General features: G+C 60.3%; 51 protein-coding genes (1 of these 51 running past the window's edge). 24 read left to right on the top strand and 27 right to left on the bottom strand.

All coding sequences use genetic code 11. The features are described from left to right. Positions 1 to 2,220 carry the start of an ATP-binding sensor histidine kinase gene (locus AD663_RS11790; RefSeq protein WP_053213766.1) on the bottom strand. It extends 3,252 nt beyond the left edge of the window, so only the first 2,220 of its 5,472 coding nucleotides appear in the window; its start codon is at positions 2,218 to 2,220; its stop codon lies off the left edge, out of view. Between the two features lie 391 nt (positions 2,221 to 2,611). Here AD663_RS11790 and AD663_RS11785 point away from each other — a divergent pair, with 391 nt between their 5' ends. The 5 genes from AD663_RS11785 (at position 2,612) to AD663_RS11765 (ending at position 8,577) form a co-directional block, all read left to right on the top strand. After that, entirely contained in the window at positions 2,612 to 2,989 is a 378-nt protein-coding gene (locus AD663_RS11785) for a response regulator transcription factor (protein ID WP_003181059.1), read from the top strand. A gap of 231 nt (positions 2,990 to 3,220) precedes the next feature. Further along, positions 3,221 to 4,687, top strand: coding sequence for an efflux transporter outer membrane subunit (locus AD663_RS11780; RefSeq protein ID WP_003181057.1), 1,467 nt, complete (start codon positions 3,221 to 3,223; stop codon positions 4,685 to 4,687). Next, positions 4,684 to 6,240 (top strand): MFS transporter, encoded by a 1,557-nt coding sequence (locus AD663_RS11775; protein WP_003181055.1) that lies wholly within the window; start codon positions 4,684 to 4,686, stop codon positions 6,238 to 6,240. The genes AD663_RS11780 and AD663_RS11775 overlap by 4 nt, the downstream gene beginning before the upstream one ends. Before the next feature lie 6 nt (positions 6,241 to 6,246). Then, the gene (locus AD663_RS11770) at positions 6,247 to 7,278 is read left to right on the top strand and encodes an HlyD family secretion protein (protein WP_003181053.1); all 1,032 of its coding nucleotides are present in this window, start codon (positions 6,247 to 6,249) and stop codon (positions 7,276 to 7,278) included. Positions 7,279 to 7,473: 195 nt separating this feature from the next. Then, positions 7,474 to 8,577 (top strand): sigma-54-dependent Fis family transcriptional regulator, encoded by a 1,104-nt coding sequence (locus AD663_RS11765; RefSeq protein WP_053213765.1) that lies wholly within the window; start codon positions 7,474 to 7,476, stop codon positions 8,575 to 8,577. 265 nt (positions 8,578 to 8,842) lie between these two features. Here AD663_RS11765 and uxuA read toward each other — a convergent pair whose 3' ends face one another. The 6 genes from uxuA to AD663_RS11735 form a co-directional block, all read right to left on the bottom strand. Beyond that, positions 8,843 to 10,018 carry a mannonate dehydratase gene (gene uxuA, locus AD663_RS11760; protein ID WP_053213764.1) on the bottom strand — a complete coding sequence of 392 codons (1,176 nt, stop codon included), beginning with the start codon at positions 10,016 to 10,018 and terminating at the stop codon, positions 8,843 to 8,845. A gap of 18 nt (positions 10,019 to 10,036) precedes the next feature. After that, positions 10,037 to 11,494, bottom strand: a complete 1,458-nt coding sequence (locus tag AD663_RS11755; protein ID WP_053213763.1) for a mannitol dehydrogenase family protein — start codon at positions 11,492 to 11,494, stop codon at positions 10,037 to 10,039. Positions 11,495 to 11,511: 17 nt separating this feature from the next. After that, a complete protein-coding gene (locus tag AD663_RS11750; protein ID WP_003181045.1) occupies positions 11,512 to 12,804 on the bottom strand; it encodes an MFS transporter in 1,293 nt (430 codons plus the stop codon). A 78-nt stretch (positions 12,805 to 12,882) separates the two neighbouring features. Continuing rightward, complete coding sequence (locus tag AD663_RS11745) at positions 12,883 to 13,914, bottom strand: Zn-dependent oxidoreductase (RefSeq protein WP_053213762.1); 1,032 nt, start codon at positions 13,912 to 13,914, stop codon at positions 12,883 to 12,885. A 53-nt stretch (positions 13,915 to 13,967) separates the two neighbouring features. Next, positions 13,968 to 15,179 (bottom strand): D-mannonate dehydratase ManD, encoded by a 1,212-nt coding sequence (gene manD / locus AD663_RS11740; RefSeq protein WP_053213761.1) that lies wholly within the window; start codon positions 15,177 to 15,179, stop codon positions 13,968 to 13,970. A 4-nt stretch (positions 15,180 to 15,183) separates the two neighbouring features. Next, positions 15,184 to 16,176, bottom strand: a complete 993-nt coding sequence (locus tag AD663_RS11735; protein WP_053213760.1) for a sugar kinase — start codon at positions 16,174 to 16,176, stop codon at positions 15,184 to 15,186. Between the two features lie 155 nt (positions 16,177 to 16,331). Between AD663_RS11735 and kdgR the strand changes: the two genes are divergently transcribed. Next, a complete protein-coding gene (gene kdgR / locus AD663_RS11730) occupies positions 16,332 to 17,114 on the top strand; it encodes a DNA-binding transcriptional regulator KdgR (protein WP_003181034.1) in 783 nt (260 codons plus the stop codon). Between the two features lie 161 nt (positions 17,115 to 17,275). Here kdgR and AD663_RS11725 read toward each other — a convergent pair whose 3' ends face one another. Beyond that, positions 17,276 to 18,832, bottom strand: coding sequence for a carbohydrate porin (locus tag AD663_RS11725; protein ID WP_003181032.1), 1,557 nt, complete (start codon positions 18,830 to 18,832; stop codon positions 17,276 to 17,278). Between the two features lie 157 nt (positions 18,833 to 18,989). Here AD663_RS11725 and AD663_RS11720 point away from each other — a divergent pair, with 157 nt between their 5' ends. The 6 genes from AD663_RS11720 to AD663_RS11695 all read left to right on the top strand — a co-directional run bounded on the left by AD663_RS11720 (position 18,990) and on the right by AD663_RS11695 (position 25,847). Continuing rightward, positions 18,990 to 20,264 (top strand): ABC transporter substrate-binding protein, encoded by a 1,275-nt coding sequence (locus AD663_RS11720; RefSeq protein ID WP_003181031.1) that lies wholly within the window; start codon positions 18,990 to 18,992, stop codon positions 20,262 to 20,264. Positions 20,265 to 20,285: 21 nt separating this feature from the next. Next, positions 20,286 to 21,245: a carbohydrate ABC transporter permease gene (locus tag AD663_RS11715; protein ID WP_053213759.1), complete on the top strand. Its 960-nt coding sequence runs from the start codon at positions 20,286 to 20,288 to the stop codon at positions 21,243 to 21,245. Continuing rightward, positions 21,242 to 22,084, top strand: coding sequence for a carbohydrate ABC transporter permease (locus tag AD663_RS11710; protein WP_053213758.1), 843 nt, complete (start codon positions 21,242 to 21,244; stop codon positions 22,082 to 22,084). The genes AD663_RS11715 and AD663_RS11710 overlap by 4 nt, the downstream gene beginning before the upstream one ends. 23 nt (positions 22,085 to 22,107) lie before the next feature. After that, positions 22,108 to 23,253 carry an ABC transporter ATP-binding protein gene (locus tag AD663_RS11705; protein WP_053213757.1) on the top strand — a complete coding sequence of 382 codons (1,146 nt, stop codon included), beginning with the start codon at positions 22,108 to 22,110 and terminating at the stop codon, positions 23,251 to 23,253. Continuing rightward, complete coding sequence (locus AD663_RS11700; RefSeq protein ID WP_003181023.1) at positions 23,250 to 24,755, top strand: glycoside hydrolase family 32 protein; 1,506 nt, start codon at positions 23,250 to 23,252, stop codon at positions 24,753 to 24,755. Before AD663_RS11705 ends, AD663_RS11700 begins: the two co-directional genes overlap by 4 nt. Positions 24,756 to 24,830: 75 nt before the next feature. After that, entirely contained in the window at positions 24,831 to 25,847 is a 1,017-nt protein-coding gene (locus AD663_RS11695; RefSeq protein WP_053213756.1) for a LacI family DNA-binding transcriptional regulator, read from the top strand. Here the strand turns inward: AD663_RS11695 and AD663_RS11690 are convergent. The 6 genes from AD663_RS11690 to AD663_RS11665 form a co-directional block, all read right to left on the bottom strand. Beyond that, on the bottom strand, positions 25,825 to 26,232 hold the full coding sequence (locus tag AD663_RS11690; protein ID WP_053213755.1) for a VOC family protein: 408 nt from the start codon (positions 26,230 to 26,232) through the stop codon (positions 25,825 to 25,827). The genes AD663_RS11695 and AD663_RS11690 overlap by 23 nt on opposite strands. A 23-nt stretch (positions 26,233 to 26,255) precedes the next feature. Then, positions 26,256 to 26,681 carry a YciI family protein gene (locus AD663_RS11685; RefSeq protein ID WP_003181019.1) on the bottom strand — a complete coding sequence of 142 codons (426 nt, stop codon included), beginning with the start codon at positions 26,679 to 26,681 and terminating at the stop codon, positions 26,256 to 26,258. 203 nt (positions 26,682 to 26,884) lie between these two features. Next, on the bottom strand, positions 26,885 to 27,883 hold the full coding sequence (locus AD663_RS11680) for a zinc-binding dehydrogenase (RefSeq protein ID WP_003181018.1): 999 nt from the start codon (positions 27,881 to 27,883) through the stop codon (positions 26,885 to 26,887). A gap of 103 nt (positions 27,884 to 27,986) precedes the next feature. Then, a complete protein-coding gene (locus AD663_RS11675; protein WP_003181015.1) occupies positions 27,987 to 28,631 on the bottom strand; it encodes a glutathione S-transferase in 645 nt (214 codons plus the stop codon). Positions 28,632 to 28,816: 185 nt separating this feature from the next. Beyond that, the gene (locus AD663_RS11670; RefSeq protein ID WP_003181014.1) at positions 28,817 to 29,371 is read right to left on the bottom strand and encodes a TetR/AcrR family transcriptional regulator; all 555 of its coding nucleotides are present in this window, start codon (positions 29,369 to 29,371) and stop codon (positions 28,817 to 28,819) included. Between the two features lie 73 nt (positions 29,372 to 29,444). Beyond that, the gene (locus AD663_RS11665; protein WP_053213754.1) at positions 29,445 to 30,056 is read right to left on the bottom strand and encodes a TetR/AcrR family transcriptional regulator; all 612 of its coding nucleotides are present in this window, start codon (positions 30,054 to 30,056) and stop codon (positions 29,445 to 29,447) included. A 123-nt stretch (positions 30,057 to 30,179) separates the two neighbouring features. Between AD663_RS11665 and AD663_RS11660 the strand changes: the two genes are divergently transcribed. Then, positions 30,180 to 31,061, top strand: coding sequence for an NmrA family NAD(P)-binding protein (locus AD663_RS11660; protein WP_053213753.1), 882 nt, complete (start codon positions 30,180 to 30,182; stop codon positions 31,059 to 31,061). A 90-nt stretch (positions 31,062 to 31,151) separates the two neighbouring features. On the opposite strand, the gene AD663_RS11655 is transcribed toward AD663_RS11660, so the two are convergent. The 3 genes from AD663_RS11655 to AD663_RS11645 all read right to left on the bottom strand — a co-directional run bounded on the left by AD663_RS11655 (position 31,152) and on the right by AD663_RS11645 (position 34,280). Beyond that, entirely contained in the window at positions 31,152 to 32,102 is a 951-nt protein-coding gene (locus AD663_RS11655) for a bifunctional helix-turn-helix transcriptional regulator/GNAT family N-acetyltransferase (protein WP_053213752.1), read from the bottom strand. 119 nt (positions 32,103 to 32,221) lie between these two features. Beyond that, on the bottom strand, positions 32,222 to 32,905 hold the full coding sequence (locus AD663_RS11650; protein WP_053213751.1) for a type 1 glutamine amidotransferase domain-containing protein: 684 nt from the start codon (positions 32,903 to 32,905) through the stop codon (positions 32,222 to 32,224). A gap of 133 nt (positions 32,906 to 33,038) precedes the next feature. Continuing rightward, positions 33,039 to 34,280: a DUF1835 domain-containing protein gene (locus AD663_RS11645; protein ID WP_053213750.1), complete on the bottom strand. Its 1,242-nt coding sequence runs from the start codon at positions 34,278 to 34,280 to the stop codon at positions 33,039 to 33,041. A 423-nt stretch (positions 34,281 to 34,703) separates the two neighbouring features. On the opposite strand from AD663_RS11645, the gene AD663_RS11640 reads away from it, so the two are divergent. The 3 genes from AD663_RS11640 to AD663_RS11630 all read left to right on the top strand — a co-directional run bounded on the left by AD663_RS11640 (position 34,704) and on the right by AD663_RS11630 (position 36,817). Next, positions 34,704 to 35,168 (top strand): hypothetical protein, encoded by a 465-nt coding sequence (locus tag AD663_RS11640; RefSeq protein WP_003181003.1) that lies wholly within the window; start codon positions 34,704 to 34,706, stop codon positions 35,166 to 35,168. Between the two features lie 64 nt (positions 35,169 to 35,232). Further along, positions 35,233 to 36,096 carry a DUF692 domain-containing protein gene (locus AD663_RS11635; RefSeq protein ID WP_053213749.1) on the top strand — a complete coding sequence of 288 codons (864 nt, stop codon included), beginning with the start codon at positions 35,233 to 35,235 and terminating at the stop codon, positions 36,094 to 36,096. Further along, positions 36,077 to 36,817, top strand: coding sequence for a DUF2063 domain-containing protein (locus tag AD663_RS11630; protein WP_053213748.1), 741 nt, complete (start codon positions 36,077 to 36,079; stop codon positions 36,815 to 36,817). The genes AD663_RS11635 and AD663_RS11630 overlap by 20 nt, the downstream gene beginning before the upstream one ends. A gap of 46 nt (positions 36,818 to 36,863) precedes the next feature. Here the strand turns inward: AD663_RS11630 and mug are convergent, their stop codons facing one another. Continuing rightward, positions 36,864 to 37,379, bottom strand: coding sequence for a G/U mismatch-specific DNA glycosylase (mug, locus tag AD663_RS11625; protein WP_003180998.1), 516 nt, complete (start codon positions 37,377 to 37,379; stop codon positions 36,864 to 36,866). Continuing rightward, complete coding sequence (locus AD663_RS11620; protein WP_053213747.1) at positions 37,376 to 37,999, bottom strand: TetR/AcrR family transcriptional regulator; 624 nt, start codon at positions 37,997 to 37,999, stop codon at positions 37,376 to 37,378. Before AD663_RS11620 ends, mug begins: the two co-directional genes overlap by 4 nt. A gap of 257 nt (positions 38,000 to 38,256) precedes the next feature. On the opposite strand from AD663_RS11620, the gene AD663_RS11615 reads away from it, so the two are divergent. The 5 genes from AD663_RS11615 to AD663_RS11595 all read left to right on the top strand — a co-directional run bounded on the left by AD663_RS11615 (position 38,257) and on the right by AD663_RS11595 (position 44,332). Next, on the top strand, positions 38,257 to 39,393 hold the full coding sequence (locus tag AD663_RS11615) for an HlyD family secretion protein (protein WP_003180994.1): 1,137 nt from the start codon (positions 38,257 to 38,259) through the stop codon (positions 39,391 to 39,393). Continuing rightward, a complete protein-coding gene (locus AD663_RS11610) occupies positions 39,393 to 40,871 on the top strand; it encodes a DHA2 family efflux MFS transporter permease subunit (RefSeq protein WP_053213746.1) in 1,479 nt (492 codons plus the stop codon). The genes AD663_RS11615 and AD663_RS11610 overlap by 1 nt, the downstream gene beginning before the upstream one ends. A gap of 19 nt (positions 40,872 to 40,890) precedes the next feature. Then, the gene (locus AD663_RS11605; RefSeq protein WP_053213745.1) at positions 40,891 to 42,354 is read left to right on the top strand and encodes an efflux transporter outer membrane subunit; all 1,464 of its coding nucleotides are present in this window, start codon (positions 40,891 to 40,893) and stop codon (positions 42,352 to 42,354) included. A gap of 22 nt (positions 42,355 to 42,376) precedes the next feature. After that, complete coding sequence (locus tag AD663_RS11600) at positions 42,377 to 43,327, top strand: aldo/keto reductase (protein ID WP_053213744.1); 951 nt, start codon at positions 42,377 to 42,379, stop codon at positions 43,325 to 43,327. Positions 43,328 to 43,396: 69 nt separating this feature from the next. Further along, a complete protein-coding gene (locus tag AD663_RS11595) occupies positions 43,397 to 44,332 on the top strand; it encodes a LysR family transcriptional regulator (RefSeq protein ID WP_003180986.1) in 936 nt (311 codons plus the stop codon). Between the two features lie 43 nt (positions 44,333 to 44,375). Here AD663_RS11595 and AD663_RS11590 read toward each other — a convergent pair whose 3' ends face one another. After that, on the bottom strand, positions 44,376 to 44,633 hold the full coding sequence (locus AD663_RS11590) for a DUF2790 domain-containing protein (protein WP_033045984.1): 258 nt from the start codon (positions 44,631 to 44,633) through the stop codon (positions 44,376 to 44,378). 286 nt (positions 44,634 to 44,919) lie between these two features. On the opposite strand from AD663_RS11590, the gene AD663_RS11585 reads away from it, so the two are divergent. The 3 genes from AD663_RS11585 (at position 44,920) to AD663_RS28345 (ending at position 47,683) form a co-directional block, all read left to right on the top strand. Then, positions 44,920 to 46,692, top strand: coding sequence for a S8/S53 family peptidase (locus AD663_RS11585; RefSeq protein WP_003180983.1), 1,773 nt, complete (start codon positions 44,920 to 44,922; stop codon positions 46,690 to 46,692). A 158-nt stretch (positions 46,693 to 46,850) separates the two neighbouring features. Beyond that, positions 46,851 to 47,453, top strand: coding sequence for a flavin reductase family protein (locus AD663_RS11580; RefSeq protein ID WP_003180982.1), 603 nt, complete (start codon positions 46,851 to 46,853; stop codon positions 47,451 to 47,453). Positions 47,454 to 47,521: 68 nt separating this feature from the next. Continuing rightward, entirely contained in the window at positions 47,522 to 47,683 is a 162-nt protein-coding gene (locus tag AD663_RS28345; protein WP_003180980.1) for a DUF2986 domain-containing protein, read from the top strand. 55 nt (positions 47,684 to 47,738) lie between these two features. On the opposite strand, the gene cydB is transcribed toward AD663_RS28345, so the two are convergent. From cydB to AD663_RS11545, 7 genes are all read right to left on the bottom strand, one after another. Then, a complete protein-coding gene (cydB, locus tag AD663_RS11575; protein ID WP_003180978.1) occupies positions 47,739 to 48,752 on the bottom strand; it encodes a cytochrome d ubiquinol oxidase subunit II in 1,014 nt (337 codons plus the stop codon). Positions 48,753 to 48,779: 27 nt separating this feature from the next. Further along, the gene (locus AD663_RS11570) at positions 48,780 to 50,126 is read right to left on the bottom strand and encodes a cytochrome ubiquinol oxidase subunit I (RefSeq protein WP_053213743.1); all 1,347 of its coding nucleotides are present in this window, start codon (positions 50,124 to 50,126) and stop codon (positions 48,780 to 48,782) included. A gap of 13 nt (positions 50,127 to 50,139) precedes the next feature. Beyond that, positions 50,140 to 50,622 carry a DUF1641 domain-containing protein gene (locus AD663_RS11565; protein ID WP_053213742.1) on the bottom strand — a complete coding sequence of 161 codons (483 nt, stop codon included), beginning with the start codon at positions 50,620 to 50,622 and terminating at the stop codon, positions 50,140 to 50,142. Beyond that, a complete protein-coding gene (gene fdhF, locus AD663_RS11560; protein ID WP_053213741.1) occupies positions 50,622 to 53,597 on the bottom strand; it encodes a formate dehydrogenase subunit alpha in 2,976 nt (991 codons plus the stop codon). Before fdhF ends, AD663_RS11565 begins: the two co-directional genes overlap by 1 nt. 192 nt (positions 53,598 to 53,789) lie before the next feature. Continuing rightward, the gene (locus AD663_RS11555) at positions 53,790 to 54,308 is read right to left on the bottom strand and encodes a hypothetical protein (protein WP_003180970.1); all 519 of its coding nucleotides are present in this window, start codon (positions 54,306 to 54,308) and stop codon (positions 53,790 to 53,792) included. A gap of 128 nt (positions 54,309 to 54,436) precedes the next feature. Continuing rightward, the gene (locus AD663_RS11550; protein WP_053213740.1) at positions 54,437 to 55,915 is read right to left on the bottom strand and encodes an APC family permease; all 1,479 of its coding nucleotides are present in this window, start codon (positions 55,913 to 55,915) and stop codon (positions 54,437 to 54,439) included. 87 nt (positions 55,916 to 56,002) lie between these two features. Next, positions 56,003 to 57,496 carry an aldehyde dehydrogenase gene (locus AD663_RS11545; RefSeq protein WP_053213739.1) on the bottom strand — a complete coding sequence of 498 codons (1,494 nt, stop codon included), beginning with the start codon at positions 57,494 to 57,496 and terminating at the stop codon, positions 56,003 to 56,005. Between the last annotated feature and the right edge of the window lie 175 nt (positions 57,497 to 57,671).

Genomic DNA, 57,671 nt, shown 5'->3' with positions numbered 1-57,671 from the left:
TGCCGACGCATAGGCCGTCGATGCCTTCGCACGCTGGCCGGCCATGAGGTTGAATTGTGCCAACTGCTCTCGCTCAGCCGGGTCGGTCAGCAACGCCGCGCCGCGATTGAGCTGGCCGACGATCTCAAAAATCGCCTCTTCAAGCCCGCGCGAGGACATCTGTGCGGCCAATTGCCGCCCGATACGCAAGTGCACCTCGGCACGGGAAGCCTTGGGTATGAGTGAATAGGCGGCTTCGTGGATACGGTCGTGGACAAAACCATAGGCGCCGTCCAGCCGCTCGACCAGTTCCTGGCGAACCGCTTCCCACAGCGCCGCTCGCACCTGCGTCTTGGGGACGCCCAGGACCGTGGACAGCGCCTTGAGCCCGGCGACGCTGCCCAGGCAGGCCAGCTGCTGCAACGCTTGCTGCGTCTCGACCGGCAGGCGGATCAGTTTGCCGACCATGAGGTCGACGATATTGTCGGTGTAGCCCTTGGCATGGATGCGGTCCGGATCCCACCACCACTGCCGCGCCTCATGATCGAAAGTCAGCAATTGTTCGTCGGCGAGCGCTTGGAGGAACTGGATCACGAAGAACGGATTGCCCGCCGTCTTGTCGAGCACCAACTGTGCCAGTGGCTCGATGCGTTCACGCTCGTCATGCAGCGCCTCGGCGATCAATTGTTCGATATGCGTCTTGGCGAGCGGCGCCAGCATGATTTCGTTGACCTTGCCGCCCGCGTTGCGAATGGCCTGCAGCTTGCCCGTCAGCGGGTGCGTGGCGTCCACTTCGTTGCTGCGGTAAGCCCCCACCAGCATCAGGTGCCTTACATCGGAGCTGGTCAGCAGATCCTCCAGCAAGTCGAGCGTTGCCGCGTCGAGCCATTGCAGGTCATCGAGGAACAATGCAAGCGGATGATCTTCCCTGGCAAACACACCGATAAAACGCCGCAACACAAGGAGGAAACGACGCTGTTCCTGTTGCGGGTCAAGTGCCGGAACCGGTGGCGGCTCACCGATGATGAGCTTGAGCTCCGGAATAAGGTCGGTGATGAGCCGCGCATTGGCGTCCAACGCTTGCTGCAACGCCTCGCGCCAGTTCGCCAGTTCCGCGTCGTGCTTGCCCAGCAGCGTGCGGACCAGGCTCTGGAAAGCCTGCACCAGCGTCGCATAAGGAATGTCGCGCTGGTATTGATCGAACTTGCCGCTGGCGAAAAGCCCCCGAGGAGGCACCAGCACCTTGTGCAGTTCGTTGACCACCGAGGACTTGCCGATACCTGAATAGCCAGTGACCAATACCAGTTCCGGTGCGCTGCTGTGAACGATCCGGGAAAACGCGGCAACCAGGGTGTCGACCTCGCGCTCGCGGCCATAGAGTTTCTCGGGAATCCGCAGCCGGTCGGACGCGCCATGTTCACCCAAGGCAAAGGCACTGATCTGGCCCGACTGCTGCCAGTCCTCAAGGCATCGTTTCAGGTCGTGTTCAACGCTCGCCGCCGTCTGGTAGCGTTCCTCGGCGGTCTTGGCGAGCAGTTTCATGACGATACGTGAAAGCACCTCGGGAACGGTTGCCACCCGCTCACGAGGAGGTAAAGGTTTCTTGGCGATATGGCAGTGCACCCACTCGATCGGATCGCTGGCCATGAATGGCAGTGAACCCGTCAGCATTTGATAAAGGGTGACGCCAAAGGAATAGAGGTCGCTGCGCGAATCGATCGAACGATTCATCTTGCCGGTCTGCTCGGGAGCCATATAGGCGAGCGTACCGGCGAGGGTCTCGGGCGCCTGCCGCTCGCGGGGCAAACGCGAGGCAAGGCCAAAACCGGTGAGCCGGGCCTGCCCATCGGCGCAGTTCACCAGGATATGGCTGGGCTTGATGTCTTTATGAACCAGGCCCCGCTGGTGGAGCTTGCCCAACGCCACGGCGATGCCCACGGCCAGACTCAAACACATGCCTGTCTCCATGGGCGCGCTCAACAGCTGGACAAGCGGCTCGCCACCCGGATCCTCCAGCACCAGTTGCACCTGCGCGCCTTCGCGCAACAGCTCGAGCGGTTGAGCCGTCCAGGTACCGTCCAACTCGTCCCGCAGGCCAAACTCGTGGGCGAGACGTTCAAGACAGCCAGGGCGCGGCTGCTCGGCGGCGGGCCGCACAACCAGGACGTTGCAATCGCCGTCTACCCCTGAACGTAATTCCCGACAGAAGATACGCTCACCATCGTCCCATCGTATTTGCATGCTCTTATCACCGGCACAGGAACGCTATGTAGATTGATGCAGGTTGTTATCTGCCGCATTTTGCCGTTGGGCTGTCGTCCAGTGCCGTGTCGCAGGTGCCGATGTGGTCGCCAGACAGGCGGCTTCCGTGGCTGCGCCGGATACCCGACGACGGGAGGCGGCGTCGGGATCCAAAACGGTTGTGTTGCCACCGTCTAGATTAGCGCCTCGCGCAAGCCCTTCACAGTGAATTTCCACTGGTCAATACACCCTGGCTGCGCGCCGTTATACGCGAGTGAACAGCGGCTCACCTCCACCCTTAGGGTTTAGCGCGTCATACACAGGTATACTTTTTCACCTCATGAGAGCGCGTATGTTGTAGCGACGACAGGCGCTGTTACGAGCGACTCCTATGCATGACATGCCGATGCGCAATACGACGACCATTGCCGTGGTTGATGATGACGAATCCGTTCGCATCGCCCTGAAAAGCCTTTTGCGGTCCAGCGGTTATCAAGTCCAGACCTATCCCAGCGCGATAGCCTTTCTCGACGCCAAAGCCCCAGCGCAGACGCACTGCCTGATCTCCGATATCCAGATGCCAGGCATGACCGGCGTGCAATTGCATGAGCGGCTCGACGCGATGGGTTTTCGGATCCCCACCATATTCATCACCGCTTATCCGAGCCTCGGCGCCAACACACCGCGGCTGATCGCGTGCCTGCCTAAGCCCTGTGATGCCAATAAATTGTTGAACTGCATCGAAGTCGCCCTGCGCCAGCGACCTTGAGACGGCTGCGCAATGCCCCCCTTGCGCCCGGTATACCTTGGTATAGCCATGCACCACCTATGTATGGCGCGACTGAACCGAGGTAGAGGTGCCCCCCGCCTGCATCCACCCCTAACATGACCTCACAGCGGGCCACTCGCTGGACCAAACACCAACCTCTGCACTTCGTGCCCGGCCACCGCCCTTTTTGCGCTTACCGAGCAACACTGCGACCTTTCGGGGGACCGGGCTATGTTGGCCTTCTTCGATTCACCTCGATGCATCTTGAAACTCATGGGCGCGATCAACCTGCTCGGCGCAGTTTCCCTTGCCGGCTGCACGGTGGGCCCGGATTTCATGAAACCGCAGGGCACGCTTGAGGCCGTGCAACTGACGCCGCGGCCAGAATACGAAAGCGTCGTCCCGCCATCCGAAGCCGCTGTTCCAAGCCAATGGTGGCTGCTGTTCGACGACCCAATGCTCACGCAGCTGCAATCTCGCGCACAGATGGGCAATCTCGATCTGCAAGTGGCCTCCGAACGCATCGAACAAAGCCGGGCTCAGCTGGGGATTGCCGCTTCACAACTGCTACCCAGCGTCGGCGCCAACGCCAGCTACACCCGTGAGGCGCTAAGCGAAAACGGCAGGTTTGCCGCACTGGGCGCCCCGACTGACCCGAGCAATTTCTGGCAGTTGGGCTTCGACGCCAGTTGGGAAATCGATCTGTGGGGCCGCGCCCAGCGCCTGCGCGAGGGTGCCGCGGCGAGCCTGCAAGCCACGGTGTATGACCGTGAAGCTGCGCGGGTGGCCTTGTCCGCCGAAGTGGCTCGAACCTATTTGCAACTGCGCGGAACCCAGGCTCAACTGGACATCGCCGAGCAGAACCTGGCGATTGCCGAACGGACCCTCAGCCTGGCCGAAAGCCGCGAACGTAACGGCGTCGCGACGCGCTTTGAAACCTCTTCCGCTCATGCGCAATGGGCAACGATCAAGGCCCTGGTGCCAGAGCTGAGCCAGCGTCGCAACGCCCAGATGAATGCGCTGGCGTTATTGATGGGAGAACAGCCCCGGGCCCTCGACGCGCAACTGCGCACGGCCATGCCTCTGCCTTCGCTACCTGCTCGCGTTCCGGTGGGCGTCTCGTCTGACCTGGCCCGCCGACGTCCGGACATCCTTCGCGCCGAAGCACAGCTGCATGCCGCCACCGCGGCCATTGGCGTGGCCAAGGCGGATTTCTATCCACGCATCGGTTTGAAAGGAAAAATCGGCGTCGAAGCCTTCGAGGGTGGCGATCTCGCCAGTTGGGACTCGCGTTTCTTTTCAGTCGGCCCAACGGTCTACCTGCCGATCTTCCAGGGCGGACGGCTGGTCCAGCGCCTGGCGCTGAACGAATCACGGCAAAAAAGCGCTGCCCTGGCTTATCGGCAAACCGTGTTGCGTGCCTGGCACGAGGTGGATAACGCCCTGGACGCCTGGGCCGCCCAGCAACGTCAGCACGCTGACTTGCAGGTTTCCTATGAGCAGAACAAGCAGGCACTGCATGCGGCCGAACGAGGCTACCAGCAAGGCGCCACCGATTATCTGAGTGTACTGACGGCGCAACTCAACCTGCTTTCCAGCCAGACCCGTCTCAATGACAGTACGACCAATGCCACGCTGACCGTGGTCAATCTCTACAAGTCCCTGGGCGGTGGCTGGGTGCCGGAGGCGGTCCAATGAACAGCCTCGCACCGTCGCCCATCCATGTCGTGGCGCGCGAAGCCACCCAGGCCAAGCCTTCGAAGCGCCCATTGGTCGGGCTCCTGGGCATCTTTATTGCGGCCATGATGGCAGGGTTGAACACTCGGGTCGGCGCATTGGCGCTGGCCGATGTCAGAGGCGCCATGGGCCTGGGCTTCGACGATGCCTCCTGGCTCACGACGGCGTACAGCGCCGGGGAACTGATCGCCATGCCGTTTTCGGCGTGGTTTGCCATTACGCTTTCGGTCCGCCGTCTGGAATTGTGGATGCTCGGCACGTGTTCGCTGCTGGCGTTGATCCTGCCCTTCATCCACAACCTGGATCTGCTGTTGGTCTTGCGCTTCGCACAGGGTCTTGCCAGCGGCACGACAATTCCGTTGCTGATGATGGCTGCCCTGAAATTCCTGCCGCCGCCCATCCGCCTGTATGGGTTGGCCATGTATGCGATGACGGCGACCTTCGCGCCCAATCTGTCCATCTGGCTCGCCGGGCACTGGACGGATGTGCTGTATGACTGGCGCTGGGTTTACTGGCAGATCATTCCCCTCGCCCTGATCGCTGCCGGGCTGATTGCCTGGGGCTTGCCCCAGGAACCGATCCAAATCCCACGCTTTAGGCAAGCCAACTGGCCCGGCATGCTTTGCGGTGTATTCGCGTTCGGACTGCTGACCATCGCACTGGACCAGGGCGTGCGGCTGGACTGGTTCAATTCGTCATTGATCAGTGCTTCGTTGGTCGCCGGCCTGGCCCTGCTGACGGTCTACCTGATCACCGAGTGGTATCACCCCTCGCCATTCATCAAGTTGCAGATCCTGGGACGCCGCAACCTTGGGCTCGGTTGCACCCTGTTCGTCTCGCTGCTGGTGGTGCTGATGTCCAGCTCGCTGTTGCCGGCCAGCTATCTCGGCCCACTACAGGACTATCGTCCTTTGCAGATGGCCTCGACGGGCCTGATCGTCGCGCTGCCGCAGTTGATCCTCGGTCCGGTGGTGGCGCTGCTGCTGTACCAGAAGTGGGTCGATGCACGCCATGTGTTCGCGTTGGGATTGTTGCTGATCGCCCTCGCCTGCCTTTGCGGCGCGCAATTGACCAGCGATTGGAACCGCGACCAGTTTGTCCTGGCGCAGACGCTGCAAGCCTTTGGACAACCCATGGCGGTGGTGTCGATGCTGTTCCTGATCACCAGCGTGGTGCAGCCCGCCGAAGGGCCCTACGTGTCCGGGACCATCAACACGTTGCGAGCCTTCGGATCGTTGTTCGGTGCGGCGGTGGTGGGACAGCTCATTACGCTGCGGGGCCGTTTCCATGGCGACAGGCTGCTCGATCACGCAGCGCTGGCGAGCAATGCCCAAGGCCTTGAACCGTCACAATTGATGGGCATTTTCGGCCAGCAATCGCTGGTGCTGTCGGTCGCCGATGCCTATCGCGTGTTGGGTGTGCTGGCACTGCTGTTGATTCCCCTCGTGCTTCGCCTGACTCATATTCCCGCGCCTGTCATCCAGGCCGCCTCGTCACCCTCCTCCTACGGGTAATCCATCATGGCCCTTCCAAAGAAAGCCCAGATCACCAGTGCCATGCTGCTCGTCGTGGCAATCGGTGGTGTTGTTTATTTCAATCGTCCGGAATCCGGCGCATCGATACAGTCGACCGATGACGCCTATGTCCAGGCCGACTTCACGGTCGTGGCGCCACGGGTCTCAGGTACAGTCGAGACGGTCTCGGTCGAGGACAACCAATGGGTAAAAAAAGGCGACCTGCTCGCCACCCTCGACGACCGCGATTTCGTCGCAGCCGTGAACGCGGCGAAAGCCCAGGTCGCCAGCGCCCAAGCAGGCATTTCCAGCCTGCAAGCGCACCTGACCCAACAGCACGCCACCATTCGCCAGGCCCAAGCCGCGTTGGCCGCCGATGAGGCTGCGCTGAAGCTGGCCAGCGTCAACCATGCCCGCTATCGCAACCTGGCCACTGACGGATCGGGAACCGTGCAAGCGCAGCAACAGGCCGAAGCGCAACTGAGCATTCAATCGGCCAGCCGAGACAAGAGCCAAGCCGTGCTGGAGGCGGCGCGGCAACAAGTTGACGTGCTCAAGGCCGACCTGGAAAAAGCCACGGCGGCCCTTGCCCATGCACAGGCCGCACAAGCCATCGCCGAATTGAAGCTTTCCTATACCCGAATCACCGCACCGCTCGACGGCACGATCGGGCAAAAATCCGTGCGTGTCGGTGCTTTCGTCAGGACTGGCAGCCCGTTGCTGGCGATCGTGCCCCTCGATGCGGTCTACATCACCGCCAATTTCCGGGAAACGCAGTTGGCCCAGGTAGAGACAAGCCAAGCCGTGAGTATCGACGTCGACGCGTTGCCGGGCCAGGCACTGGAAGGAACGGTGCAAAGCCTCGGACCAGCCAGCGGAGCCAGCTACTCGGCCATCGCACCGCACAACGCCACTGGCAACTTCACCAAGATCGTGCAGCGCATTCCGGTGCGCATTCGCCTCAATCCCGACCAGCCCGCAGCGGCCAGGCTACGGGTAGGCATGTCTGTCACTCCGCACATTCGAACCGCTCCATAACCACAGGCCAACAGCAGCAGACGAGGGGCATCGGTATGGGCTAAAGACTTAAGCAAATAACTTAAAGTTATTTGTTTTATGTTTTTTAGATCATTTAGATTAAGCCTTAAGCCGAATGGCTCGCGCGGTGCGCTCTGTCGTTACCACGGGCAAGCACCTCTCAGTCACTGCAATTTCATTAAACGGGCCACCGTCATGCAGCTCCTCACGCTTCCCCCTTCTCCCGGCCTGGCCACCTCGATACGCGCCACGGCCCAGGTCTTCGAAGACCCGACCTCCCGCGCCTTGCTGGCCCACCTGCAACAAGTGGCGCCCAGTGATGCCAGCGTACTGATCATCGGCCAGACCGGTACCGGCAAGGAGTTGGTGGCTCGCCACGTACACAACCTCAGCGCCCGTCGCGACAAGCCGTTCATTGCGGTCAACTGCGGGGCTTTTTCCGAGTCGCTGGTGGAGGCCGAACTGTTCGGGCACGAAAAAGGCGCCTTCACCGGCGCTTTGACGGCCAAGGCCGGCTGGTTCGAGGAGGCCGACGGCGGCACCTTGTTCCTTGATGAAATCGGCGATTTGCCGCTGGCGATCCAGGTCAAGCTGCTGCGGGTGTTGCAGGAACGGGAAGTGGTTCGCCTGGGCTCACGCAAGAGCATCAAGATCGATGTGCGCGTGCTGGCGGCGACCAACGTGCAGCTGGAAAAAGCCATCAATGCCGGGCACTTTCGCGAAGACCTCTATTACCGCCTGAACGTGGTCAGCCTGGCGCTCAAGCCCCTGCGCGAACGGCCCGGCGACATCTTGCCGTTGATACGCCATTTCATTGCGCAGTACAGCCGCCGATTGGGTCACGGCGAAGTGACGCTGGATGCCCAGGCACAACGAAAATTGCTCGATTATTCCTGGCCGGGGAATATCCGCGAACTGGAAAACGTCATCCATCACACGCTGCTGATCTGCCGCAACAATGTGATCGGCGAACAGGACCTGCACCTGTCGAACTTTCGCATCGAACGCCAAGACAGCCCACAAGCGTCCATCCCCCAAACGGCCGACGCGCTGCTGCAAAAAGCCTTTGAAAAGCTGCTCGAGCAAGAGCATGGCGACCTGTATGAAAAGGTCGAAGCGCAGCTGTTGCGCACCGCCTACCGATACGCCAACTGCAATCAAGTCCACACCGCGAGCTTGTTGGGACTGAGCCGCAACGTCACCCGTACGCTGCTGATCCAGATCGGCGAACTGGTGGTCAACAAACGCCGACCGTCGCTGAACACGCGGGACGGCCAGGTGGTCAACCTGTCAACCTGAACGTATATCCCTACAACTCAGCCCTGGTGGTTGGGGGTGGTTGGGGGTGGTTGGGGGTGGTTGGGGGTGGTTGGGGGTGGTTGGAGGAACGGTGGAATATGCAGGCAGGTATTGGCCAGCCATGACATGCCCTTACCACAAGAACACCGGCCCAGCTTTGGGTGGGTTGGCTGGGGATTTAAACATTCAAGCACGCACCTGCCCCCGGCCACGGCCCAGCGTTGGGGTGAGGTTTGGCTGGCTTGCCCAGCCAAACCGGACAGGGCTAACCCAGTTGCCGGCGCACGGCCAGTTCCACGCCGCGCAGTTCGGCCAGGCCCTTGAGGCGGCCGATCAGTGAGTAGCCGGGGTTGCTCTTGCGGTGCTGGTCGTCGAGCAGTTGATGGCCATGGTCCGGCCGCAGTGGCAAGCGCGGGCCGCCTTCGCGTTCACGTCTGCGCTCTTCAGCCACCAACGCACTGATGACCCCGACCATGTCGACGTCGCCATCCAGGTGATGGGCTTCGTGGAAGCTTCGTGGGTTCGCTTCACGGCGGGTGGAGCGCAGGTGGGTGAAGTAGATGAACGGAGCAAAGTGCTTGGCCATCGCCACCAAATCGTTGTCCTCCCGCACACCATAGGAACCCGTACAGAACGTCAAGCCATTGGCCGGGCTTGGCGCAGCGTCCAGCAGCCACTGGGCATCCTCTGCGGTGGAGAGGATGCGCGGCAGACCGAGCAGCGACCGGGGCGGATCGTCCGGGTGGATGGCCATTCGCACACCCACCTCCTGCGCGACCGGGATCACCGCGCGCAAGAAATAACTCAAATGTTCACGCAGTTTGGCTTCGTCAATGTCGGCATAGGTGCGCAGCAAGGCCCGGAAATTGTCCAGGCTGTAATGCTCCTCGGCACCGGGCAGGCCTGCGATCAGGGTATCGACCAAGGTGTCGCGCTGGGTAGGCGAAAGCTGTTCGAAGTAGGCCTTGGCCTGCTGGACATCCTCGGCAGCGTACTCGGCCTCAGCACCCGGACGCTGGAGGATGAACAGGTCGAATGCGGCAAATGCGGTCTGGTCGAACCGCAGTGCCCAGCCACCATCCGCCAGTTCATAAGTCAGGTCGGTGCGGGTCCAGTCCAGCACCGGCATGAAGTTGTAGCAGACGATATCGATGCCGCAAGCCGCCAGGTTACGCACGCTTTGCTGGTAGTTGACGATGTACTCGTCACGCCGCCCGCAACCTCGCTTGATGTCCTCGTGCACCGGAATGCTTTCCACGACCGACCAGCTCAAGCCGGCGTCCTCGATCATCTGCTTGCGCGCAGCGATGGCCTCCACCGGCCAGACTTCGCCGTTGGGAATGTCGTGCAGCGCCGTGACGATGCCGGTCGCACCGGTTTGACGGACGTCCGCCAGGGATATCGGGTCCTTGGGGCCAAACCAACGCCATGTCTGTTCCATATTTTTTCTCCTTGCTTGTCAGTTGAGTGCGGCAAAGGTGCTTAGAAGCTTGCCCATGCCGTCACGGGCCAGGGCGGCATAGGCGCTTTGCACGGCATCGTGAAAGGCTGCACGAGCCGACAACTGCGCCGGAAAAACCTCATCCACTTCGAGAAAGGCCTTCACCAGCGCTTCGCCTTCGAAACGCCCCGCCAGGTCGGCAAAGGTGGCGTTCAATGGATCGTCAATCAGCTGCGCCAGTTGGCCAGGCAACGGTTGAGTGCAATAGCGAATCCACGCGGCGATACCCAGGGCGATGCAAGCGATATCACGCCCTTGATCGAGCAACTGCTGTGCCCCGAGCAACCAGCGTTGGGGCAGTTTCTGCGAGCCGTCCATGGCGATCTGGCGCAAGCGATGCTGCAAGCTGTCATTGGCAAAGCGGGCCTTCAGGTCATCGGCATAGGCTGAAAGATCGATACCCGCCGGCATGTCCAGGGTGGGCGCGGCTTCCTCGGCCATGTAACGCCCGATCAGGCGCAGCAGGTTCGCGTCACTGACGGCATCGAAAACCGTTTCGTGGCCGACCAGCAATCCCACATAGGCCAGCAGCGAATGGCTGCCATTGAGCATGCGCAGCTTCATCGTTTCGAACGGGCGCACGTCGTCCACCATCTGCACGCCTTCGAGCTCCCAGTCCGGGCGGCCGAGGGGAAAGCGATCCTCGATCACCCATTGGCTGAAGCTTTCGCACACCACCGCCGCCGGATCGTGGCAGTCGAGTTCCTGCGCGAGTCGGCGAAAGGATTCGCCATCCATGGCCGGCACGATGCGGTCGACCATGGAACTGGGAAACGCTACCTGTTCCTCGACCCACTTCGCCAAGGCTGCATCCTGAATCGCCGCCAATGCACTGACCGCCTGGCGGGTGCGCTGGCCGTTGTCCGGCATGTTGTCGCAGCACAGCACCGTGAAGGCCGGAGTGCCGGCGGCGCGGCGACGACGCAGGGCTTCAAGGACGATGCCGGGGGCCGAACGGGGCGTTTGCGGATGAGCCATGTCATGGGCAATCAGCGGATCTTCGCGGCGCAACTGTCCCGAGGATGGACTCAGGCAATAGCCCTTTTCGGTGACGGTCAGGGTGACGATCCGTGTCTGCGGTGCGGCCATGCGCTGTAACAACGATTCCAAGTCCTGGCCGCCCTCGCCTACGTACAAGGCCTCGCGCAGTACGCCGATCTCGCGCAGCGTCACCTGCTCGCGATCACGGTATTCGGCAACGTGATAGTGACCGTCCCGCTCGCGCAATTGATCGACCAGTGTGCGATTGGAGCGCAGGTTGGCGCTGCACAGCCCCCATTCGCTCTCGCCATGGCGATTGAGATGACGCTGCAGGTAGACCGCCTGGTGGGCGCGATGAAACGCCCCCAGGCCCAGGTGCACGATACCGATCTGCGGCGAGGCGCCCGTGCTGGGAACAAGCTTCACATCAAGCATCGACACGCTCCTTCTGTTCAGGGGTGGCTCAGGGCCGAAGCCGATTGCGGGCGTTTTGCCGCCAAGTCGCCGGCGTCAGCCACCGCCAGCGGTTTCACATAACGCGCCACACACGCGGCACCAATCACGGTCAGCAGCCCCGCCAGCAGGAATGCACTGGTGAACGAACCGGTGAACTGCACCAAAAAGCCGGTGAGGGTTGGGCCAATGATCCCCGATGTGTTCGCCAGGAAATGCATGAAACCACTCACGCCGCCAACCCGCGCCGCCGGAACGGTGTCCTGAATGATCGCCCAGTAAATGGCGCCGGTGAGGTAAAGGAAGAACACCGCCAAGGCGACGAGAATGACCGCCGGATACAACGTGCTGACCATCCCGGCACACGCGATGCAGGCAGCGCAGGCCAACAGGCACGTCACCAATACCACCTTGCGCGAGAACATCATCCGCCCGGTCTTCTTGAATACGAAGTCGGAAATGAAACCACCCAGGGCCAGGCCGAGGAAGCCCAACACCCACGGAATGACCGTGGCGATGCTCATGTCCTTGACGTTCAGGCCGTGGGCCATGGTCAGGTAGCTGGGGAACCAGGTCAGGAAGAAGAACAGCGTGTAGTTGTAGGAAAAGAACGCCAGGGAGGTGAACAGCACCGTCGGCTGCTTGAGGTAGAAGCGCAGCGGGAGCACCGGTTGTGCCGCCAACTCGCTTTGCCCCTCGGCGCGAAGAATATCCTCAGCGCCCTCGCCCACTGGCCGTTCCCTGACGAACTTGAACCACACCGCGGCCCAGACCAGGCCGATCACCATGATGATAATGAACGACATCTTCCAGCCGTAGGTGACGGCGATGAAGCCCACCACCGGGCCGGAAATCGCCCCGCCCAGCGGTGTGCCGGACATCGACGCGCCTATCGCCCGAGCCCTGCGTTTGGGGGTGTACCAATTGTTGACCATCTTGCTGGTGGTGACGCTCAGCGGTCCTTCACCCATGCCGAACAGAATCCGGATGAGCACCAGTGAAGCAAAGCCCACCGTCAGCACGGTCAGGCCACTGAACAGCGACCACAGCACCATTGCCAGCAGTAAGGTGGTCTTGGCGCCGTAGCGGTCGGCGGCCCAGCCACCGATGAAGTTGAAGGCGGCATAGCCGACGAAAAAGCTACTGAAGATCATGCCCATCTCACCCGTGCTAAGACCGTAGTCCTTCTGGATGAAAGGGGCCGCGACGGACAATGCCGACCGGTCGAGGTAGTTGATGACCCCGGCCAGGAACAGCATGATGATGATTAAGCTACGTCCTTGACCAAACATGGTGGAACCTCCCGCTTGTTGTGTTTATTCGGTGAGGATGCCCATTACAGGCACGATGAAACCGGTGAGACCAACGACTCAGTGATGGGCGCTCGTCAGCTCCACCAGGATTTTTCGGGTTTGCTCAGGGTGTTTTTCGATCAGCTCGATGGCGCCGGGCATGTCGTCGAAGGTGACGCGATGGCTGATCAGGTCCTGGACCTGCAACTGGCCGCTGGCGATCAGCTCGATCACCTTGGGGAACTTGCGGTTGTTAAGCCGTGAGCCCACCAGGGTCAGTTCTTTCTTGATCATTTCCAGCTGCACCAGGTCGCTGGGCGTGGCATTGAAGCCCAGCAAGCCGATGCGACCGGCCGGCGAAGCCAGGCGCACCATCTGCGGCATCAGCGCGGGAATGCAGGCGGCATCGACAATCAACGGCACGCCCTCGCCCTGGGTGAGTTCTCGCATGGTTGCTTCGACATCGACTTCCTGGCCGTTGAGGGTCCGGCTCGCGCCGAGTGCCCGCGCCGTTTCCAGGCGGCTGTCGATGACATCGGTCACGGTGATGTCGGTCAGGCCCAGCGCCCGGGCCATCTGCACCAACGTCAGGCCGATGACACCGGCACCGTAGATCAGCACGCTGTCGCCCGGATGGGGTTGCATGCGATCGAGCACGTTCAGGGCAATGGAATAAGGCTCGACCAAGGCGCCGTGGCTGAGGGACATCGAATCGGGCAAGCGGTGGGCATTTTGCGCCGGTACGCAAACCTGCTCGCTGAAGCCGCCGTCGCGGTGCACGCCGATCACTTGCAGCCGGGTGCAGACGTTGGGCCGACCGATGCGACACGGATAGCAGGTGCCGCAGCTGATCACCGGATCAATGCACACGCGGTCGCCCGCTTGAAGGTGTTCTACGCCTTCGCCGACTTGCCGGACCACCCCGGAAAACTCATGGCCGGTGACACGGGGGAAACGCACGAATGCGTTCTGCCCGTGAATGATGTGCATGTCCGAGCCACAGATGCCGGCATAGGCTACATCGACCTGGACTTCGCCACGGGCAACCTGCGGCGGGTCGACCTGGGCCAACCCGAACTCGAAGGGTGCTCTTACCTGGAACGCTTTCATCGGATCACTCCTGACGGGACACTCGCCCCGTTTGTTGAATGGGCAAGACTGTTTCACCAATGCCAGAGCGTGCCGTCTTCGAGACGGTTGACCGGCAGGCTGGCGCGCTTGTAGGGGTACTGGCGAGCCAGGTTTTCGTCGATATCGACGCCGTGCCCCGGTGCATCGCCCGGGGTGAAGTGGCCGTCCTCGAAGCGATAGGCATGGGGGAAGACTTCATCGATGCGTGCTTCGTGAGGCATGTGTTCCTGGATGCCGAAATTGGGTACCCAGGTGTCGAAATGCAGGGCCGCGCCCATGCACACCGGCGACAGGTCGGTGGCCCCGTGAAAGCCGGTGCGCACCTGGAACAGCGCGGCAAAATCGGCGATGCGCCGCACATGGGTGATGCCGCCGGCATGCACCAGCGTCGTGCGGATGTAATCGATCAGTTGTTCCTGGATCAACTCTCGGCAGTCATGGATGGAGTTGAACACCTCGCCCACAGCCAACGGTGTGGTGGTGTGCTGGCGAATCAGGCGAAAGGCCTGCTGGTTTTCCGCTGGCGTACAGTCTTCGAGCCAGAACAGGTTGTACGGCTCCACGGCCTTGCCCAGGCGCCCCGCTTCGATGGGCGTCAGGCGATGGTGCACGTCATGCAGGATGTGCAGGTCGTCGCCAAAACGCTCGCGCACGGCGGCAAACAGCTTGGGCACGTAGTTGAGATACTTGGCCGTGTCCCAGACGTGTTCAGCCGGCAGATCGCTGTCGGCAGGCTCATAGCGTTCACCGCTGCGCTTGGCGACGCCATACGTGGTGGCGATACCCGGGATCCCACACTGCACGCGCACGGCCTTGTAGCCCAATTCGACGTGGCGGGCGACTTCATCCAGGCAACCTTCGATGTCCTTGCCGGTGGCGTGCCCGTAGACCATCACCCGCTCCCGGCTCTTGCCGCCGAGCAGCTGATACAACGGCATGTTCGCCGCCTTGGCCTTGATGTCCCAGAGCGCCACATCGACGGCGGCGATGGCGGTCATGGTCACCGGGCCCCGCCGCCAGTAGGCGCCACGGTACAGGTACTGCCAGATGTCCTCGATGCGGTGGGCGTCGCGGCCGATCAGCGCCGGGAGGACGTGCTCTTCCAGATAAGCGACGACCGCCAGTTCGCGGCCGTTCAAGGTCGCATCACCGATGCCGTAAATGCCTTCGTCCGTGACGATCTTCAAGGTGACCAAATTGCGGCCCGGGCAGGTAACAATGACGCGCGCTTCAACAATTTTCATAAAGTCAGACCTGTGCAACAGAAGGAAGTGAGGACGTGCCCATGTTCGGCATGGCCGCCGGGGGAATCAGCGCACCTCGAAACTGAACGACCTGGGCAGCCAAGCGATGGCCCCAGCGCGCGGCCTGCGTCGGCTCCCCGCCTTGCAGGCGGCAAGCCAGGTAAGCGGCGCTGAACGAATCGCCGGCGGCAGTGGTGTCGATGACATCGGCAACGTTTTGCGCGGGCACTTCGAAACGGCCCGCCAGGCATTGGATCAGGCAGGAAGCCGCGCCGCGCTTGAGCACCACCTCGCCGATTCCGGCCTGCGTATAGGCGCTGAACAAGGCGTCAGCGTCGGGATAACCGAACAGGCTGACGTCATCTTCCCAGGTGACCAGGGCCAGGTCGGTCAGATGCAGGAGATCGCGGTAGGCCTGACGCGCCGTTTCCGGATCGGGCCAGAGATGGGGACGGTAGTTGTTGTCGAAGACGATGCGAGTGCCTGCTCGGCGAGCGCGCTGCAAGGCGTGCATCAAGCGCTCGCGGCCATCGAGGGTCAGGATCGCCAGGCTGATGCCGCTCAGATAGACGTAATCGAAATCCGCCAGCGCATTCAGCGTCGCGTCGGCCTCGGGACCATCGAACATGTGCCGTGCCGCTGCTTCACCACGCCAGTAAAGAAAACGCCGCTCGCCGTGCAGATCGGTCTGGATGAAATACAGGCCCGGCAGTGCATCTTCGAACACCCGTACATGGGCGTCGGCGACCCCTTCGTTCAGCCAGGAACGGCGCATGGCCACGCTGAATGCATCGCTGCCCACGGCCGTCACATAGTCAACCGTCACTGCGGCACGAGGAGTCAATCGCGCCAGGTAGACCGCCGTGTTGAGCGTATCGCCGCCGAAGGTCTGGGTAATCACTGCACCCGGCTCGCCGCGCATCTCGATCATGCACTCGCCCACCAGCGCCACTTTCAAGGGGCAGGTATGCGAGCCATGGGTCCGTGTTTGATTCATCATTACGCGCCTTTTTGTGTTTTTTAAAACGGCGTTTCATTTTTCTCTCAAGGCCCGAGTCTAGTCAGATTTTTTCCCTCGTCAAGAAAAAATGAAACAGCGTTTTAATCTGCTTGCGTATATCCTTGGATTTTACTTTTCACGTTGGAGCCTTCATGGACAACAGCGTCATCCCAAGCAACGACCAGGTGTCGGCAGTCGGCCGGACCATGGCCGTACTCGAGGCCTTGGCCGAGCATCCGGAAGAAAGCGGCGTCTCGGAAATCGCCAACAAACTGGACATGTCCAAAGCCACGGTCTATCGCTTCTTGCAGTCGCTCAAGGCCCGTGGGTATGTGGTGCAGGATGCCGAGGATCGCTATCGCCTCAGCGTCCGGCTATTCGAACTGGGGGCCCAGGCCCTGCCCCACCTGGACATCGTTCGGGAAGCGGAACCGGGCATGCGCCGGATCAACGAACTGACCGGCGAGACGGTGCACCTGGGGATTCTCGACGAAGGCAGCATCGTCTACGTGCACAAGATCGACTCCAAGTACAACCTTCGCATGTACTCGCGCATCGGCCGGCGCGCGCCGCTGTACTGCACCGGCATCGGCAAGGTGCTGATGGCCTGGCTCGAAGAGCAGGAGTTACTCGCGCACCTGGCAGAAGAAAGCTTCGAACGCCGAACGGCCAACACCTTGACCAGCGTCGAGGCGTACCTGCAGGAACTGGAAACCGTCCGCCGGCAAGGCTATGCCGAAGACCATGAAGAGTTCGAAGACAACATGCGCTGCCTGGCGGCACCGATTCGTGACCGTTTTGGTCATGTCATCGGTGGGATGAGCGTGTCCTTCCCGTGCTTTCGCTTCAGGGAGGAGTTGAAGCAGGACTATGTCAAACAGCTGATGCAAGCCAGCCAACAGATTTCGAGCCAGTTGGGGTGGCATCCAGGTTGAGTCGTGTGCCAACCCAGAGCCCATTAAACCTGTGGAAGCGAGCTTGCTCGCGAAGAGGACAGCTAATCCAACAGTGAACTAGCTGAATACCGCTATCGCGAGCTCGCTTCCACAGGCACCACGGGCATCTCTCTAAGCTTGTGAATCCTGCAAGACGAAACTCAGAACCAGGTTTCCATCTGGATGCCGTATTGCCACACCCCGCCTGCGTTGAAGTCCGTCTTGCCGAAGGCATCCGTGGCGCTGTATCGGTCCAGGTCCGAAGACCAGTTCATGACGCTGGCGAACAGCCGTAATTCAGGACGGGTAAGCAGATCCCCCAAGTCAGGCTTGAAGGTTGGGGCGACGGTGAATTTCCAGAAGTCACCGTCGACTGCATTGCGTTGCAGGTAGCCCTTGGGATCGAGCTTCATGGTCTGCCAGCTCATTTCGTAGGCCATCTCGAAATTGCTGTTGATCTCATTGGCCAGGCGCACGTTCAGGGTCATCCAGCGATAGTCGTCACCCTTGACGTACCGGTTCTTGCTCCGTTCAGCCAGCAAGCTTGGGCCGATGCGCCAGGCAGACGCGATGGGCGTCTCGCCGTAAAGCGCCAGGCGTACGGCCCGGGCATCGTCGATCAGCTCGCCATCCGAGCCGACGTTCTTGACCTCGGCACCCAGCCCCTGACCATAGAGCAGTGCTGTTTTGAAAAACCCCTCGCGGCCGAAAAAGTTTTTCTGGTGATTGGCCACCATGCTGTGCAAGCCGGAATCGGCCGGCGTCAGGCCTGCTTCATTGGTGCGGGTGCCAACGTCGTTTTTCCTTGCCCCTATGGCGTTGAACATCCATTGCCACTGCCCACCTTCAAAGAACTGATTGGAGGTGAGAATGTAGCTTTCCACATCGGCATCGACGCCGCCCTCGCTGAAATCCCCGTAGTTGCGACCGATCAGCGAGTAGTTCGAACGCCAATCCTTACCCATCTGTATGTCGTAGATCCCGCCTCCCGTGCCGGCCAGATAGACAACGTCCGAGTCCAGCCAGTGGATATCGAAATTGTCCCGGTCAAATCGTTTGCCAGCCCAAAGCGTGGCGTTTTCAAACGTCGCGTTGCCCTTGAATTCCGCGAGATGATCGAGTTCGGTGAACACTTGGCGCACGTTCAGATTACTTTCGTTGGCCGTCCAGTCATTGGAGCTTTCTACGCCATCGGCGATGGAGACAGTGAACTTGGCGCGGGTGCCGTTCTGCGCATACGTTTCTTTCGAGAGGTCAATGCGCATGTAGGTGTCATCCTCGTTGCCGAGCCGCCCAACGGCCCCCCCGACTGAACCGGCCGGGGTCGTATAAGGACCGCCGCGACCGCCTCCGAGCCCATCGTTGATCAGCAAGCCAGAGCGAGCGTAGCCCTTGAAGCTGAACCCGTCGGCGAGGCTCGCACTGCCGCCCTTTTTGTCGGTGCCCTGCTGGTGGGCTTCGAGTTTCGCCAGGCGGGCGTCGACTGTGGACGTCACAACGGCAGGCAAAGTCGATTGAGGAGCGGGCGCGGCGAGTTTGATTTGCTGCAATTCCCTGGCGAGTGCCTGGGTTTGCTGTTCGGCGGCGGCGGCACGCTTTTCGGCGGCACTTGCCCGAGCTTCAAACGCCGCCATGCGCTCCTCCAACGTCGCGGCCTGAGAAGTGGCCGCCGACGCGCCGAGCACGCTTGCGAGTAACCAGCTTGATGCTTTCTGCATGTGTTTTTCCCAATTTTGTTTTTATTGTTCTGTCCCGCAACCGACCTTTTCTGAATTGTCTAAATCCAGGAAAAAAAGGATGCCTCACCGCAAATACACTGCTACATTTGGCGATGTTAACGTTAACTTTTCTAAAAACAAAAATAAAGAGGGCTTCATGAAACAGCTCAAATCGCTCCTTCCCGCAGCGCTGCTCGGCCTTTGCATCGGGTTTCCTTCCCTCTCTATGGCGGCCAATCTGACGATCTCCTGCGGCGCCGTGGGCGCGGAATTGCAACTCTGCAAGGAGGCCGTCGAGGCATGGTCGAAACAAACCGGCAACAGCGTTGAAGTCGTGTCCACGCCAAACTCGGCGACCGAGCGGCTGTCGTTCTATCAACAAATCCTCAGTGCGCAATCCAGCGACATCGACATCATCCAGATCGATATGGTGTGGCCGGGCATGCTGGCCACGCATTTAATGGATTTGCGGGAACTCCTTCCTGCCAACGCGACCCAGGGCTACTTTCAGGCCCAGGTGGATAACGCCACGGTGAACGGGCGCTTGGTGACCATGCCGTGGTTCACCGATTCGGGGCTTTTGTATTACCGCAAGGACCTGCTTGAGAAGTACAACAAGCCGGTGCCACAGACTTGGGAGGAAATGACCGCTACCGCCAGGTCGGTTCAACAGGCCGAACGTAGCGCCGGCAACACCAATGCCTGGGGCTACCTGTTCCAGGGCCGCGCCTACGAGGGCTTGACGTGCAATGCGCTGGAATGGATCAGCAGCCAACCAGCAGGTGGCCTGGTCAATTCACAAGGCGAGATCGTGATTAACAGCCAGGCTGCGAGGGCGGCCTTGACGTTGGCGAAAAGCTGGGTGGGCGACATCTCCCCCCGTGGCGTGCTCAATTACACCGAGGAAGAAGGACGTGGCGTGTTCCAGTCGGGCAATGCGCTGTTCATGCGCAACTGGCCGTATGTCTGGGCCCTGGTGCAGAGCCCGGACAGCGCCGTGAAAGACAAGGTTGGCGTCGCGCCCCTGCCCCGCGGTGGCGAAACCGGCACCCATGCCTCCACGCTCGGTGGCTGGGGCTTGGCAGTATCGCGCTACAGCGCTCATCCAAAACTCGCCGCGGACTTGGTGAGCTACCTCAGCAGCGCTCAACAACAAAAACACCGTGCGTTGGTCGGCGCCTATAACCCGGTAATCGAATCCCTCTACGCAGATCCCGAACTGCTCGCGGCGATGCCGTACTACAGCCAACTGCACAGCATCCTCAACGATGGGGTCATGCGCCCCGCCGCGATCACCGCCTCACGCTATCCGCGGGTCTCCAACGCGTTCTTCGATCAAGTGCACGGTGTGCTGTCGGGCGAGCGACCCGTCGACCAGGCGCTGGTGGAACTGGAAAGCGAACTGACGCGCATCAAACACCGGAACTGGTAAGCCACAAGGAAGAAAATCGCCATGTCTGTCTCCGCTACCCATGCAACCCCCGAGTACCTGCCCTCCCGGGAGACCCCGCTCCAGCGTCGTCGAGTACGCGCCGCCTGGCTGTTTCTCACACCGATGTTGCTCTGCCTGGCCTTGGTGGCAGCCTGGCCGCTATTGCGCACATTCTGGTTCAGCCTGACCGACGCCAGCCTGGCGGACACCCACGGCGCCACCTTCGTCGGCTTGAGCAATTACCTGTTCCACAATAGTTCCGGCTGGTCAGGCGTCCTGGTCGACCCACAATGGTGGAACGCCGTGCGCAACACCTTGCAGTTCACTGTGGTGTCGGTCGGACTGGAGATCTTCCTGGGGCTGATGGTGGCGCTGCTGTTGAACGTCACGTTTACGGGACGTCCCTTGGTGCGCGCATTGATCCTGATTCCCTGGGCGATCCCTACCATTGTCTCGGCGAAGATCTGGTCATGGATGCTCAACGACCAGTTCGGGATCATCAATCACTTGATGCTGAGCCTTGGCCTGATTGACGCGCCGTTGGCCTGGACGGCAGACGCAGATCTGTCGATGTGGGCGGTGATCATCGTCGACGTCTGGAAAACGGTTCCTTTTGTGACGTTGCTGATGCTCGCAGCCTTGCAAATGTTGCCGGGCGACTGCTACGAGGCCGCCCGGGTCGATGGCATTCATCCATTGAGGGTGTTCTGGCGGGTCACCCTGCCGTTGTTGGTACCTGCCTTGCTGGTGGCGGCGATCTTTCGCATCCTCGACTCCTTGCGAGTGTTCGACGTTATCTATGTGCTGACCTCGAACTCGTCAAGCACCATGAGCATGTCGGTCTATGCCCGCCAGCACTTGGTTGAGTTCCAGGATGTCGGCTACGGCAGCGCCGCGTCGACCCTGTTGTTTCTGGTCGTTGCGATAATCGCCATGCTTTATCTGTACCTGGGACGCCGTCAACTGGAGGTGCGCTCATGAGCCCTCGCCAGCTGAAAAAAACCTTGTTGCGCCTTGGCTTCTGGTGCCTGATCGGGCTTTTACTGCTGTATGCGGTATTTCCTTTCTACTACGCCATCGTGACGTCGCTGAAGCCCTCCAGCGCCTTGTTCCAGGTGAGCTATTGGGTCGATAACCCTGATTTTTCCAACTACGCCGCAGTACTCAACCAAGCCTCATTCCTACGGGCGATTGGCAATTCGCTGGTCGTGGCGCTGTGCGTGGTCACCCTGGCGCTGTTCCTCAGCCTGACCGCCGCCTACGCCTTGGGCCGGGTGAAATTCCGGGGGCGTGGCACGGTATTGATGCTGGTCCTTGGCGTGTCGATGTTTCCCCAGGTCGCGGTGCTGTCGGGATTGTTCGAGGTGATACGCGCCCTGGGGCTGTACAACACGTCCTGGGCGCTGATTCTGAGCTACACGATTTTCACTCTGCCCTTCACCGTCTGGGTGTTGACGACCTTCATGGGACAACTGCCCCATGAACTGGAAGAGGCAGCCATCATGGACGGCGCCTCGCCCTGGGTCACCCTCACCCGCGTTCTGTTGCCGTTGCTTTGGCCGGCCCTGGTCACCACCGGCCTGCTGGCGTTCATCGCCGCGTGGAACGAGTTTCTGTTTGCCCTGACCTTCACCCTCACAGACACGCAACGCACGGTCCCGGTCGCCATCGCCCTGATCTCCGGTGGCAGCCCCCATGAGTTGCCTTGGGGGCTGTTGATGGCCGCATCGGTGCTGGTCACCGTCCCATTGGTGGTTCTGGTGCTGATCTTCCAGCGCCGAATCGTTTCCGGTCTCACTACCGGCGCGTTAAAGGGTTGAAGCCCAACATAAGGAGCAGCATCGTGAGCAAGTTGAAGCTACACAACCTGAACAAGCAACTGGGCGGTACACGCATTCTGCGCGATGTCAGCCTGGAGATCGCGGCGGGCGAATTCGTGGTGTTCGTCGGTCCTTCTGGCTGCGGAAAGTCGATCTTGTTGCGACTGATCGCCGGGCTGGACTCCATTTGTGATGGCGACCTGCTGATCGACGGACGACGGGTCAACGACCTGGAGCCGCGCGAGCGCGGCGTCGGCATGGTGTTCCAGTCCTATGCGCTCTATCCACACATGAGCGTCTACGACAACATCAGCTTTGGGCTCAAACTGGCCAAGACCGAAAAAAGCAGCCTGCGCGAGCGTGTACTGAAAACCGCACAGATCCTGCAATTGGACAAACTGCTGCAACGCAAGCCAAAGGAATTATCGGGAGGGCAGCGTCAGCGCGTAGCCATGGGGCGAGCCATGGCGCGGGAACCGGACATCTTGTTGTTCGATGAGCCGCTGTCCAACCTGGACGCCTCCTTGCGTGTGCAAATGCGTGATGAAATCGCCCGGCTGCATGCACGCCTGGGCTCGACCATGATCTACGTGACCCACGACCAGGTAGAAGCGATGACCCTGGCAGACAAGATCGTCGTGCTCAATGGTGGACACATTGAACAGGTGGGCTCGCCGCGTGAACTTTATGAGCGTCCGGCCAGCCGTTTTGTCGCTGGCTTTCTGGGCGCGCCTCGGATGAATTTTCTGCCGGCACGCCTGCATGCCCCAGGCGCAACCAGCCTGGTCGATTGCCATTTGCTGGGCATGACCTCCCTGCCCTTGGACAGCTCCCACCTTATAGCGGATGTCCCGCTGACCCTGGGGATTCGTCCGGAACATGTTTCGCTCAAAGCCGCTGAAGGTGCTGCAGGCGTCGTGGTAACGGGCGTCGAATACTTGGGCAGCGAAACCTACGTGCACATGGAAACCGGCCAGGATGGTCCGCTGATTTGCCGGTGCGAGGCCAACCCCGGGTGGCAAGTGGGTGACCGGGTCGAACTGCAACTGGAGGCCAACAATCTGCACTTGTTCGATGCCGCCGGTTCGGCCTTGAGGGCCCATTCGCATGCTGTGGAAGCCCTGCCGGATGGCGTTATCCAGCGCTCGGCACGGGCAGGTGCGCTATGACCTTGCCTGCCGATGCGATAGCTATCCCCTCCTTGCCCTCCACCCTCGAACTTGCCCAACAGGCACTGAGCCACGGCCAGTCTCGCATCATCGAGGATTATCGACCGGCCTATCATCTCAGCCCTCCGGCAGGCTGGATGAACGACCCGAACGGTGTGGTGTACTTTCGTGGCGAATATCACGTGTTCTACCAACACCACCCTTTCGACGCGAAATGGGGCCCGATGTACTGGGGGCATGCAAAGAGCGCTGACCTGGTCCACTGGCAGCATCTGCCCATCGCCCTCGCACCGGGGGATGACTTCGACCGCGACGGGTGCTTCTCAGGGAGTGCGGTGGTGTGCGGTGATACGCTGGCGTTGATCTATACCGGGCACACCTGGCTGGGAGAAGTGGGCGATGAACGCCTGATTCGCCAAGTCCAGTGCCTGGCCACCAGTGTCGACGGCATCCGCTTCGTCAAGCATGGCGCCGTCATCGAGAGCGCGCCGCAAGTCGCGATCATGCACTTTCGTGATCCCAAGGTCTGGAAGGAAGGTGACCATTGGTACCTGATAGCCGGCGCCCGCCTGGGCGACAGGCCGTTGCTGCCGCTGTACCGCTCAACCGACCTGCACGCCTGGGAGTTCCTCGATTATGTTTCCAGCGGCACAGAGGGCGATGGCTACATGTGGGAATGCCCGGATCTGTTTCGAATGGACGGGCACGACGTGCTGCTTTACTCCCCCCAGGGCATGCAACCCCAAGGCTACGAACGGTTGAACAAGTACCAGACCGGATATCGAGTGGGCCGACTCGACAATGAATGGCACTTCACTGGCGGGCCTTTCATCGAGCTGGATAACGGGCACGATTTCTATGCCGCACAAACGCTCGTGGCCGCCGATGGCCGGCGCCTGGTTTGGGCCTGGCTCGACATGTGGGAAAGCCCGATGCCCAGCCAAGCTCATCACTGGTGCGGCATGCTCGGGTTACCGCGCGAACTGGAGTTGCGGGCTGATCGACTTTGCGTATTTCCGGCCCGGGAGCTGACGGCTTTGCGCGAGTCGCCGCTACCGAGCACGCCCTGGTGGGACGAGTCGGGCAGCCTATGGGTGCCACAGGTGACCGGCGATCGGCTCGAAATCCACGTGCATCTGGACCTACGCGACTGCACCGACGGCCATCTGGGTATCGCCTTGCGCTGCAGTGCCGATGGCCAGGAACAAACCCTGCTTTACTACGATGCGTCATTGCAACGCTTGGTGCTCGATCGCAATCGCTCGGGTGCACAGGTGAGTGGCCAGCGCAGCGTGTCGATCGACCCGGCACAAGCGCAGCTGGAACTGCGCATCTTTCTCGATCGCTCGTCCATAGAAGTGTTCGATATGAAGGGATGCTTCAGTTTCAGCAGCCGCCTCTATCCTAGGCCTGACAGCCTCGCAGTGAAGCTGTTCGCGAGCGGGAACGGCGGCCGCGTCGCCATCCCCAAGGCTTGGCCGCTGGCTTCGGGATGGCTATGAGCCTCGTCATTCGAGTCGCGGCAAGCCCGGCCCTTATGTCATGATTGCGCGTCAACCCGACCGGTCGCATCCCGCATGACTTCAGTAAAAGACGTTGCACAGCTGGCCGGCGTGTCTCTGATGACGGTTTCCCGAGCGCTCAACAATCCGGAAAAGTTGAGCGCCGAGACCCTTCAGCGGGTACGTCGCGCGATTGACGAATTGCAGTTCGTCCCAAGCCTTTCGGCACGAAAGATGCGCGGCGACAACCTGCAGTCCCGAACCATTGGCGTATTCGCACTGGACACCGCAACCACGCCGTTCGCGGTAGAGCTTCTACTGTCCATCGAGCAGACTGCGCAGCAGGCGGGCTGGAACGTCTTTATCCTCAACCTGCTGAGCAATCCGCCCACCGACCAGAACATCGACCTGATGCTGTCGCACCGTCCCGACGGATTGATCTTCAGCGCCATGGGCTTGCGCCAGGTGAGTATTCCTGAGCGTTTGCAGAACAAGCCGCTGATACTTGCCAATTGCCTGGCCGATGACAATCGCGTGGTCAGCTATGTACCTGACGATGAGGCGGGACAGTATCGCGCCGTACATCACGCCTTCAGCCAGGGCTATCGACGCCCTTTGTGCATCAACCTACCAAGACAGAGCCTCGCTTGGGGCTTGCGCCAAAAAGGCCTGCAACGTGCCTGTCAGGCGTTCGGATTGGCCCATGAAGCCCTCCTGCAATACGACCTTTCCGATCATGATGCCTACGATGAAACCGCCCCCATCCTTGACCGGCACATCATCGACGGCCGCCCACAATTCGACATTCTCATCTGTGGCAATGACCGCATTGCGTTTTGTGCCTACCAAGTGTTGTTGGGCCGTGGTTTGAAAATTCCTGGCGACGTCGCGGTGCTTGGCTACGACAATATGATCGGCATTGCCGAGTTGTTCATCCCGCCACTGACCACGGTGCAACTGCCCTACTACGAGATTGGCCGCCAGGCGGCCCGGCACCTGATCGAGGGTCTTGAGATGCCGGGCGTCCAGCCGGTGGATTGTCCGCTGGTTGTCAGAGCTTCAGTCGTTCCTACTTCGCCCCCTCGCAATTAACCATCCAGGCAACCCCGAAGCGGTCTTCGAACATGGCGAAACGTTCCGCCCAGAACGTTTTTTCCAAGGGCATGTACACGCTGCCACCGGCGCTCAAGCCATGGAACAGGCGCTCGGCCTCGGCCACGCTGTCGACATTGAGCGAAACCGACACGCCTTGCGGCTTGCGAAACGGCTGGCCCGGCGGACAATCGGAGGCCATCAGGCTGAATGCGCCGACGGTCAGGCAAGCGTGCAGGATCAGGTTCGGGTCCTTGGGCACGCCGGCTTCCTCTGGCGCTTGTGCGAAAGACATGGAAAACAGCTCGCCGCCCAGCACTTCCTGGTACAACGCGAAGGCTTGCTGGCAGTTTCCGTTGAAGGTCAGGTAGGGAATGATTCTCACGGTGAATCTCCTGTTGTCAGGTTTCAGGATTGACCGGACATCTGCGTGCGCAGGCGTTCTTCCTGTTCACGCAACTCGGGGGTAAAGGTCTCGCCGAAATCCTCGAGCTCGAAGATCTGGCGGATTTCGATTTCACTGTCGCTGACCATCGGGTTCGGACAGCGCTTGACCCAGTCGATCGCCTCCTGCAACGACTGGACCTTGAAGATCCAGAAACCGGCGATCAGCTCTTTGGTTTCAGCAAAGGGGCCGTCGATCACGGTCCGGTTCTTTCCGGAAAACTGCACACGTACGCCATTAGCGCTGGGATGCAGGCCTTCACCGGCGAGCATCACCCCGGCCTGGACCAGCGCTTCATTGTAGGCACCCATTGCCGTCAGCAGTTCTTCGCTGGGCATTTCTCCGGCTTCCGATTCGGGGCTGGCTTTGACGATTACCAAAAAACGCATGGCCTGATCTCCTGTTGGCAGATAAGCCGTCCTGGTGGCGGCTCTACAGGCTAGTCGAACGGCGACGGAGGAAATCGACAGGCTGGCGAAATTATTTTTCGTCAACTCGCGCGAGCGTAGGCATGCGCGAGCAAACACCGGGCGAGGGTTCAACGAAGCCAAGACGCTAGCACGGGAGGTCCGACTTCATGGCAGCAGTGCGCTCAGGCCTGCGGATCAAGGACAATCACGCCGTGTACTTGTCGTCCCTCCAGCATAGCGTGGGCTTCTGCCGTTTGACTCAACGGCAGCGTGGCTCCGACTATCGGTTTGATCGCACCGCTTGAGACGCCGTCAGCGAGAAACTGCAGGGCCTCGCGGATCAATCCTGGATAGTGGAAGAAAGTCGGTAAATAGATACCCGCCAGGGTTTGCGCCTTGGCCATCAGTCGACGCGGCGCAAACGGCAGGCCGGGGCCTCGCGTGGAACCGACGACAACACAGCGCCCCAACATGGCCAGACATTCGAAGTTCTGATCGAACACGTCACCACCGATGGTCTCGAGTATCACATCCACCCCGCGCCCAGCAGTCAGTTCCAGCACCTCGTGGGGCCAGTTGGCCGTGTCGTAGGCAAGGGCATGGTCAGCCCCGAGGCTGCGCACGAATGCGCGGCGGTCTTCGGTGCTGGCCGTTCCAAAGACCGTCTGCGCGCCCAACGCTTTAGCGATCTGCACCGCCAGACTGCCAACCCCTCCCGCAGCCCCTTGGATCAACACGCTTTCGCCTGCCTGCAAATGCGCACAAGTGCGCAGGGCGAGAAATGCCGTAACGCCCTGGCAAGGCAGGCTTGCCATGGCGATGTCGTCGGCAGAGTCGGCCAATGTCACCAACATGTCTACCCGGGCAACGGCTTGCTGTGCGTAGGCGCCGCTGACCATCAAGGCCATGACTTTGCGCCCGATCAACTCAACGGCGACGTCCTTTCCGACCGCGCAAACCCGTCCTACCGCTTGAAGCCCCGCCACGTGCGGCAACGCGACACCGCCGACACGAGTTTCGGGGCGGTTGTACATCCCCAACCGTTCACGGATATCGGGAAAATTCACGCCGATGGCGCTGGTGTCGATCAATACCTCTCCGCGCCCTGGCAACGGGGACGGCAAATCGAGGTATTCAAGGACATCCGGGCCACCAAAGCTGCGGAACTGCATCGCTTTCATAGTGAGATCCTCGATAAATGCCACATCAGATCAGTTTCACCCTGGCAAGGGCGATTGTGTGTGTGTGTGCCTCGGCCACTTCCCGGCCGAGGCACGTGTGGTATCAGGCTGGATGCTTCACGCTGGGACGCTCTTGTATCTTCGCCTGCCATCCAGTGAGCGCGGTGCACTCTTCCGGAATGGCAATGCTGGCAAAGCCGGCGAAGATCAGTCCGGCGAGCACAGTAATGTCAGCCATGGAGAACTGCTCACCGGCGATGTACGGCTGGCCACGCAGGACTTGATCGAAGTACCTCATGCCGTTCACCGCCTTGTCGCGTTGACGGTTGCCCCACTCCACACGCCCTTCCCACTCTGGACTTTTGTAAGGCTGCAAAGCGGCGCCCAGGCCAGGCGTGGCGTGGTGGAAATAGAATCCCACCGGATCCGCCAATTCAGACTCCGCACGCTTTTGCATCATGTGGATGATGGCTTTTTGCTTCGGCGTCTTGCCCGTAAGGATCGGGTTGCCGTCCAGATTATCCAGGTACTCGGTAATGGCCGTGCATTCGCAAATGTAGGTGCCGTCATCCAGCTCCAGTACCGGCACGGTACCGAGCGGGTTGATGGCCAGGAACGCCGGTTGCTTGTGTTCCGCTGCGGGCAGGTCGATTTTGATGAAGTCAACGTGCGCCCCCAAGCCCTTTTCGGCCAGGACAATACGAACGCGCAGGGGGTTGGGGAAACCAGGGATGTCATAAACTTTCATGCAAAGCTCCAAATACACCTATCTATCGGTAGGTAAAGTTCGCTCGAAAGCTTATGCCGTGTCAACACCTATCTACCGATAGGTTATTAATAATTTCCCAGAGATTGAAACTCGATGTCGGATCGGGTGCCGCCTCAAGGAAGCGGCACCCTCGCAAGTACAAATGGCTTGGGTTGCGGGCCTGCTCAGAGCAGACCCACCTCACGATAGGCCTGCAAGGCCAGGTCGAAGGCAGCAATGTCTTCACTGCCCCGGGCGATCAGTTGCGCGCCCTCCAGTGCTGAAAAGATTCCGAGCGCTCGACGACGTCTGGTCTCGTCTTCCAGCTCTGGGCGCCACTTCGCGAGGACCTCGGTCAGCCAATCGAGGTTGGCCTCGTTGAACCTCCGCACCTCAAGGCGAACCTCAGGTGGCAGGTCTTCAACCTCGGCCGAAAGAATCCCACACAGGCACATACGGTTTTGATTTTCGAGCGCGGCGCGAAAGATCGCCGCATATTGGTCGAGGCACTCACGCTCGCTGGTGCAAGTCTGGAGCAAGGTGCTGAGGTAGGCCGCGCCGTCCTCGGTGTATTGCCTTGCCAATGCAGCACCCAAATCTCCCTTGGTGGGGAAATGGTAGTGGATGCTGGCACTCTTGATGCCAATCTGCTTGGCCAACTCGCGAAAGCTCAAGGCGTTATAACCCCTCGCTTGAACGTCGCGACGGGAAATCTGGAGAATCTGCTGGCGGGTGTCCATAGACTATCTAGCTGTTGATAGGGAAGCTGACGAGTATATCGATGATTAACGCTCCGTCCACTGACTCAAGTACTCATTGGCCAGGACCGTATCTTTCATCGCAGCCTTCACCACGGGCTTGCAACCCATGCATCAACTGGGCGCTTACAGCCTGCAGCACCTCGTCGGATAACGCCTCCCCCTTGGCGATTCGCGCGATGGTCAACGCCCCCATCATCGAGCACATCGTCAATATTGCCCGCTCCCTGGCAATTTCGGCAGGCGCATCAGTTATTTGTCGCGACAGCACGTTCACCATCTGCTCGAAACCCTCTACAGCAACGCCACGCACGTGCTGATCGCCCCTGGCCAATTCACTGCCCAAGCCGGCGTAAGGACAGCCTTTGTCCCCATCACGATGACCCGGTGAAAGGTATGCGCGGACGATCGCCTCCAGTGCTCCCTCCTCCTCTCGCGCAAGCTCATCAAGCTGATCGGCCAGATCGGTCACGGCAGACGCCGTTGTTTCAGACACCAAGTGCGCCTTGGATTTGAAGTGTTTGTAGAAGCCCCCCTGGGTCAATCCCGAAGCCGCCATCAGCCCTGTCAGACCGCTTCCATCGATGCCGTTGCGCTGGAACTCACTTCGGGACGACTCGATGATCCGTCGCCGCGTAGCGGCCGCCTCATCTCTGGTCTTGCGCATTCGAATCCCCTTTATTTACAGGCTGCCCATTGACTTGGATTGTGATCGTAATCTAATAATATTTCAATCATCATATTCCCCACCCCCTCCGCATGAGCGGAATTCCACAGAGAGAGATGAACGATGAATGCGCCAAAAACGCTTGTCACAGGTGCTACCGGTTTTACCGGGCGCAAGACCGTTGAAATATTGCTCGAGAAAAATATGCCGGTTCGTGCACTGGTGCACACCGACGATGAAAGAGCCGCGAAGCTGCGTGCGTCCGGCGCAGAGGTTGTCGTTGCGGACCTGCTGGATCTCAACGCGATTCGGAGCGCCCTGGAAGGCATCAAGCGAGCGTACTTCGTATATCCAATTGCACCAGGTCTAATCGAGGCAACGGCTCGCTTTGCGCTGGCTGCACGAGAGGCGGGCGTGGAAGCCGTCGTCAATATGTCGCAGATTTCTTCGCGGCGAGTGGCAAAAAGCAATGCGGCACTCGACCACTTCACGGCGGAACAAGTATTCGATTGGTCGGGCCTGGCCATGACCCACCTGCGCCCAACTTATTTCGCCCAATGGCTGATCTACCCACACTGGCGCAAACACATCGTCAGGAACGGCGAAATCCGCCTGCCCTTTGGCGACGGTCGTCATGCTCCCATCGCGGCAGAGGATCAAGCACGACTGATCGCGGCAATCCTGGAAAATCCAGAACCCCACCAGGGCAAGATCTACCCGCTGCACGGCCCGGTTGAACTGAGCCAGCAAGGCGTAGCGGACGAAGTCGGCAAGGTTCTGGGTCGAGAAATCACCTATGTGCCCATCAGCCTTGATGAATACCGCCGGGAACTGTCCGCCGATGGGCTACCAGCGTTCCTGATTCAACACCTGATTGAGGTTGCACAGGACTACCAGCACGGCGTTTTCGCAGGCGAAGACTCAATCATCAAAGAGGTAACCGGCCAGCCGCCAATGACCGTGAAAACCTTCGTCACACGGCACAAGGCTTTGTTTGACGCTTGATGCATTGCGAGGTGTTTGCGGGGTGCCATGGATTTATGTCATTTCAGGCGCCCTGCATCACCCTATTCGTCGATGAAATGTACCGCTCCATCAGCCGCTCCTGTACCGCGTGAATCGCTGTTCGGTGACGACTGTGCCCCACTGGTTTCCTTGCTCCTCTTTTGTCAACTCGAACCCAGAGGCCTCATAGAGTCTGCGTGCAGCGTCCAGGCCCTGGAAGGTCCAGAGCTGAATAGCGTCGAAACCGACTCGGTCACAAAATCCCACCGCCTCATCCAGCAACTGGCGGCCTACGCCGCAGCCACGACATTCGTCCTCAAGAATAAACCACCTCAAGTGGGCCTCATTTCTGCCCAGGTCTTCGCCATCAATGGCAATCGAACCCACGATGCGTCCATCGACAATCGCACTCCAGATGCTGTTACATGGCTGATCCAGACGGCCAACAAACTCGGCGACACCACACGCGACCTGGCTCTCGAAAACCGGACCGAAGCCCCAATGCGTGGAATAGAAACCCGCATGCATCTCGGCCAACCGCCCAATGATCCCCGGACGATAGCCAGTGCTCAGTTCGATGCAAACACCCGGAGCTTCAGCTTCGCCCGTACGGGCTATCGTCAGGGCGTGGGCATACGCCGCCAACCCTAGTGCAACGGTCCGTTGTTGCGAAGGATTCAACTTTTGCATTGCGGATTTCACCTGTGCTTGCCCATAAGCATGAATTCGGGCAACGGTCATTCTCCCCTGCTGGGTCAGTTGAAGTTTTTTGATGCGACCATCATTGCCAGCGCTTTCTTGCAACTCTCCCGCCTTGATGAGTTTACCCACCATGCGGCTGACGCTAGATTTATCCAGGCCAAGCACCTGCACGAGCTGGGCTGCGGTCAGGGTATTCGCTGCCTCGATTTCCAGCAGGGCGTGCACGGCCGAAGGCGAATAGACGGTGGTTGCAAGCGTTGCGCCCAAGAATCCCCACTCTCGAACCATCGTGCGCGACGCCGTGCGAATTCCGTCGACCAGGGCAGGATCGATATTCATGTGGGAACTCCAATTTAAATATGGTTGCACGATACAACCATACTCAGTATGCGCTATCCAGCACGCACCTGGTTCTCCTCCAGACGCCCTGCCAGTTGAAACTATCGATCCTGGACAGCTCATTCCTGCGCCAGACGCTTCAACAACGCCTTGGCGGCAGCTTCAGACGAAGCCGGGTTCTGGCCCGTGATCAAGTGCCCGTCCTCGACCACGTAGCTCGCCCAGTCCGCAGCCTTGGAATACTCGCCCCCTTTGGCCTTGAGCATGTCCTCCACCAAAAACGGCACTATCTGGGTCAGCCCGACGGCTTCCTCTTCGGAGTTGGTAAAGCCGGTGACTTTCTTGCCCTTGACCACGGGCTGACCATCCGGTGCGTTGACGTTCTTGAGCACGCCGGGAGCGTGGCACACGGCTGCCACCGGTTTATTGGCCGCGTAAAAGGCTTCGATCAAGGTCTTGGAATCCGCGTCTTCGGAGAGGTCCCACAGGGGCCCGTGACCGCCTGGATAGAACACCGCATCGAAGTTATAGGGGTCGATCTCGCCCAGTGGCAAGGTGTCGGCCAACGCTGCTTGGGCCGCGGTATCCGTGCCGAAGCGGCGCGTCGCATCGGTCTGTGCATTCTCTTCATCGCTCTTGGGGTCCAGCGGCGGTTGCCCACCCTTGGGCGAGGCGAGCGTGACGGTCGCTCCGGCGTCGAGGAAAACGTAGTAAGGAGCGGCGAATTCTTCCAGCCAAAAACCGGTCTTCTTGCCGGTGTCGCCCAACTGATCGTGGGATGTAAGGACCATTAAGATGTTCATGTGAGCCTATCCTCCAAACGTGAAGAGGCAGTGCGCGGTCCGCCCTGCATTCTTCTCAGAGGCTGCGTTGGAGCAGACGTTCAAACGGCCGTGCCAACCCATCAGCCGGTGAACGAAGCGCTCTCGCAGCGCTTCAGCGACGCCACACTTGCCCCTGTGCACTGACCACCCAAGGCGTCTGGTCGGCAACGATAAACACCCCGCCCACCCAGCGATCCGGTGGCGCCTGGTCAAGCCAGTGTGCCTGCCCGGCCAGGACCCGCTCCCCCAGCGCAGTCAGTCGCAACGGGCGCTGCCTCCAGTCGGCGTCCGAGGCCTCGCTCATCAACGGCGCGGGCGCGTTGATCAACGGTTGCAATAGCGCGTGGAACATCAAGTCGCCTAGATACGGCAATGGCTCATACCGCATCATCAGATGCTCGAACACCTTGCCGGCAGGTAACTCGCCGTGGGCGGCGAGGATGCGCACCGCCAATCGCTGGGTGAGGCTCAAGCCATCGTCCGCGCCGGGAAGCTCCTGCAGTTGCCGCGCCAGGGCCGGCCCCAACAGGGGCAAGGCTGGATGCGACTGGCCGGCAAGGCTTGCCCAGGCGCTCGGGTTCGGGGCGGTATAAGCGGCCCAGGCTTGGCGCGCCAGGGACAAGGCTGCCTCTGCCAACGGGCGTCGCTGCGGCCACAGCCAGGCGAGAAGGTCCGGCGCCAGCTGACCGATACCGATGAACCGCTCTACACCGGGGACCTGGTTCATCTCGATCAGCTCGAGTCGGCGTGGCAGACAGGGCAGGCTTGCCAGCAGCCGGATCAGGAACAGCTGATCGTAGGCGTCGCCCTCGCACCACAGCACCAATTCGCTGTCCCGGTGCAACTGCGCCAATGCCGCCCGCTGCCGGGCCTGGCGACTCTCGACCTGCGCCGCCGAGAGACCGAACGTTTGCTGGATGTACTTGGCGCGCACCGACCAGTATTCATCCTCGGGCAACGCAGGCACGGGCCCCATCACCATCGGATCATCGAACATGTGAAACGCCCCGCCGAAACCCGCGACACGCAGGCTGCGCTCGATGTCATTTCCGCAACGCCAATGTTGCACCCTGGCTTCGCCGGTCGCGGCAAAATCGGGGTGGCGGGAAGTAAACGCGACAGCATCGGCGTGGGCGACCAGTTTCGGCCAACTGGCAAATCCGGCCTCACGGGCTACCAGCCACTGGACGTCGGCGAGGCGGTAATCGGGGCCCGGAAGGCCAAGCATGCGCAACTGTTCGCAGGCTTCGTCGGCCTCGTTGTTTTTCAATGCCTTGAGCAGGCGCTTGGCGCGTTTGCGCAGTGAGGCCAGATCCACCAGGCCGTGATGACGGGAAGCATTGTTAGCGGGCATGCCAACTCCTCAAAGGGCTCGGTCCGCCGACAAGCCGGGAGCTGGGTTAGGGAATTCTACAAGCATGCCTGGGGTTACCCTTCGCGCGGACCGCGGGCGCAGCGCACGCCCAAGGCCGGACTTTAGCGGTAACGCCTGATCATCGCAATCGGCACTGACGCGGCAGATGATCCTGGCCTTTGTGCAAGCCTGCTATCACCGCACTGTATCCGCGACACACTCCAATACAAATTACCCCTCGAACCGAAACATCCGGGATACATCGAAAACGCCAAATAGCCCCGTCCGCTCACACCTGCCTCCCGCTACCGGATCCTGACGAATTGCTCGCAGGGCCGGGTTCCAGGCATCGGCACAGGCGTCACGGTACAAGCCCCGCGCAACGTTGCCCGGGGACACGCTGTTCTTCTTTGGAGAAACGATATGCACGCTAAAAACACCTTGAGTTCCGCTCGCCTCGCTCTCGCCGCACTGGCCATTTCTGGCGGCTTCAGCCTGGCCCAATCGGCCTTCGCAGTAGAAGCCCTGCCCCAGGGCTACCAATTGGCCTCAGCTGAAAAAACTTCCGAGGGCAAGTGCGGCGAAGGCAAGTGTGGCGCGGCTGAGACGAGCAAAAAAGTCAGCCAGTCGGAAGGTAAATGCGGTGAAGGCAAATGTGGCGACGCCTCCTTTGCCCGCACCGACAACGACCATGACGATCGCGTATCGCTGAAGGAATTCCTGAGCGTCGCACCGACCCAGCAGGCTGAGTTCGAAAAAATGGACAGCAATCACGACGGCTATCTGTCCGAGGCTGAAACCTACAAGTACCGCACCGGCCAATACACCGCCAACGGTAAAAAAGTGCCCACCGAACTGTTCACCCGCATGAGCCAGGCCAAAGAATAATTTCTGCACGCCCGCCCTCCTCGGCCTTTATGCCGGGAGGGCTTTGTCATGTATGGAGACAGCCATGAATATTACCGTCTCACCCACCAGCGCCGGGCTCGGCCTGCGCCGCGCCATGCTCGCGGACCTCATGACGATGGACGCCGGCGCCGTGGATTTCCTGGAATGCGCGCCGGATAACTGGATCGGCGTCGGCGGGGCCTATGCCCAGCAATTGGATCGGTTGGCCGAGCAATACCCGATTACCTGCCACGGGCTGTCGCTCTCGCTCGGCGGTGCCCAGCCGCTCGACCTTGAGCTGTTGCGTGCAACACGCGGTTTCCTGGATCGCTACGCCGTGACGATCTACAGCGAGCACCTGAGCTACTGCGCCGATCAGGGCCATCTTTATGATCTGCTGCCGATCCCCTTCACCGACGAAGCCGTGCACCATGTCGCGGCGCGCATACGTCAGGCACAGGACGTGTTGGGCCAGCGCATCGCAGTGGAAAACATCTCCTATTACGCAGCGCCCTTCCAAGCCATGAGCGAAATCGATTTCATACGGGCTGTGCTCGATGAAGCCGACTGCGACCTGCTGCTGGACGTCAACAACCTCTACGTCAACGCCATCAATCACCGGTACGACGCCAGCGAATTCCTCGCGGCGATCCCGACGCGGCGGGTCACTTACCTGCACGTCGCTGGGCATTACGATGAGGCCGATGACCTGAAAATCGACACCCACGGTGCGTCGGTCAAGCAAGACGTCTGGGCGCTACTGCATCAGGCCTATGAACGACTGGGACCGGTGCCGACGCTGCTGGAGCGGGACTTCAATTTCCCTCCATTGCCGCAGCTGCTTGCGGAGATCGATCAGATCAAGCGCCTCCAGCAGTTCGGTCGGCAAACAGGATTGGAGGCGCAGCATGTCCGCACGATTGCTTGAACAACTGAGCTGCATGGCCAATTACGTGCGCGACCCAAGAAATCCGGGCCCGCCTGGGCTGCAAGCACGGCGCCTGGCCGTCTATCGGCAACTGTTTCTCGGCAATATCGAGTCGTTGTTGGCAGGCAGTTTCCCAGTCATCCGCCGCACCCTGGCTACGGCAGACTGGCAGAGGCTGGTCAACGATTTCTATGCCGGACACCGGAGCCAGACACCTCTGTTCACCCAGATCGCCGGTGAGTTTGTCGGCCATCTGGAACAACGCACCGATAGCCATGGTTACCCTGCGTGGCTGGCCGAACTGGCACACCACGAATGGAGCGAGAGCGCGCTTCTATTGAGCGATGCGAAAGACCCAGCCCATGACCCGAACGGCGACCTGATCCAAGGCATTCCCGTGGTCTCGGCACTGGCCTGGACCCGCGCCTATCTTTGGCCGGTGTGCGACATCGGGCCCGGTCATCAGCCTGCCGAACCATCATCGGCGCCCACTTTGCTCCTGCTTCGACGTCGTGGCGACCAAGTGACCTTTTCACGCCTTGCACCGCTGGCGTACACCTTGCTGGTATCGCTGACTGAGCATCGGCGCAGCGGGCATGAGCATCTGATCGCCCTGGCCGAAACGGTAGGCGTCCCGCCCCAGGAACTTCTGCCTGTCGGGGTGGCGGCACTCAATGATTTCAGGGTGCAAGGTATTGTGTTGGGCACTCGTATGGACTGAACGGACAGATCGCCTGGCCCGTTGGGCGATCGCATGGAGTCGCCCGTCAGCGCGCAGCCCGATGCAGTTGCCGATACGCAGCCACCAGTTGCTCCAATGTGAATGCCAGGTTGCGTCCACTGGGGTTGGGCAGCACCCAGGCGGCTGCTCCGCCGAACGTTCTGGGTTGAAGCCCCCATTCAATGACTTTCTGCCCGGACAAACCGGCGTAGGCCACCTTGCCGAGAAACGCCACATGACGCGGTGCATAGCGGGCAATCTTTTGCTCGAACTCTACCGCGACAGCCTCGAACTCCTGGGCCGTCAGTTGATCAGCGCGGGCAGTCGGACGGGCAACCACGGTGGTCAATCCGCAATGATAGCCAAGGATTGATCGGTCATTTTCCGGTGACACTGGTTGCGCAGTGAACCCAGCCAGATGCAACGTCCGCCAGAAACGATTGCCCCGCCCGGCGAAATGATGCCCCTGCGCCTTCGCCAACAAGCCCGGATTGATTCCGCAAAAAATCACCGACAGGCCTTCAGCCAGAATGTCTTCCAGCCCCTCTGTTGCGCCGCTCAACGGCACATGACTTTGACGGCACTGCGCGCAAGGTGAGCCAGCTCATCATGGGATTTACCCGCCCGCGCGCGAATGGCAATGCTGTGCAATAGCGAAGAGGCAAGACCGGCCAGGGCTCTCAGGTCGGCATCGGCCTTTAATTCTCCCGAGTCGATGGCTTGGCGCAGGCGCGCCTCAAGGTCGGCGTCGAGCTGGCTCAGTCGAAGCGAAAGCACATCACGGATTTGCGGATCCTCGACAGCCTCGGTGGTCGCCGTGCCAATCGCGAAGCAGCCACGAGGCTGGCCTTCGCCCGAAAAGTAAATCGCCAACTGCCCTTCGTAAAAGCGCATCAGGGCTTGCTCCAGCGTCAGGCTGGTATCGGTCAATGCGTCTTGCATGGCGCAATGGGCCGTTTCCCAGTATTGGTCGAGCGCCTTGATGTAGATCGCATGTTTATCGCCAAAGGCTGCATAGAGACTCGGGCGGTTCATGCCGGCGGCGCTGGCGATGCTGTCCAGCGAGGCGGCGGAATAACCCGTATTCCAGAACACCCCTAGCGCTTGTTGAAGCGCTGTCTGCGGGTCGTAGGCGCGTGGCCGGCCACGGCCTTTCGCGCCTGGAGTTTTATTTTGTGCCATGTCGTACAAATTCCTTGCATGCCAGTAGGGTCAGCCATATTCTTACACCATCGCACAAAATTAAGGAATCAAAAATTCCTCGACCCTCAGCTTTGTTGTAACGGCGCTCGAATCAGGCTCTGGTGACGACGAAACAGCGGCACGGAGTGATCCTCCCCACCGCGTACGAGTTTGGTGACTCACAGCAATCAACGACATCGGACCTGGCGAACTTCGCGCAGGACCGGCCGACTTCCCGGTTAAGGGTGTACTCGATCATGACCAAGCCATTCGTTCTCCCAGCAACACCAGCCAATGCACACCCAGGGCCGAACCTTGCTGACGCGCCACCGGAAAAATCGCTGAAACAGAAACTGCGCCCGCTGCTGATGACCGGCGTTCCAGCGCTCCTGGCCGTCATCGGCTACGGGCAATACCTTGCAAACGTACCGTTTGTGTCTACCGACAATGCCTATGCCCGCGTGGCCAAGACATCGATCAACTCGCGTATTTCCGGGCAGGTGGTTGAAATCGCTGTCGACGATAACCAACGGGTCCGCAAGGGCGAAATGCTGTTCCGTATCGACCCGGAACCTTTTCTGATCGACGTCCAGCGTGCCGAAGCACAGTTGGATATCGCACGTTTGCGCATTGACGGACTCAAGGCGAGCTATCGCCAGCAACAGGCCGAGCTGCAATCGGCCAAGGCGGCGGCGGATTACGACCAGAAGGAGTTCGGCCGTAAAAAAGCCCTGGTCGCCACCGAGTTCGTGTCGCGAGCCGTCTATGAGCGCGCCGAAACCGACCTCAAGATATCCCGTCAACGCATCGCCTCGATGGAACAACAAATCGCCAGCACCGTCGTTGCCCTGAACGGCAATCCAGACATCACGATTGACAGCCACCCGACGGTGCGTGAGGCCAAGGCTCAGCTTGACGAAGCGCAGCTGCACCTGGCCTACGCCACGGTCACCGCGCCGCAAGACGGTATCGTCGCCAAAGTCGACGACCTGCAAGTCGGTAACTACGTCAATAACGGCGCGGCGGCGTTCGCGATGATCCGCGACGGGGAGATCTGGGTCGAGGCTAACTTTCGCGAGACGCAAGTCACGCACATGCGAGCCGGCCAGACGGCGACCATCACCCTCGACACGTACCCGGATCGGCAGTTCAAGGCGCACGTGGTCAGCCTAAGCCCCGGCGCCGGGGCCGACTTCGCCCTGTTGCCGCCGGAAAACGCCACCGGTAACTGGGTGAAGGTGGTACAGCGGGTTCCGGTGCGTCTCGAGCTGGACGAGGCGGATCCATCGATGCCTTTGTTTTCTGGCACCAGCGCCACGGTCCGAGTCGATACCGGGTACCGCACGCCTTGGTGGTATCCGCTCAAGTCGCTGTTGACTGCGGGTAACTCCTGATGAACGCCACCGCTGCTCTTACCGCACCGCACGCGCGCTCGCTCAGGTTGGTTGCCTTGCTGGCCACCTACATGCAGTCGGTGAACTTGCCGCTGCCCAATGCCGGATTGCGCTTGATACAAGGCAGCATTTCGATGACGGACGATCAGGCCGGGTGGATCTTCACGGCCTACCTGGCGGCCAGCGCCATCACCCTGCCCGTGGCGCAATGGCTGGCTGCGCGCTTTGGCCTCAAACATGTCTACCAGATCGCCATCCTGCTGTTCGCCCTCGGCTTGTGGCTGGGCACCTTGGCAAACTCGCCGCTGGCGTTCATTGGCGCACGCATCCTCCAAGGCCTGGCGAGCGGCGTCCTGGCGCCGCTGTCGATGGCGATCGCACTGGAGACGCTGCCCGCCGAGCGCCGCCCGGCATTTGGCCCGAAGTGGACGGCGCTGGTGCTGCTGGGGATCGTCAGCGGGCCTGGTATCGGCGGCTGGGTTTGCGAATGGCTCGACTGGCGCTGGATGTTCTACCTGAGCCTGCCGCTGGCCGCGTACATTTTCATGGTCGTCGCGTTGCTGCTCACCGAGAGGAAAGTCGACCAACGCCCGCCGTTTGATTTCTTCGGTTTTGGCACGTTCACCCTCGGCATGATCGCCCTGCAAATGCTCTTGGACCGTGGCGAACGCCTGGATTGGTTCGACTCGCCGGAAATCTGGGTCGAAGCGCTGTCCTGTGCACTCGGGCTGTACCTGTTCCTCGTCCATGTGCTGACTGCCAAGGTGCATTTTCTCGGCAAGGGATTGCTCAGGGACCGTAACTTCATCCTGTCGACGGTGATGTTCTTCGCCCTTGGCTTCGTCCTGCTGTCGACGATGGCGCTGACCTCGCCGATGCTCGATGAAATCCTCGGCTACCCCCCGGATGCCACGGGTTTGCTGACAGTCCCGCGGGGCATCGCATTGGTTGGGGCGTTCCTGCTGATGGGTCGCGCGCCGGTGTGGATCGACGTTCGCCTATTCATCGTGATCGGCATCACCCTGGTGGCCTATGCCAATTGGCTGATGCTCGGCTATTCACCCCTCATGGACTGGACGCCCGTGGCGGTGACCGGATTCGTCCAAGGGATCGGCCTCGGCATCCTGATGCCGGCGCTGAGCAAGGTCGCGTTCAGCACGATCGCGCCGATCTTGCGTCCCGAGGCCGCCGGATTCTTCAACTTGATGCGCGTCTACGGCAGCACCCTCGGCGTGGCGGTGGTGCAACTCTATTTCTTCAATAACACCCAGGCGATGCACGTGGCGCTGGCGAGTCATTTAACGCCCTATCGGATGACACCGCCCATCTCGCTACCGGAGCTTGAAGGTCTTAATCATCTGGTCACCCACCAGGCGGCGTTCGTTGCAGTGGTGGGTCAATTCAAGATCTTGCTGGTGGCGATACTCATCGTCAGCCCACTGGTGTTGTTCCTTCGCAAGCCTGTTGCAGCCAACTGATATTCGTGGAGTCCGGAAAATGAAAACGTCCCTGCGCTTCACCCGTTCTGCGTTCCTGTGCACCGTCAACGCGCTAGGGATGGCTTTGATGCTTTGCGCCTGCATCGTCGGCCCCGACTTTGTGCGCCCTGCCACCCGTTCGTCGCAGCACTACGACCCACAGGCCGAGCAGCAATCGGCCGGTGGGCAGTTTGAAATGGGCAAGCGGATCAATGGCCATTGGTGGTCGGCGTTCCGTTCGCCCAAGCTCGACGAAGTCATGCGCCAAGCCATCGATGGCAACCTCGAACTGGTGGCCGCCGATGCGACCATTCGCCAAGCCGCGGCGTCTGTTGCGGCGGCGGAAGGTGCCTTTTATCCGCAAGTGAATGTTGGCGCTACCGCCGGGCGTCAACGCACCCACACAGCTTCTGAGCCGAGCGTGTCGAATGTTTATGCGATCGGCCCACGGGTGGCTTTCGACCTGGACATGTTTGGCGGCCTCGAACGCGCGGTCGAAGGGCAACAAGCATTCGCGGACCTGCAGAAGCATCGTTATGAGGCGGCCTACCTCACGCTGACCGGGGACGTCACCCAGCAAGCGCTGCTGCTTGCCTCAGCCAATGCGCAAATCAGGGCAGTACAAACGCTGCTGTCCAACGATGCGAAAAACCTTGAACTGGTCCGCCGGGCACACCAGAGCGGCACCACGACCCGGATCGACGTGTCACTGGCCGAAACCCGCCTTGCCCAGGATCGCACGCTGCTGCCACCACTCGCCCAACAGCGCGACGCTGCTCGGCACGCACTGTCGATCCTTGCCGGCAAAGGCCCGGCGGACTGGATCGCGCCAGACTTCGTCCTCGATGACTTTGCTTCACCGTCGAGCATTCCGGTCAGCCTGCCGTCCGAGACGGCTCGCACACGTCCGGACATCCTGCAAGCCGAGGCCGAGTTGCATATGGCCAGCGCAGCAGTGGGCGTAGCGACTGCCAGCCTTTATCCGCACGTCGAGCTTTCGGCCTCACTGACCCAAGCCGCATCCGGCAATGGCGGCGCCGCCCTCTGGGGTCTGGCCGCCGGAATGACTGCGCCGATCTTCAATGGCGGCGCACTCAAGGCTGAGCGCCAGGCCGCCGTTGACGGTTACAACGCCGCCCTCGCCCGCTATCAGCACACGGTCGTTAGCTCATTTGGCCAGATTGCGGACACCTTGCAGGCCATCAATCACGGTGCCGAGCAGAACGCTGCGCAGGACGACGCCTTGCGCGCCGCCGACACCAGTTTGCAGTTGAACCAACAGGCTTACGCCCAGGGCGAAAACAGCATCCTGCAAGTGCTTGAAGCCGAACGCGCCTATGAGCAAGCGCTGCTCGGGCAGATCCGCGTACAGACCGCGCGTTATCTGGACGTGGTCCAGCTGTTCGTGGCCCTGGGCGGCAATGACGCAGGCGTCATCGTGCCCAATGTCGCCACGATTCGTACCGATTCCTTACCACTCTGATGGCCCCTTTAGGAGAACCGACATGACATACGAAGCCTTTCACGATGACCTTCGCGACACGCGCCTGCCGCTGAATAACGGCGCTGGCTCGATGCCCGCCGTAGGATTTGGCACGCTGTTCCGTGATCTGGAAGCCACCTGCGACGCAGTCAAACATGCGTTGGAGACGGGTTTCCGGCACTTTGACTGCGCCGAGCGCTATCGCAACGAAGAGAGGATTGGCATGGCGTTCCAGCAGGTATTTGCCGCCGGTAAAATCCGCCGTGAGGATGTGTTCATCACCACCAAACTGTGGAATACCAACCATCGACCCGAACGGGTCAAGCCGGCGTTCGAAGCGAGCTGCCGGCGCCTTCAGGTCGACTACCTCGATTGCTATCTGATCCACACTCCGTTCGCCTTCCAACCCGGCGACGAACAGGATCCACGGGACGTTTTCGGACACGTCATATACGATGGCGGCATTACCCTGCTCGACACCTGGCGCGCCCTTGAAAGCTTGGTGGACGAAGGCCTCTGCAAATCCATCGGCCTTTCGGATATAACGCTGGAGGCATTGGAAACCATCGTTGCCGGCGCGCGAATCAAGCCTTCCGTGGTGCAGATAGAATCGCACCCTTACCTGCCGGAATGGGAAATGCTGGAGTTTTGCAAACAACACGGGATTATCTTGCTGGCGTTTGCGCCGCTGGGGCATGGAATGCTGCCCAATGTCTTGGAAGATCCGGTGCTCACCGGCATCGCCCGGCATGTACAACGCACCCCGGCACAAGTGGCGCTGGCGTGGGCAGTTCAACGCGGGACGGCTTTCCTGACGACTTCGGCGAAACCGGACCGTATACGGGAAAATTTCCATCTGGCGACGCTGCCGCACCGGGCGATGCGAGAAATCAAAGAGGACATTACCACCCGGATTCGATTCAACTCAGTGATCGAAACCGGTGTTCCAGGCTTTATTGCCCGTACAAGCTGATAGACGACGGTGCGGTTGCGCAAGGGCCGCCCTCCCCAAACTTCCCTGCCCGAACCGCGAGATGAAAAAATGGACCTCTTCCAGAGCATGCGTTTTTTCAACGCCGTAGCCCAAAGCGGCAGCTTCACTGCCGCAGCGCAACTGCTCGACACCACGACCACCAACGTTTCCAAAGCCGTCACGGCCCTTGAGGCCCGCCTGCACACCCGTTTGATCAACCGCACCACCCGCCGTCTCGCGCTCACGGAAGCGGGCGTGCGCTACCTGCAACGCTGCGAACAGATCCTCGACAACGTACGCGAGGCCGAGGAAGAAGCGGGAACTGCCCACACCGTGCCAGTCGGTCGTTTAAAGATTCACGCCATGTCGGCCATTGGCAATCACTACGTAATCGACGCGATTGCCCGTTACCGGGAAATTCACCCGACGGTCTTGTTCGACCTGACCCTCACCAACCGCGTTCCGGATTTACTGGAGGAAAGCTACGACATGTCCATTGTGCTGGCACGCGACCTGCCGGACTCGGGCTTCGTCGCCCAACGGCTGGGCATGACTTACAGCGTCCTCTGCGCATCACCTGCCTATCTGGCCAAACGCGGTGTGCCGGACTCTCCCGGCGAGCTTGGCGGGCATGAGTGCCTGCGTATCGTCAACACCGTGATGCCGGCTGAGGAATGGACGTTCGACGGCCCGCGAGGCTTGGAAACCATCACCATTGGCGCTTCGCCTTTTCACATCAATACTGCCGATGGCATGACCACAGCGATTGAAAAAGGCATGGGAATCGGCGTTCAGCCAATCGCATCGGCCGTACGCGGTCTGAGGGCGGGGACATTGGTGCGGGTGTTGCCTGAGTACCGACTGGAGGAGTTGAACCTGTTCGCGATCTATCCATCGCGCAAGTTCATGGATGCGAAAACCAAAACCTGGGTGGATTTTCTCAAGCAATCAATCCCGCAGTTGCTGGCATCGGATGCAGCTATTGTCGGAGCTAAAAACACTTAGTGCGGCAGGTATGGAGTGTCGACCCTCCATCGTTACGCACCGGTCAATTGGAGCAACCGGTCCCCATCGTTTGATACTGCAGGACATGCCGCTGGCCATGGGAGTCTTCATAAGTCATCTGTACCGGCACGGGCGCACATTCGTTCGCTGGTTCGGTGATGGAGATCACGTGTTCGATGTCCAGCTTCGTCGAGTAATTGTAGGTTTCGATCGGGGTGCTCGAAGTATTCGTCGTGTCCGCATAAGCATTGGCGCCCAGGCTGGCAAGCATCAGGAGCGCTGCGATTTTTTTCATGTTCATGTTCTTCACCGTCTCGTTGGTTGTGTCCGCATCAGCTAATGCTTGCGGCTTGGAGACGATGTTAAGGGGTGCCCGAGCGCGTAAAAATCGATCGACAGGACAAACAGTGTTGCTCAAATCCCTATGAATCAGCGCTGGGCACTCCTAGACCCACTGCTGATCGAAAAGTCGATTGCCGCGCTTGTGCCGATAATTGCTACCGGCCCCTCCTTGAATGGTCTCGCCCTGAACGAAGCAGGCATTGCCGCAGTCGGAACAAAACGAGCCTGCCCAGGAACCCCGCCCAATGCCCCTTCGATCCGCTGCCCTCGCCACGTTGTTCGCTTTGGCCGCCAGTGCGCCGGCCGCTGCGCAAGAGCCACTGCGCCTGGCAAGCCTGAAACGGTGCGGTGACCTGCTGCAAAGCCAGCACCAGGAATGGTGCCTGACCGTGCACGGCATGGGCGATGGAACCCCACGCTTGAAGTTGGGTGCGAAGGCGATACCTGCGGATGCGGTGCAGCGCGACGGGCAAAACTTGCGCTTGCGCCTGGCCAGCGACGGTTACCAGAGCGCTCCCCTCTGGCTGGAGGACGGCCCACGCTCCAGCAACGCGGCCTGGCTGACCCTGCGTAACAGCCACGTACTGGCCGCAGGGCCGGACGAAGTGGCGAAGAACATGGACGGCTTGACCACATACGTCGATCTGGTCAGCGTGCTGATCGAAGAAGACCAGGACGGCCACCAGGAGGCTGAGCGTCTTGCCCATAAGTACGGCGCGACGGTCGTCGGCAGCATTGCGCCGCTGAACCTGTACCAACTGCGCCTGCCCGCCAGCGACCTGGTGCAGCGTGACGCACTGGTACTGCGCCTGGGCAGCGAGACCAGCGTGGACGCCGTGGTGATCGAGGAGTCCGCCGCCGAAGAGGCCGAACAAGCCCCTGTCGAGGCACAGGCTGAGGAGCCGAAAAAACCGGCCACGGACTCGGATGAATGGGCCGCGAATCGCTTTCTCGATGCGGTGAACTACTATCAGCGGCGCGTCCCCGGGCGGCAGACGCCTGTGCAGCCCCAACCGGTGCGCATCGGCTTGATCGAGCGCGCGGTGGATTTCGACACCGCGGACTTTGCGGACTACGTCGGGGCTTGCTCGCTGCCGCGCACTTGCGTCTACGCACGCGATGCGGATAAGCCGGACAACCATGGCACCACAGTCGCCGGCATCCTCGCCGCGCGCTGGGACAATGGCGGCAACACGGGCTTGCTGCGTGGTCTGGACCAGGCGAGCGGTGGCTTCGAGGTCATTGTCGAGCGCAATTCCGATGCCGGAATCACTGCCAATATCGCCGCCTCGGTTAACCTCGTGGAAGACGGCGTGCGCGTGCTCAATTGGAGCTGGGGCATTCATCGCGTCGGCGCCAAAGACGTCAAAGGCGACGAGGTGGACTCACTGCTGCGCTCGGGCATCGCCATGGGTGGGTACGAGGAGTTGCTCGAGGAGTTCTTCCTGTGGCTGCGCAAGGAACATCCCGACGTGGTGGTAATAAACTCCGCCGGCAATGGCTCATCGTTCTCGGGCAGCGATGAATACCGCTTGCCCTCCTCGTTCATTACCGAGCAACTGCTGGTGGTCGGCGGCCACCAGCGCAGCGCGCGCGCCGGGATCGCAGTCGACGACCCGGCCTATGCGGTCAAGCGCCGTTCCTCGAATATCGACATGCGCGTCGACATCACAGCCGCCGCTTGCGCCCACGCCTCGACGGTCAGCGCCGGCCAGGCCGGTGCGGTGCATTGCGGTACGTCCTACGCAACGCCCATGGTTGCGGGCCTGGTGGCGGCGATGCTGTCCATCAACCCGCAACTCGAACCCGAGCAAGTGCGCATGCTGCTGCGCCGCAGCGCCATGACTATCGGCGACAATCACGACTTCGAACGGATGGATGCCGAGGACCTCACCGCGCCCATCCTGCCCTCCGAGCGCAGCTACCAGCTCAACGACAAGGACGTGGGCCGTTCGGCGCGGCTGGACATGCAAAAAGCCCTGGACCTGGCGGTGCAGAGCCGCAAGCGCGTGCGCTGAAACGCGCACTGCCGGGCGGCGCAAGGCGATTGTCCGGAGCAAAGGCAGCCATCGCACGTTCTGTTGCAATGATGCTCCGCGCTCCATTGCGTAAGCTGACAGAATAGCGCCCGGTTGCCGCCTGGCTTGTTAACCCTCCCCTGACCCAAGGAGCATCGATGAACGCCAACATTGCCCCCGTCCCGCTGCCGAAAGCTTATCGCCTCCTCAACCACGGCCCCACCGTCCTGGTTTCTGCCCGCCACGACGGTGTCGACAATGTCATGTCCGCTGCCTGGGCCTGTGCGCTGGACTTTTCGCCGCCCAAGCTCACCGTGGTCCTGGACAAGAGCACCCGGACGCGAGCGCTGGTGGAAAAAAGCGGCATGCTGGTGATTCAAGTGCCAACCGTGGCCCAGCTTGAGCTCACCTATCAGGTAGGCAATCTCAGCCTGCTCGACGACCCGCATAAACTTGCACACAGCGGTGTCGAGCTGTTCAGCATTGACGGCCACGATGTGCCATTCGTTGCCGGCTGCTCGGCCTGGCTGGCCTGTCGACTGATCCCCGAAACCCACAACCAGCAGGCCTATGACCTGTTCATCGCAGAAGTCGTCGGCGCCTGGGCAGACACCCGCGTATTCCGCGACGGGCATTGGTATTTCGACACTGCGCCCACGCAACTGCGCAGCCTGCACTACATTGCCGGTGGGCAGTTCTACGCCATTGGCGACTCGCTGGTCGCCGAAAGTGCCGGGGCCGTGCTGCCGGAAGATGCCTGATGGCGACGAGCCTGACCGATGATCCAAGCTGTTATGATGCGTAAACCTGCCAGCCGAGTAGAAAAGGTATGAACCGTCGTAAGAAGATCAACCAGTTGTTGAAGGCCAACGCCAAGAAAGCCAGCGCCAAACTGGCGCCCAAAAGCAAAACCCAATACATCAGCAAGGCTGACCGATTGAAGCTGGCCGAGCAAGCCAGTCAAGACGCCGAGATTCCCGCCGAGGATTGAACTGATAGAACGTACATCTGCCCCGGTTCTACAAGCATGGGAAGGGGCACTTCCGTCATGCGCCTGAGTCAACCTGCTCGCGCTTCACCTTGCCTCGAAACACCCAGAACCCCCAGGTGTTGTAGGCAAGCGTGACCGGCACCAGCACAGCGAAACCGACCAGCATGAAAGACTGGCTCGACGCCGGGGCCGAGGCTTGCTCTATCGAAAGCGCCGACGGCACGATCAGCGGGTACAGCGTGATGATCGCCGCAACGAAGGCCACGCCGAACCATCCCAGTACGGCAAACAACGGCAGGAATTCGAAACGGCTGGAGAAGGCCCAACGAAACCCTACCAGCAACAGACCCTGGACCAACAACAGCGGCACGCTCAGGCTTGATTCTGCAAGATTGTCGCGGTAGACCGGCAGCAACTGGCTGGTCCAGACGACGATGGCGGCCATCCCCAACAACGTCAGCCAGCCAAGTATTCGCGCCTGGCGCCTGGCCGTCGCTTGCAAGTGGCCTTCGGTACGCCAGACCAACCAGCAACTGCCCAGCAACGCGTAGCCGATGACCAACACCGCGCCACAGGTCAGCGAAAACGCACTCAGCCATTCCCAACCGTTGCCGGCGAACTGGCCATCCTGCTGTTCGATGCCTTGCACCACGCAGCCCATGATGGCGCCTTGGCAAAACGCCGCGATCAACGATCCGGCGACCAATGTAACGTCAAGCCAACGCCTCATCCGCGAAGACGCATCAGCGCGAAACTCAAGCGCAACCGCCCGGAAAATCAACGCCAGCAGCATGACGATGACCGGCATGTACAGGGCGGAAAAAATGAGGCTGTAGGCTACCGGGAACAAGGCCAGCAACCCTCCGCCACCCAGCACCAGCCACGTCTCGTTACCGTCCCAGATCGGCAGGATGGAACTCACCATGATTGCTTTTTCGTTGGCGTCACGGCGCGTGGCGAAGAGTATTCCGACACCCAGGTCAGTCCCATCCAGGACGACGTACGTGATGATGGTGAACGCGATCGCTGCGGCGGCAAGATCGGGGAGCAACGCCTCAGAAATGAACATGACGATGTCCTTGCCCAGCGCAGGTGTTCATTCTTCGGCCCTCTGGGCATCGGCTGGCAAGCGGGCAATCGCCCGCAGCAAATAAAATAACCCCAGGCTAAAGACCATCAGGTAGACCGCCATGATGGCCAGCGTGCTGCCCGCGACGAACGACAGCGGTTGCCCGGAGTGGCTGTCGACCGTGCGCATCAATCCGTAGACGGTAAACGGCTGGCGCCCGACCTCAGTCACGATCCACCCACAGATCATCGCCACAAATCCCGCCGGGGCCATGATGACCGAGCAGCGCAGCAGCCATCGACACTCATAGAGCCGACCGCGCCAACGCAGGACAAGACTGGCAATCCCCAATGCAACGATCAGCAGTCCGATGCCCACCATGGCCCTGAACGCATAGAACACCATGGCCACCGGCGGAATATCCTGCGGCGCGAACTCCTCCAGACTCTTGATGGTGCCGGTCCAGTCATGTCGCAAATACAGCGAGCCCAGATGCGGAATGGCCAGCTCGAATTGGTTTTTGCGGTTGACCTGGTCAGGCACCGCAAACAGCCTGAGTGGTTCGCCTTGGCCTGCCTCAGGCCGCCGCCAGGAACCTTCCATGGCGGCGAGCTTTTGCGGCTGGTGGTCTCGGGTATTTTCACCGTGCAGATCACCCGCCACGATTTGCAAGGGCCCCACCAGCGCTGCCATCCATAGCGCCATGGAAAACATGACCCTGGCCGACGTATGAGCACTGTTGCGCAACAAGTGCCAGGCCCCCGCGCCGCCGACCAGCATCGCCGTGCCAAGAAAGGCTGCAAGGCTCATGTGCACCATGCGGTAGGGAAACGATGGATTGAACACGATCGCAAGCCAGTCGACCGGGACGAAGCGGCCATCGCCACCGATGCTGAATCCAGCCGGCGTGTGCATCCATGAATTGGCGGACAGTATCCAGAAAGCACTGAACAACGAACCCACGGCCACGGCGCAGGTGGACAGAAAATGCAGGCGTGGCCCGACCTTGTTCATGCCAAAGAGCATCACACCGATAAAGCCGGCTTCAAGGAAGAAAGCCACCATCACCTCGTAGAACATCAAGGGTCCCAGCACAGCGCCTGCGCGCCGCGACAGCGCACTCCAGTGCATGCCGAACTGAAATTCCATGACCAGCCCGGACGCTGTGCCGACCGCGACCGTCAATGCAAAAATTTTCAGCCAGAAGGTGTAGATGTCCTTGTAGACACGACGCTTGCGCCACAACCACAGCCCCTCGAGCACCATCAAGTAATTGGCCAGGCCAATGGAAAATGCCGCCAGGACAATATGGAAGCTGATGGTGAACGCGAACTGGTAGCGCGCTAGCAGCAACGCCGGATCCATCGGTTCCATGGACAGGCTCCAGTCACGCGTCGCTGGGTTTGCCAGCGAAGTCACTGATGGGTTTGTCGACCGGTCTTTTCATCCCCTCGCCCATCGCTTTCAAACCTTCCAGCAGCGGGGTTATCGCCCGCCAAAGCGATTCGTCTTGCAGCAGGCGATAGGTGCCGCGAACGCCCGGCGCGGCGCTTTTATCATCGGGTGCGGTCCATTGGCTGATGGCGGCGCCGGCATCCTTCAAGGCGAAGACCACGCGGTAAAAATCCTCGGGGGGAACACGGGACAGCGCCATCGCCAGAATCGACAGGTTCTGGATGACGTTGAGCGTTCCCTCTTTGTTCAGACCGTCCACAAGCACTTTGGCGATCGCGGTGTTCGCGCAGACCAGATCATTGGCCATGCGCAACACGCCGTGCTCGTGGAGGCTCTGGAGGAGCCGATCAAGTTCCTCCCTTGCGTCAAGCCCGGTTTTACTCGGCTTGACGTCGTAGTCGATGGGCTCGGCCATTAGCATCTCTCCGGGTGGGGCGCTGGTGCGTCGATTGGCGCGTAATCGTCTCGTGCCCATTTCGCCGCAACGTCCACGCCGTCGTTCGGCGTCCGGTGGCCATTGCGGAAATTGCCGCGGGGCAAGGTGGGCCTTCGGGATTGTTCCCTCATGATGGTCATTTTCACCGCGACTTCTTTGTAGGCGGGCGTGTTCACGTCTGGGTCATGATGTTCCCCGGTCAGTTCATTGATGCCGGGCTTGCCCTGGTGGATTGGCAGGAAAAGCACGTTTCCCTGAACCCGATCAGTGATGACGGCCGGCACCGAGACAGCGCCGCGACGAGACGTGATCCGGACCATCGTGCCTTCCTCTATGCCGCGCTGCGCGGCCAGCTCGGGGCTGACTTCGACGAACCATTCTGGCGACAGTGAGTCGAGACGGTCGCCGCGCCCTGTCTGGTTATTGCCCTGGAAATGCTCAAGCATCCGGCCGTTGTCCAGCATCAGATCGAACTCGCTGTCCGGCGCTTCCGCCGGGGGCTTGTACTCCAGCGGATAAAGCACCGCCTTGCCGTCGCTGGTATGAAAACGGTCGGTGTAGAGCAGCGGCGTATCCGTGCCATCTGGCCGTACCGGCCATAGCAGCGATTTCCAGCCCTCCAGGCGCTCGTAACTCACACCGGCGAACAACGTCGCAATGCCGGCGACTTCGTCAAGAATTTGCGAGGGGTGCTCATAACCCCAGTCATGCCCCATTTTCTTCGCCAGGTCGGTCAGGATGCGCCAGTCGGGCAGGCTGTTTCCCAACGGGGCAAACACTTCATAAAAGCGCTGGATCCGCCGCTCGGTGTTGACAAACGTCCCCTCTTTTTCAACGCTGGGGCAGCCTGGCAGGACCACGTCGGCAAACTGCGCGGTACGGCTGAAGAAAATGTCCTGGACGACCATGAAGTCCAACGTTTTGAACGCCTCGTGCACGTTTTCGGTGTCGGCGTCGGAGAACGCGGTCTCCTCGCCAATCACGTACATCGCCTTGATCTTTCGGTTGGCGGCGTCTTGCACCATCAGGAAATTGTCTTCGCCCGCCTTGTTCGACAACTGCTCGGGGGTGACGCCCCACGCCTTGGCCCATTTGGCCCGGACGGCTTCGTCGGTGACCTTTTCATAGCCCGGATAAACGTCTTTCAGGCAGCCGAAATCACTGGCCCCCTGAACGTTGTTATGGCCCCGCATCGGGTATCCGCCAGTACCCGGACGTCCATAATTGCCGGTGACCAGCAGCAGGTTGGAGAGCGCCGTACTGGTGTCTGCGCCGTGGCTGTGCTGGGTGATGCCCATTGCCCACAACAGGCAGACACTTTTTGCCTCACCGATCATCTGCGCCGCAGCGGTCAGGTCGGTTTCCGCCAGGCCGGTCACTTGGGCGGCGAAGCCCAGGGTAAACGGCTCCAGCGAGCGACGGTACTCGTCCACCTGGTTCACTCGATTTTGCAAAAATGCCGTGTCCGCATAGCCATGATCGAACATGTAGCGCGACATTGCGCTGGCCCAGACGATGTCGGTGCTGGACCTGATTTGCAGGAACAGGTCGGCACGTTCGGCCATTTCGTGTCTGCGAGGATCGACCACCAGCAGTTTTTGCCCGCGGAGCTTGCGTGCTGCCTTGATTCGCGAGGCAATCACCGGATGGTTCTCCGCCAGATTGCTGCCCACCAGTACGATCAGGTCCGCTTGTTCCAGGTCTTTGATCGTACCGGCATCGCCTCCGTAGCCGACCGTGCGAAAAAGCCCTTGTGTCGCGGGGTTCTGACAATAACGCGAGGAGTTGTCGACGCTGTTGGTACCGATGATCAAGCGCGCGATTTTCTGCGTCAGGTAGGCCTCTTCGTTACTGGCCTTGCTGGAGCCAATGAACCCGATGGCGTCGGCGCCGTGATCACGCTTGATGCTCAACAGACGCTCGGCGACCAACGCCAACGCTTCATCCCAGCCGGCCTCGCGGAACTGGCCGTTCTCCCGGATCAACGGGGTGGTCAGGCGTTTTTCGCTATTGACGAAGTCCCAGGCGAACTTGCCTTTGACGCACGTCGAAATCCCGTTCGCCGGCGCGTCTATCACCGGCTGCACTTTCAGCAACTGGCGGTCACGGGTCCACATTTCGAACGAACAGCCCACGCCACAATAGGTGCATACGGTTTTGGTGCGCTTGATTTCAGGTTGTCGCCAATGCATGTCCATGACCGAAACAGCGGTGATGGGCGGTGCCCCGATGGTGTTTTCAATGATTTTCACTGCATCGATAATGGGCCGTTTGATGTTTTGCGGCATCGACGTTAGAGGACCTGCGTCCGGTTGCATGGTTTTTTCCAGCAACGCATTGCACGGACAAACCGTGACGCAATGGCCACAACTCACGCAACTGGAGCCTTCGATGGTGGTTGCGCCATCCCACAACACTCGTGGATGTTCCTGGGTGAAATCGATGCTGAGCGTTTCGTTGACCTCGACGTTCTGACAAGCCTCTACGCAGCGCCCGCAGAGGATGCATTGGTCAGGGTCATAGGTATAAAACGGATTCGAATGATCCTTGTCGTACGGTTTGCGCTGGTACTTGTAACGTTGAATCGCAGGGTTCATGTCGGCAAATGTATTGTGCAGCGTGCAATCGCCGGTGTTGTGCTCACACACCGTGCAATACAGCTCATGCTTGGCGAGAAGACGGTCGATCCCCTCCTCCTGCGCGGTCTGGACATGGGGAACATTGCTGGTCAGGTTCATACCGTCGGCTGAACGCAGCGTACAACCGCGGACCATTTCGCCGTTGTATTCGACCCAACAGACGTCACAGGTTTGTATCGGCCCGAGGGCTGGGTGATAGCAGACATGGGGCAGATGGATGCCCTGCTCTGCCAGGAAATCAATCAGCGGCTGGTCGGCCTTCCCTTCGAGGGCACGACCGTTGAACTCGACACTGCACTTCATTTCTTCGCTCATAAGGGCTGACCTGCTGGCCGCTCGCTGTCGTTGCGTCTGTTTCAGAACCGCGCGACAGCGTATGGACTTAGGTGAAATGTTTAGTTACAGAGTCGACGTTCAGTAGGCTTAAACGTTCCTTTTTTTCGCAACCAGCCCGGGAGGCTGGCGTTTCGATGGGAGTGAGCGCCCATGAGACGGGTCAGAAGTGCCTCACTTCACTTCCATCAGCCGGACCGATTGGGCGCCATCCAGCGACAAGTGAATAACCGCGGCTTTGGTTGGAAAGTTCGGCGCATCGTCGTCGGTGTTCTGCATCGCCGGGATATCGATCAGGGTTTGCTCGCCCGTAGGGTCACTGACCAGCTTGGCGTCCAGCTTATCGATCGAACGCCAGCTGTCGCCGCCAATGCGCATCACATCCAGCAGGTTGTAGTGCGTCACGCCCTCTTCGTTCTCTTCGGGCGTAAAAGCCGCCAGGTATTGGCTGTAATTGTTGCCCATGCCAAAGCCTTCGATGGTGAAGACCACAAGCGTTACCTGGCTATCCTCTCCGGTATCCAACGTCTGGGTCATCGCCGCGTCGGGGTAGCCAGTGGCATAGCTGTCCTTGAGGAGCGCCACCAAGTGGCCGATCTGTTCTTCCAAGGCCTTGGGAGTGGGTTCCGGCCCGGCGGCATGACTCAGGGTACTGGTGAGAAACAGACTGGCTGCAAGCAAACGCAAATTCATGAAGTGGGGTCCAAGGATGCGGAGGGATCGTTGCGGATGCTAGCGGGTTTTCTGAAATTAAACAGGCTTATGAAAAATTGGGTGTAATGGATCCGCCTGCCGCACTGGGCGGCAGGCGGCGATGTCATCTAGGTTTTTTTCCACGCATCCGCGGCCGGAGCGGTACCTTTTTCGTAGGGACGAAACAGAACCATGTAGACAAGCCCCACGAAAATCACAATGGCGCCGACCAGCACGATGCCGTAGTTCACGTACCAGGGCGCATCCGGAGTACGCGGCCAGGACATGTTTACAATCGCGAACAAGCCGTAGCAGAGCGCTGCGATGTTCACGATCCAGCCCCACCGCCCCAAGGTGAACTGACCCTGGGGTTTCCAACCACGCATGCGCGCGTACAACACACCACTGACAATCATCTGGAACGCCAGGTAGATGCCGATGGCGGCAAAACTCACCACCAACGCAACCGCGTTTTGCAGATAGAAGCCGACACACACGATGATCGCCGGCAGCACACCACAGACCATCAGGGCGGCGGTCGGAACATGGGTAGCGGGCGAGAGCTTTTTCAACATGGCGCTACCCATGAGCATTTCGTCTCGGGCGTAGGCATAGAGCAGGCGACTGGCAGATGCCTGCAAGCTCAGCACGCAGGAAACAAACGAAACCGTGATCACGCCCATGACTACACGAGACATGACAGGACCAAACGCCGCTCCAAATATAGTGGACATCGGGTCCTTGTCTTGGCCGGAGATAACGGCGGCGATGTCAGGCACCGCAAGGATCAACGCCAGGGCGGCGAAAATCGAGGCGGCACCGCCGATCCAAATGGTCATCCGCATCGCCTTGGGGACTTGACGACTGGGGTTGGGTGTTTCTTCAGCAACATCACCGCAGGCTTCAAAACCGTAGTACAGGAACATCCCCGCCAGCGAGGCGGCAAGGAAAGCCGGCCAATAAGCGCCGTCGATAGAAATGTCGAACGTATTGAACAGTACGCTCAAAGGCTGGTGGCGCTCGAAGATCAGCAAGTATCCACCGATCAGCAGGGCCCCAACCAATTCGCAAAGGAAGCCAAACATCGCCACCCGCGCCAATAGCTTGGTGCCACTGAGGTTCAGGACCGTGGCGATGGCCGTCAGAATCAGAGCGACGACGGTATTGGTCACTGGCGACGATTCAAAGCCCATGAGGTTGGCAATGTATGGACCAGCACCCAGCGCAACGGCAGCAATGGTCACACATAGGGAAATGGCATAGATCCACCCGACCATCCACGCCCATTTCTTGCCCACCAGGCGACGGGCCCAAGGATAGACACCACCGGAAATCGGATACTGGGATACCACTTCGCAAAAAATCAGACACACCAGCATTTGACCGGCTCCCACCAACAGGTAGGACCAGAACATCGGCGGCCCACCCGCAGCCAGGCACAGGCCGAACAAGGTGTAGACCCCCACCACTGGCGACAGATAGGTGAACCCGAGGGCGAAGTTCTCCCACAGGCTCATGCTGCGTTCGAAATTCGACGTGTACCCAAGCGCACGGAGTTGCTCCGCGTCCTGGTCCGCAACCACCGTGGAGCCTAACGAGCTGTTCATGGTTTACATCCTTTAAAAAGGAATTTGTATGGGTGGGAATCAAGCAGGCGGAGCAGCCCCGCCTGCGAGCGCTTAACGAGGACTAGCTCAAAGCTGTATCCAGGTGGCTTTGATCTCGGTGTACTTATCAAAGGCGTGCAAAGATTTGTCCCGACCATTGCCGGACTGCTTGTAGCCGCCGAACGGCGCCATCATGTCCCCGCCGTCATAGAGGTTGACCCAGACACTCCCGGCACGAAGTGCGCGGGCCATGGTGTGGGCGCGAGACAGGTCAGCCGTCCAAACAGCAGCCGCCAGCCCGTAGGGGGTGTCATTGGCTATGCGCACCGCCTCTTCGGCATCGTCGAATTCGATCACCGACAGTACGGGCCCGAAGATTTCTTCCTGGGCGATTTTCATCGAGTTGCTGACATGATCGAACAACGTTGGCTCGACATAACTGCCGCCGACTTCCACCTGCGCGGCGTGCCCACCCAACAATAATCGCGCACCTTGCGCCTGCCCTTCCTGGATGCGCTGCAGCACACCTTCCAGGTGACGTCCGTCCACCAGAGCGCCGACGTTCGTGTCCGGATCGAGTGGATGCCCTGGCTTCCAGCCTCTCATCGCCTCGACCACCATGGGCACAAAACGCTCCTTGATTGAGGCCTGAACCAGCAAGCGTGAACCTGCGGTGCACACCTCACCCTGGTTGAAAGCGATAGCCGCCGCCGCTGCCTCGGCGGCCACCTGCAAATCAGGGGCATCGGCAAATACGATGTTCGGACTTTTACCGCCAGCTTCAAGCCAGACCCGCTTCATGTTCGACTGGCCCGCGTAGACCAACAGCTGCTTGGCCACTTGGGTCGATCCGGTAAAGGCGATGGCATCCACATCGCGGTGCAAGGCCAACGCCTTGCCCACCGTGTGGCCATAGCCTGGCAGAACATTGAGCACGCCTGCTGGCAACCCTGCTTCCAGCGCGAGCTGGGCGATGCGGATTGCGGTCAGCGGCGAACGCTCCGAGGGTTTCAGAATGACCGAGTTACCCGTCGCCAGAGCCGGCCCCAGTTTCCAGGACGCCATCATCAGCGGGAAATTCCACGGCACGATGGCAGCCACCACCCCAACCGGTTCCCGGGTGACCAGGCCGATCTGATCGACCGAGGTCGCCGCGACCTCATCGTAGATCTTGTCGATGGCCTCACCGCACCATCGAATGCTGTCGATGGCCCCTGGGAGATCGACAGACAGCGAATCGGATATGGGCTTGCCCATGTCCAGTGTTTCCAACAGCGCCAGCTCTTCGGCATGGATCTGCAACAACTCGGAAAAACGCACCATCACTGCCTTGCGCATTGCCGGAGCCTGGCGTGACCAAACACCGGATTCGAATGCTGACCGGGCGCTGACGACCGCCAGATCCGCATCCTCCGCATCGCAGCTGGCAACCAAGCCAAGCAAGCGCCCATCAATCGGGCTCAAGCATTCGAAGGTGGCGCCAGAATCGGCCGGCACATAATTGCCATCGATGAAAGCTCGCCCCTCAATGCTCAACGCCTTGGCTTTGGTCTCCCACTCTGATCGGGTCAACTGACTCATTTCAACGCGCTCCTGGATTCGGGGGATGCGATCTCAGATCGCTTAAACATATGGAACCATATCTTTTAACCACTGAGAACCCCTTAAAAATCAGAAAATGGCGGTTACTTTTGACTTTTTATGCGGTAAATATCTAGAATCGCCAGGCTCCAGACGCAAAAAAATATATAAAATA

The sequence above is a fragment of the Pseudomonas sp. Q12-87 genome (genome assembly GCF_001269755.1).
Classification (GTDB): domain Bacteria; phylum Pseudomonadota; class Gammaproteobacteria; order Pseudomonadales; family Pseudomonadaceae; genus Aquipseudomonas; species Aquipseudomonas fluorescens_S.
This window is presented reverse-complemented; position numbering and strand designations above follow the sequence as displayed.

Coding starts and splice junctions, on each gene's coding strand:
- AD663_RS11785 (WP_003181059.1), top strand. CDS start 2,612: ATGCATGACATGCCGATGCGCAATACGACGACCATTGCCGTGGTTGAT.
- AD663_RS11780 (WP_003181057.1), top strand. CDS start 3,221: ATGTTGGCCTTCTTCGATTCACCTCGATGCATCTTGAAACTCATGGGC.
- AD663_RS11775 (WP_003181055.1), top strand. CDS start 4,684: ATGAACAGCCTCGCACCGTCGCCCATCCATGTCGTGGCGCGCGAAGCC.
- AD663_RS11770 (WP_003181053.1), top strand. CDS start 6,247: ATGGCCCTTCCAAAGAAAGCCCAGATCACCAGTGCCATGCTGCTCGTC.
- AD663_RS11765 (WP_053213765.1), top strand. CDS start 7,474: ATGCAGCTCCTCACGCTTCCCCCTTCTCCCGGCCTGGCCACCTCGATA.
- uxuA (WP_053213764.1), bottom strand. CDS start 10,018: ATGGAACAGACATGGCGTTGGTTTGGCCCCAAGGACCCGATATCCCTG.
- AD663_RS11755 (WP_053213763.1), bottom strand. CDS start 11,494: ATGCTTGATGTGAAGCTTGTTCCCAGCACGGGCGCCTCGCCGCAGATC.
- AD663_RS11750 (WP_003181045.1), bottom strand. CDS start 12,804: ATGTTTGGTCAAGGACGTAGCTTAATCATCATCATGCTGTTCCTGGCC.
- AD663_RS11745 (WP_053213762.1), bottom strand. CDS start 13,914: ATGAAAGCGTTCCAGGTAAGAGCACCCTTCGAGTTCGGGTTGGCCCAG.
- manD (WP_053213761.1), bottom strand. CDS start 15,179: ATGAAAATTGTTGAAGCGCGCGTCATTGTTACCTGCCCGGGCCGCAAT.
- AD663_RS11735 (WP_053213760.1), bottom strand. CDS start 16,176: ATGAATCAAACACGGACCCATGGCTCGCATACCTGCCCCTTGAAAGTG.
- kdgR (WP_003181034.1), top strand. CDS start 16,332: ATGGACAACAGCGTCATCCCAAGCAACGACCAGGTGTCGGCAGTCGGC.
- AD663_RS11725 (WP_003181032.1), bottom strand. CDS start 18,832: ATGCAGAAAGCATCAAGCTGGTTACTCGCAAGCGTGCTCGGCGCGTCG.
- AD663_RS11720 (WP_003181031.1), top strand. CDS start 18,990: ATGAAACAGCTCAAATCGCTCCTTCCCGCAGCGCTGCTCGGCCTTTGC.
- AD663_RS11715 (WP_053213759.1), top strand. CDS start 20,286: ATGTCTGTCTCCGCTACCCATGCAACCCCCGAGTACCTGCCCTCCCGG.
- AD663_RS11710 (WP_053213758.1), top strand. CDS start 21,242: ATGAGCCCTCGCCAGCTGAAAAAAACCTTGTTGCGCCTTGGCTTCTGG.
- AD663_RS11700 (WP_003181023.1), top strand. CDS start 23,250: ATGACCTTGCCTGCCGATGCGATAGCTATCCCCTCCTTGCCCTCCACC.
- AD663_RS11695 (WP_053213756.1), top strand. CDS start 24,831: ATGACTTCAGTAAAAGACGTTGCACAGCTGGCCGGCGTGTCTCTGATG.
- AD663_RS11685 (WP_003181019.1), bottom strand. CDS start 26,681: ATGCGTTTTTTGGTAATCGTCAAAGCCAGCCCCGAATCGGAAGCCGGA.
- AD663_RS11680 (WP_003181018.1), bottom strand. CDS start 27,883: ATGAAAGCGATGCAGTTCCGCAGCTTTGGTGGCCCGGATGTCCTTGAA.
- AD663_RS11675 (WP_003181015.1), bottom strand. CDS start 28,631: ATGAAAGTTTATGACATCCCTGGTTTCCCCAACCCCCTGCGCGTTCGT.
- AD663_RS11670 (WP_003181014.1), bottom strand. CDS start 29,371: ATGGACACCCGCCAGCAGATTCTCCAGATTTCCCGTCGCGACGTTCAA.
- AD663_RS11665 (WP_053213754.1), bottom strand. CDS start 30,056: ATGCGCAAGACCAGAGATGAGGCGGCCGCTACGCGGCGACGGATCATC.
- AD663_RS11660 (WP_053213753.1), top strand. CDS start 30,180: ATGAATGCGCCAAAAACGCTTGTCACAGGTGCTACCGGTTTTACCGGG.
- AD663_RS11655 (WP_053213752.1), bottom strand. CDS start 32,102: ATGAATATCGATCCTGCCCTGGTCGACGGAATTCGCACGGCGTCGCGC.
- AD663_RS11650 (WP_053213751.1), bottom strand. CDS start 32,905: ATGAACATCTTAATGGTCCTTACATCCCACGATCAGTTGGGCGACACC.
- AD663_RS11645 (WP_053213750.1), bottom strand. CDS start 34,280: ATGCCCGCTAACAATGCTTCCCGTCATCACGGCCTGGTGGATCTGGCC.
- AD663_RS11640 (WP_003181003.1), top strand. CDS start 34,704: ATGCACGCTAAAAACACCTTGAGTTCCGCTCGCCTCGCTCTCGCCGCA.
- AD663_RS11635 (WP_053213749.1), top strand. CDS start 35,233: ATGAATATTACCGTCTCACCCACCAGCGCCGGGCTCGGCCTGCGCCGC.
- AD663_RS11630 (WP_053213748.1), top strand. CDS start 36,077: ATGTCCGCACGATTGCTTGAACAACTGAGCTGCATGGCCAATTACGTG.
- AD663_RS11620 (WP_053213747.1), bottom strand. CDS start 37,999: ATGGCACAAAATAAAACTCCAGGCGCGAAAGGCCGTGGCCGGCCACGC.
- AD663_RS11615 (WP_003180994.1), top strand. CDS start 38,257: ATGACCAAGCCATTCGTTCTCCCAGCAACACCAGCCAATGCACACCCA.
- AD663_RS11610 (WP_053213746.1), top strand. CDS start 39,393: ATGAACGCCACCGCTGCTCTTACCGCACCGCACGCGCGCTCGCTCAGG.
- AD663_RS11605 (WP_053213745.1), top strand. CDS start 40,891: ATGAAAACGTCCCTGCGCTTCACCCGTTCTGCGTTCCTGTGCACCGTC.
- AD663_RS11600 (WP_053213744.1), top strand. CDS start 42,377: ATGACATACGAAGCCTTTCACGATGACCTTCGCGACACGCGCCTGCCG.
- AD663_RS11595 (WP_003180986.1), top strand. CDS start 43,397: ATGGACCTCTTCCAGAGCATGCGTTTTTTCAACGCCGTAGCCCAAAGC.
- AD663_RS11590 (WP_033045984.1), bottom strand. CDS start 44,633: ATGAACATGAAAAAAATCGCAGCGCTCCTGATGCTTGCCAGCCTGGGC.
- AD663_RS11585 (WP_003180983.1), top strand. CDS start 44,920: ATGCCCCTTCGATCCGCTGCCCTCGCCACGTTGTTCGCTTTGGCCGCC.
- AD663_RS11580 (WP_003180982.1), top strand. CDS start 46,851: ATGAACGCCAACATTGCCCCCGTCCCGCTGCCGAAAGCTTATCGCCTC.
- AD663_RS28345 (WP_003180980.1), top strand. CDS start 47,522: ATGAACCGTCGTAAGAAGATCAACCAGTTGTTGAAGGCCAACGCCAAG.
- cydB (WP_003180978.1), bottom strand. CDS start 48,752: ATGTTCATTTCTGAGGCGTTGCTCCCCGATCTTGCCGCCGCAGCGATC.
- AD663_RS11570 (WP_053213743.1), bottom strand. CDS start 50,126: ATGGAACCGATGGATCCGGCGTTGCTGCTAGCGCGCTACCAGTTCGCG.
- AD663_RS11565 (WP_053213742.1), bottom strand. CDS start 50,622: ATGGCCGAGCCCATCGACTACGACGTCAAGCCGAGTAAAACCGGGCTT.
- fdhF (WP_053213741.1), bottom strand. CDS start 53,597: ATGAGCGAAGAAATGAAGTGCAGTGTCGAGTTCAACGGTCGTGCCCTC.
- AD663_RS11555 (WP_003180970.1), bottom strand. CDS start 54,308: ATGAATTTGCGTTTGCTTGCAGCCAGTCTGTTTCTCACCAGTACCCTG.
- AD663_RS11550 (WP_053213740.1), bottom strand. CDS start 55,915: ATGAACAGCTCGTTAGGCTCCACGGTGGTTGCGGACCAGGACGCGGAG.
- AD663_RS11545 (WP_053213739.1), bottom strand. CDS start 57,496: ATGAGTCAGTTGACCCGATCAGAGTGGGAGACCAAAGCCAAGGCGTTG.